This window comes from Bacillus cereus, assembly GCF_025917685.1.
Taxonomy (GTDB): Bacteria; Bacillota; Bacilli; order Bacillales; family Bacillaceae_G; genus Bacillus_A; species Bacillus_A cereus_AT.
Map to the genome: position 1 here is coordinate 5,012,173 of NZ_CP089518.1, position 57,671 is coordinate 5,069,843.

Genomic DNA, 57,671 nt, shown 5'->3' on the forward strand with positions numbered 1-57,671 from the left:
ACACTACTTCCCTCTCTAATTTTCTTCCCGAACACAATAAGTAACACAAACGAAACAAGCGGGAAAAGCGGTATGAGCCATGCATAATCGATCATTGTTTCCTTCCCCCTTTTCGGTCACAATGCTATCCTTTGAGCGTATCCATCTCATCTACATGAACTGTCGGGCGATTACGGTACAAAGCAATCAAAATTGCAAGCCCTACCGCTGCCTCCGCTGCCGCTACAGACATCGTAAACAGCGAGAAAATTTGCCCTGTTAAATTCGGGAATAAACCTAATTTACTAAAGGCCACTAAGTTTAAATTGGCAGCGTTTAGCATTAATTCGATACAAACTAATACAATCACTGTATTCCGCTTTGTTAAAGCTCCAAATAAGCCGATGCAAAACAAAATAATCGCAAGTGTTAAATACGCAGAAGCCGGAACGCTACTCATGGGAATCCTCCTCCCCCTCATCCTTCTTCGCAAGGATAATCGCTCCTACAAGTGCTACAAGTAAAATAACTGAAGTTAACTCGAATGGAATAATATATTTTGAATAGAGAAGTGTACCGATTTGAAGTGTGTTGTTTTCATGAAGAGGTAAACTTCCTTGTGTGCTTTGATTTGAAAAATCGATACTATTAACAGCGAAATACATAACTGCTCCAAATGCTACAACCGCAAAGAAGATAATCCATTTTCGAAGAGTAAGACGCGATTCATTTTCCGCGTTATGTTTCGTTAACATAATGCCAAAAATCATAATAATAGTGATCGCACCAGAGTAAAGTAAAATTTGTGCAACACCGATAAACTCGGCTGATAAAAGAAAGTACAAACCTGCAATGCTGAGGAATGTAAGAACGAGAGCTAGCATCATATGCATGACTTTCGTTAAGTTCAACATAAGAACACCGCCGATAATCGCAGACAAGGATAGGATAAAGAATGCTACAAACTCGCCATTCATGCTTTATTCTCCTTCCTGACGTTCTCGTCGTTTTCGTCAAGCCACTGCAAATTTTTAAATAAATCATCACGTGAATACTCTGCGAGTTCGAAGTTATTTGTCATTACAATTGCCTCTGTTGGGCAAACTTCTGTACATAAATCACAAAGAATACAAATTTCAAAATTAATATCGTACGTGTCGATAATTTTTCCTTTTTTCGTAGGATCAGGATGTTTTTTTCCCGTTAATTGAATGCAATCTGTCGGACAAATATTGGAACACTGATTACAAACAATACATTTCTCTGGATAAAACTTTTGAATACCCCGAAAGCGATCTGGTAATGGCAACGGCTGATTCGGATAATCATACGTCACCTTTTTCTTACTCAAATTACTAAGCGTATATTTTAAACCTTTAAATAGTCCTTTCATCTCTTACTGGCACCCCCTTTATAGATTAGAAGAATAACTCCTTAATCAATGCCGTTAAGAAAATATTTGCAAGTGCAATTGGCAATAATACTTTCCAGCCAAACTCCATTAACTGGTCACCTCTTATACGTGGGAACGTAACGCGGAACCAAATTAATAGAAAGACCACACTGCTGAATTTCAGAGCAAACCATACTGCTCCTGGAATAAATCCAAGGAACATAACTGGATTCCATCCGCCTAAAAAAAGCACTGTAATTAAAGATGCCATCCCGAAGAAATACACATACTCTGAAAGCATGAAAAACGCCCAGCGAAACCCTGAGTATTCCGTATGGTATCCCGAAACAAGTTCTGACTCCGCTTCGGGTAAATCAAATGGCGTCCTATTTAACTCTGCAACTGCAGCAATTAAGAAAACGACGAAACCGATCGGCTGCGCGAAAATGTACCATACCTTCTCTTGCGCCGCTACAATCTCATTTAAATTAAGGCTACCAGCTAACAAAACGACGCCAATTACACTCATCACAAGTGGAATCTCATAAGAAATCATTTGCGCTGCTGCGCGCATCCCTCCTAGAAGGGAGTATTTATTATTCGATGCCCATCCCCCGGTTACAACGCCGATCGTCGTAATCCCAGAAACAGCAATGTAATACAGTAATCCTACACCAATATCCGCGAACTGAAATTTATCAGTAAACGGGATAACCGCAAGTACCATAAATGCTGGTGCGAAAGCAATAACAGGCGCTAATATAAACAACGGTTTATCTGCAGCCTTCGGAATGCTATCTTCTTTTAATAATAATTTCAAAACATCAGCTACCGTTTGTAATAAACCGAACCGGCCCCCAACTTGGTTTGGTCCAATCCGCCCTTGCATAAATCCCATCACTTTCCGTTCTGCCAAAATACCGTATGTAACGAAGCCAAGGACTGCAAATAATAAAAGCACGGCTAATCCGAAAAAAATGAAGAAATTCTTCCAGCTTGAAGGTGATTGTAAGAGCGTCTCAATCATTAGCCGTCAACCTCCCCAAGTACAATATCAACCCCACCTAAAATCGTAATTAAATTGGCGATGTTTTCACCTTTCAATAACTTCGGTAAGATTTGCAAATTATAAAAAGATGGTCTGCGGAATTTCAGACGGTATGGCTCTTTCTTTCCATCACTAGCAATATAACAACCAATCTCTCCCCGCGGTGACTCTATACGGACAAATGCTTCTCCCTTAGGTGCTTTAATAATTTTCGGCACTTTTGCCAGCACGGCTCCATCTTTTGGGAACTGCTCAGCTGCTTGCTCAATAATTTTTAATGACTCCTCAATTTCTTTCATCCGGCAAACGTAGCGATCCCAGGCATCCCCCACACTCCCAACAGGAATGTCAAAGTCAAAACGATCATAAATAGAATACGGCTCATCTTTGCGAAGATCAAAATGAACTCCCGTGCACCGCAAATTCGCTCCGCTCAGAGAGTACGAGATCGCCTCTTCCGCGCTATATATGCCAACGCCTTTCACACGATTTAAGAAAATTTCATTTCCGCTAACGAGGTCGTGATACCCTTCCAATTGCTCTCTCATATACGGAACAAACTCTTTCACCTTCTCAATCCAGCCGTCCGGCGCATCCCACTTCACGCCGCCGACTCTCATATAGTTGAAAGTAAGCCTTGCACCGCACAATTCATTTAATAAATTTATAATCATCTCTCGTTCACGAAATGCGTATAAAAACGGACTAACCGCCCCTATATCAAGCAGGTTCGTTCCCCACCAGACGAGATGACTTGCAACCCTTCCCAGCTCCATCGCAAGCACACGTAAGTATTCAGCACGCTCCGGAATCTCAAGTCCCATCATCGTCTCTACAGCATGGCAAATGACGTAGTTATTCGTCATCGCTGATAAATAGTCCATTCGATCTGTATACGGGATAATTTGTGTATACTGCAAGCTCTCAGCAATCTTTTCTGTTCCGCGATGCAAATACCCGATAACTGGTGTAGCCTCTTTAATAATTTCCCCGTCAATCTTAATTACAAGCCGAAACACACCATGTGTACTCGGGTGCTGCGGTCCAACATTTAAGAGCATCTCCTCCGTACGGATCACAAGCTACACCTCCACATCATACGGTTCATAATCTTTCCTAAGTGGATACCCTACCCAATCATCCGGCATTAAAATGCGAGATAAATTAGGATGACCTTTAAATACAATACCTAGCAAATCATACGCTTCACGCTCCGGCCAATCTGCCCCTTTCCAAAGCGGCGTCACCGATTCTACTTGCGGCGCTTCCCTATCCAGTTTTACCTTCACTGCTACTGACTGCTTCTTTCCATATGAAAATAAATGAACATATACTTCCATATGTGTCACAAAATCCGTCGCATGTAGCTCTGACATATAATCAAAAGCAAGTCCCTCATGCAATCGCATTAACTCCATCACTTCATAATATTTTGAAGGCTCCACCACAAGAGTTGGAACATCTTTTGAAAGCTTATTAATATAGGAATCTACTAATGCATATTCCCCTACCTTCTCCTTAACAACCTCCACATATTGATTTAAATACGGTTGGTTAACTGATGGTTCTTCCTGCTGCGGTTCATCTTCTATCTTATTTACAGCTCCCTTTGCTCTTGCCGCAGCAGCGGCTTTCGCTTTCGCGGCTGCAATAGCCTTTGCTTTTTCATCTCCAGAATCTCCATCACCTTGCGAGGATTTTGCTTTCGCCAGTGCCGCTGCTTTTGCCTTTGCAGCTGCTACAGCCTTTGCCTTCGCTTTTGCTTTTTCTTCGTCCGTTACTTCTTCTGTTCCTTCTCGCTTTTGCTTCGCTAGTGCCGCTGCTTTTGCCTTCGCTTTTGCTTTTTCTTCATCCGTTACTTCTTCTGTTCCTTCTCGCTTTTGCTTCGCTAATGCCGCTACTTTTGCTGCTGCGGCCTTTACCTTCGCTTTCGCTTTTTCTTCGTCCGTTACTTCTTCTGTTCCTTCTCGCTTTTGCTTCGCTAATGCCGCTGCTTTTGCTTTTGCGGCTGCTGCGGCCTTTGCCTTTGCTTTCGCTTTTTCTTCGTCCGTTACTTCTTCTGTTCCTTCTCGCTTTTGCTTCGCTAATGCCGCTGCTTTTGCTTTTGCAGCTGCTGCGGCCTTTACCTTCGCTTTCGCTTTTTCTTCGTCCGTTACTTCTTCTGTTCCTTCTCGCTTTTGCTTCGCTAATGCCGCTGCTTTTGCTTTTGCGGCTGCTGCGGCAAGACGTTTTGCTTCTTCTACATTAACTTCTTTATTTTTTGGTAGCGCTTTCTCTTTTTCTCGATGTTCTCCTTCAAGTTTAGACATTTCTGTCTCATGTTTCGCGGCAAGACGTTTTCGCGCTTCCTCTTTCGCATGACGGGCTGCTTCTCTCTTCATACTTTCTAAGTCTTTATTTGGATCACTCATTTATTCGTCACCTGCTTCCCTGTCTTCGCCTCGTAACGAATTTTTTCTTTTAATTTATTAATTCCATAAATTAAAGCAGCAGGGTTTGGTGGGCATCCAGGAATATATACATCAACTGGTACAATTTGATCTACACCTTTCACAACCGCATACGAATTCACATACGGACCACCGGCTGTTGCACAAGATCCCATCGCAATTACCCACTTTGGTTCAGGCATTTGATCATATAAGCGCCGAACAATAGGCGCCATTTTCTTCGTTACCGTTCCTGACACAATCATGACATCCGATTGTCTTGGTGACGTCCGAAAAAATGACCCAAATCGATCTAAATCGTAATGTGATGAACCTACCCCCATCATTTCAATCGCACAGCATGCCAGTCCAAATGTCATCGGCCATAAAGAGTTGCTCCGTGCCCATCCCTTGAGCTGTTCCAATGTAGAAAAAAAGATATTCCTTTCTAATTCCGCTCGCTCCTGTGGGTGTAATTCCTCAAAATTTATAACCATTGTAACACCTTCTTTTTCCAAGCATACGCTAATCCAACCAACAACATCACAACAAAAATGAGCATTTCAATCAGTGCAAATAAACCCAGCTTGTCATACGCAACAGCCCATGGATATAAAAATAAAGTTTCTACATCAAAGATGACGAACAATAAAGCAAAAATATAATAACGAGCATGAAATCGAATATTCGCATCATGAAAAGGCTCAATTCCACTCTCATACGTCGTCGCTTTCGCTGCACTCGGTTTATTTGGACGCAGCATTTTCCCTAATGTAAGAGCCACTACCGGCAGCAATATACCTAATAGCAAGAAAATCAAAACAATCATATAACTATTTTCATATACACTTGCCATTGTGAAACCCTCCCCCCTGAATTAAGAACAAGTTCACATAGTAAACAATATGTCTTACTTGCATCATTTATTATTTTTAAATTTTTCTAAATAATGCAACTATTTTAATCATTATAGCAAACTTCAAATTCCTATGTCGATATATTGGGAACAGAAACAACAATTAATACTTACTAAACAAAACTATTTTTACAACTCATTATAAATGTGTAAAATAAATATAGAAATTCTATATATTTTTCAAGCAATCCTAAAAAAACATAAACTACAAAAGGTGGCTCTTATGTATATACAGTGGGTGATATAAATGACAAAACAAGCACACGTAAGTATTCTTATAAGCATTTCATTGTTGTATATAGCTATTCATTACGTATCAATGTCCTTTTTATATGAGTACACACTCCCATTTCAAATATTAACTAGCATCAGTACCATATTAATTGATATTACAATTTGCAGTTATATCTTTTATTTTTCAAATGTAAAACAAGGGTTATCTCGTTTGTTTTGGATAACATTAACTATCGGATCCTTCTCTTATTTCATTGGTGATATAGTAGTTGCTTATCAACGCTTAATTCTGCATGACTACTATACATTCGTTGATCCATCAGACTTTTTTTACTTATTATGTTTAATTAGCTTTGCATTTGCCTTTCTATATGAAATTATTTATGACCGAAACTTATTGGAACAGCTTTCTACGATATGTGATATTTGTATTATTGTTACAGCTCAATTTACTCTAAGCTACTATTTGCTTATTGAAAGAACCATTCATATTTTCACAACATCATATATCGACATGTTTGTTCAACTCACGTATCCAATGGCTGATTTACTCTTTCTTTTAATAGGAATCAATCTTTTATTTAGACCATTATTCTTACTACCAAAACAAGTTGGTGCTCTTCTTGGCAGTGCTTTAATTTTGTATGCTACTACGGATGCTATTTATGCTTATATAAAATACTTCCAGCCTGAGTACTCTATGTTCACAGTTTCTCCATTCTATCAAGTAACTTTAGTATTGGTAGCAATCGCTTGTATACTTCACACAAAAGAGCCTGAAAAACAAGAACAAGTATTACTAACACCTCAATTGGGTGAATCAATCCGATTATCATTACCGTATATTTCTGTAGTGATGCTTATTGTTTTTATATTGGTCGAAAATGTTTTTGCACCTATCGTAGTAATTGGACTGATGGTAACTTTCGCCTTCGTTCTCATACGCCATATGTTAGTCCGAAGACAAAATAAAATATTATTACTAGCACAAATGCAATTCAACTTGGAACTCGAGAAACAAATTGAACTACGTACAGAAGATTTAGTAGAACAAAAAAATGAGTTATATCATAACCAACAAATGTTTAAATCTTTATACGAGCATCATCCAGATCCAATTTTCACATTAGATTTGTACGGTAATTTTCTAAATGTGAACAACGCTGGAACTACTTTACTCGGTTATCAAACGAATGAATTATTAAACCAACCATACTATTCACTTATGTATGAAGAAGATTTGGAAGAGATCATTAATGCCTTTCATCACGTAAAAAAAGGGAACTCTATTTCTTTAGAAATACGGGCATATCATAAAAATAGAGATATTTACTATTTGCATGTTACAGCTGTTCCCATCTTTTTAAAGGAACATATTTCTGGAGTTTATTTAATGATTAAAGATATTACAGAAAGCAAGCAGCAACAAGAACAAATTAATTTCCTAGCATATCACGATACTTTAACGGAACTTGCAAACCGCCGTTCATTTCATCAGCAATTAGAACAAGCAATTGCACGAGCAAAAATATCAAAAAGACCTTTTGCTGTTATGTTTCTAGACCTAGATCGCTTTAAAGTTATTAATGATACCCTTGGTCACCGGGTAGGAGATCTCCTATTAATTGCAGTAGCAAAAAGGCTCGAACGAATATCGACACAGAATATGAAACTTGCTCGACTAGCTGGGGATGAGTTCACAATCCTTATCGAAAATTATAACAAAAGAACAGATGTAAAAAGGATAGCTGATATGATTGTAGTAGCCATGAACGAACCATTCGAAATCGAAAATCAACATTTACACATCTCACCGAGTATCGGGATTGCCATATACCCTGAAGCAGGCGAAGACCCACTGTCTATTTTGCAACATGCCGATATGGCCATGTACGAAGCAAAAAATAAAGGAAAAAATCGTAGCTCTCTTTACACGAAAGAACTATATAAGAAAATGGAACGAAAAGCTCGAATCGAAAAAGACTTGCCACTCGCTTTAGTAAACAACGAATTTTATCTCGTCTATCAACCCCAAATTGATACGACAACAAATAAAATTATCGGTGCTGAAGCATTAATACGTTGGAAACATCCACTATTAGGTGACATCTCACCATGCGAGTTCATTCCAATTGTAGAAGAGACACCACAAGTCGTTCCGCTTGGACATTGGGTGTTAAGAGAATCTTGTCGTCAACTAAAAATATGGAAAAGTTTTGGATATACAAACTTAAAAATGAGTGTCAATTTATCAGCGAGAGAATTTCAACAAAATCAATTAATCGAAAATATTTCACGAATACTAAAGGACGTTGAGATTGACCCAAAAGATGTAACACTTGAACTAACAGAACGAATTGCGATGATTGATGAAAAAGAAACATTATCTAGACTAAAGCAATTAAAAGAATATGGTATTCAAACGTCCATCGATGACTTCGGTACCGGCTATTCTTCTCTTGCTTATTTATCAATTTTCCCTATCGATACATTAAAAGTACCAAAAGAATTTACACAACTAGCCGATCATCGACCTGAAGAAAGAGCCATCGTTTCCACTATCCTTTCTCTGGCAAATACTTTAAATCTCTCCGTCGTTGCTGAAGGAATTGAAACAGAAAAACAGCTTAAATTTTTGAAGAAAAATAACTGTAAATACATGCAAGGTTACTATTTCAGTAAACCTCTAACAAGTAAAGAATTTATAAGATTTCTACAAAAAACACCCAGTATGAACCAATAGTTCACACTGGGTGTTTTTATTCCGCTATTTGCGGGCGATGAAACTTTATAGTGTTGGAATTTTTTTCTCGTAATATTCTTCTGCAATCTCTTCGTAAAAAGCTGCTGACGTAGTATAAAAATATGGGATTAACCATAAAAATCCAATCCCTAATGTAATACAACTCAATATAAACCAACCAATAAAACTTAAACATAAAATGAAATACTCCATTTTATGTCCGTCCATCATACGACGGCTTTCTGTAATAGCTTGATTTATGGAATACTCCGGATGATCATTTATTATAAAGTACGTCATTGCATAAGAAAATGATTTAATAATACCTGGAATAATAAATAGTAAGCACCATAAGAAAATATAAATGTTTACTACTATATATAATAAAAATGACTTTATAAACTTACTTCCTTCTGTAAACCATCTGAATATATGCCCAATACGCGCTTCTTTTTCACGAATTAAATGTAGCGCTAAATAATAGCCACCTAGCGTTAATGGACCTACCAGAAATATTGTAATAACGTCTACTGTAAGTGAGTTATTTACTTCTTTCCAATCCCAAACCTGAGAGAAAATGAAATCAATACTAAAACTAAAAGCTGACATAAGAATCGAAATAAGTAATGTTGCCCCAACAGCTAATCCCCATTTTCCTTCTAGTGAGTCCAGCGCTTCTCCTTTTAAATCACTAATCATACTTAGCCTCCTATACGTAACAATTCTATTAGTATAGCATGTTCCTACTGCAATTCACCTTTTGCAATATAGCGATAAAAATGCGCTGTCGTTGTACCTACATATGGACTAAGCCAAAGAAATCCTATTCCAAGAGTAAAAATCGCTAAGATAGCCCATCCTATGAAGCTAAGCCATAAAAGAAATAAATCTAGTTTATGCCCCTTCATAAGGTTCTTACTTTCTTTCATCGCCTGCGAAACGCTATATTCTGGTTTTTCAACCATCACATAATACGTCATCGAATATGAAAAATACAGAACAGCGATTACAATGATCGAAATAGCTAGTAAAACAAAGAAAGCGATTATGAAAGATGGGTTGGCATTCTCATCCAAAAAGCCTAATATCCCAAATACAATCATTCCAAGCATCGGAACCCACGTACCTGTATATAACAAAAGTGCAAGCATAGCCCACATTGTTTTCATCATTCTTTTAAAACCACGAAATCCTTCAAATAAATAATCTACTCTAGCATCTTCTCGTTTACTTATTTGTAGAAACACATTCGTATAACCGTATGAAGTAATACCATAAGCTGCAGAACCTAAAATTATCATAAGGCAATAAAAAATCCCAAACGTAACACTAGCTCCAATTGACATCGCTCCTTCTTCAATTGAACCAGTTGAAATAGTCACTAAAAGAAATATTATAACTCCTGGAATTAATAGTATAAGCATTACAGCCATTGAAACGACGTAACTTATAATATGATATAAAATCGTCGATCCAACACCTAAGCCCCATTTCCCCTTCAAGGAATGTAATGTTTCTTGCTTCATTTCACCGATCATTTGTTCATCTCCTTTATAAAATATAAATTGCTCTATATTCTCCACTTATACAAGCAATGACATAATTATACCATTTTGTTAATTTATTCATAAACAACAAAAAAATCCGTGAAGGCGAAGCCCTCACGGATTTTTATTTCATATCGGAAACGTTTAAACGGTTCACAGCACGCTGCAAGGCCATTTCTGCACGTCTAAAGTCAACATGTGCTTGTTTATCTTGCATACGTTGCTCAGCGCGACGTTTCGATTCATTTGCACGATGGATATCGATATGGTTTGCTTCTTCAGCAGATGATGATAATATAGTTACTTTATCTGGACGAACTTCGATAAAGCCACCACTTACTGCTACATAATCAGTGTGCCCACCATTTTTCAGACGAACCGCACTAATTTTTAATGGTGCAACAGTTGGAATGTGACCTGGTAAGATCCCCATTTCCCCACTCTCTGCTTTTACGCTTACCATTTCTACTTCTTTTTCGTAAACCGGTCCATCAGGAGTTACAATACTGACTGGAAATGTCTTCATAATTCGTCCCTCCTAAGGCCTTACGCCATCATTTTCTTCGCGTTTTCAATAACTTCTTCAATGCTACCTACTAAGCGGAATGCATCTTCTGGAAGGTCATCATATTTTCCTTCTAGAATTTCTTTGAAGCCACTAACTGTATTTTTTACAGGTACATAAGAACCTTTTTGACCTGTAAACTGCTCAGCTACGTGGAAGTTTTGAGATAAGAAGAATTGAATACGACGAGCACGATGTACAACTAACTTATCTTCTTCAGATAACTCATCCATACCTAAGATAGCGATGATATCTTGAAGCTCTTTATAACGCTGTAAAGTTTGCTGTACTTGACGAGCTACTTCATAATGCTCTTCTCCTACGATTTCTGGAGAAAGTGCACGAGATGTAGATGCTAATGGATCTACGGCTGGGTAAATACCCATTTGTGTTAAACGACGCTCTAAGTTTGTTGTTGCATCTAAGTGAGCGAACGTTGTAGCTGGTGCTGGATCCGTATAGTCATCGGCTGGTACATATACCGCTTGGATAGACGTGATAGATCCTTTATTTGTAGATGTAATACGCTCTTGTAATTGACCCATTTCTGTTGCAAGTGTTGGTTGGTAACCTACCGCAGATGGCATACGACCAAGAAGGGCAGATACTTCAGAACCTGCTTGCGTGAAACGGAAGATGTTATCGATGAACAATAGTACGTCTTGTCCTTGCTCATCACGGAAATGCTCAGCCATTGTTAAACCTGTTAATGCAACACGTTGACGTGCTCCAGGTGGCTCATTCATTTGTCCGAATACCATCGCAGTTTTCTTGATTACGCCAGAATCGCTCATTTCATGGTATAAGTCATTACCCTCACGAGTACGCTCACCTACACCAGCGAATACAGAGATACCACCGTGTTCTTGTGCGATGTTATTGATTAATTCCTGAATTAATACCGTTTTACCTACACCGGCACCACCGAATAGACCGATCTTACCACCCTTAATGTAAGGAGCAAGTAAGTCTACTACTTTAATACCAGTTTCAAGAATTTCTACTTTAGTAGATAATTCTTCGAATGCAGGTGCTTGGCGGTGAATTGGATCACGGTGTACATCCGCAGGAAGTTCACCATCTAAGTCAATTGCATCACCTAATACGTTAAATACACGACCAAGTGTTGCATCACCAACTGGTACAGAGATTGCTTTACCAGTATCTTCTACTTCTGTGCCACGAACAAGTCCATCTGTGGAAGACATTGCAACTGTACGAACTGTGTCATCACCTAAATGAAGTGCAACTTCAAATGTTAAGTTAATGTTTGCTCCGTTTTCGTTGCTTTGTTTTACCGTAAGGGCGTTGTAGATTTCTGGTAGCTTTCCGCCATCAAACTTAACGTCTACAACCGGACCCATGATTTGCGTAACGCGCCCTTTATTCATCGGGTTCCCTCCTAGCTTTCTTTTAATTAGCCAACTTTCTAAGAGAAGTCGACTTTTAATTTTTTATTAGTTTATAGCTTATGCGACTCTTTTGACAGAGCCGCTTCCACTTTTTATTGAATCTAGCTCCGGTGGCTAGAAGGGTCGGTCATTTCACCCCTTCCTACGAGGCAAAGAACGCCTCTTTGTCAGGAGTTCCAATGCCCTCCCCTTCTGGGCAAGCCACCTACGCTTTTTAATACTATTCTAACGCTGCTGCTCCACCAACGATTTCCGTAATTTCTTGCGTAATCGCTGCTTGACGTGCACGGTTGAATGAAAGTGTAAGTGAATCGATAACTTCCATTGCGTTGTCTGTAGCACTCTTCATTGCTGTCATACGCGCCGCGTGTTCACTTGCTTTACCGTCTAGTAATGCACCGTACACTAAGCTTTCTGCGTATTGTGGCAATAATACTTTTAAAATTTCTTCTTCAGAAGGTTCGAATTCATAAGCTGTCGTCGGTTTGTCAGACGCCACATCAGTAAGCGGTAAAATTTTATTTTCCGTTACTTCTTGTGAAATTTTACTTACGTAATGGTTGTAGTAAATGTACAGCTCATCATAAGCACCATCTGCGAACATCGCAATTGCTCGAGAAGCAAGATCTTTAATATCAGTAAATGATGGGTGGTCAGATAATCCAACTACTTCATCAATGATGTTAAAGCCGCGACGTTTTAAATAATCACGTCCTAGTCGTCCAAGCACAATAATTGAATATTGGTTTGAATCCATATTATGACGTTCACGAACTACGTTACTTACCGTACGTAATACGTTACTGTTATAACCACCTGCTAGTCCGCGATCAGATGTAATAACGATGTACCCTGTACGCTTTACAGGACGCGCATTTAGCATTGGGTGATTAATCCCTTTACTTCCTTGCGCAATGCTCGCTACTACTTCTTGAATCTTTTCCATATACGGAACGAAAGATTTAGCATTTTGCTCTGCACGGTTTAACTTAGATGCAGATACCATCTCCATCGCTTTCGTAATTTGGCTCGTTTTCTTTGTCGAGGTAATCTTCGCTTTTATATCGCGTAAAGATGCCACAGGTTTTCACCACCTTTTTTCCAGAAGTTGGCACGATTAGTAAGAATCCTCTTCCTAATCTACGTTGCAAGATATTCTTGCTCATGATTGAAGGAAAAGAATAGGTGCACCTACTCTTTTCCTTTACATAACCGTCAGCAATCTCAAATCTTGAGATGCCTTATATATATACTATCTAGCTCCAGCGGCTTGAATGCTCGGTGGCTTCACTTCTTCCCCCTCACATTCAGAACGAGCCGCTTCCACTTTTATTATTCAGAAGCTACGAATACTTTTTTAAATCCGTTAATTGCTGCTGCAAATTTGTCGTCATCCGCAAGTTTCTTAGTTGTGCGGATTTCTTCTAATAAGTCAGTCGCATTTGAATCTAACCAAGCATGGAATTCTTCTTCGAAACGAGTGATATCTACTACTGGGATATCATCTAGGAATCCACGTGTTAAAGCGTAAAGAATGATAACTTGTTTCTCTACACGTAACGGTTTGTGTAATCCTTGTTTTAATACCTCAACTGTACGAGCACCACGGTTTAGTTTCGCTTGTGTTGCTTTATCAAGGTCAGAACCGAACTGAGCGAACGCTTCTAACTCACGGTAAGATGCAAGGTCAAGACGAAGTGTACCTGATACTTTACTCATTGCTTTAATCTGAGCAGATCCACCTACACGAGATACAGAAGTACCCGCATCGATCGCTGGACGTACGCCAGAGAAGAATAGGTCAGATTGTAAGAAGATTTGTCCATCCGTAATCGAGATTACGTTTGTTGGGATGTAAGCTGATACGTCCCCTGCTTGTGTTTCGATGAAAGGTAGTGCAGTTAAAGAACCGCCGCCTCTTGCATCACTTAATTTTGCTGCACGCTCTAATAAGCGAGAATGTAGGTAGAATACATCCCCTGGATATGCTTCACGACCTGGAGGACGACGTAATAGTAATGAAAGCTCACGGTAAGCCGCTGCTTGTTTTGATAAGTCATCATATACTACTAATACGTGTTTACCATTGTACATAAACTCTTCACCCATTGTTACACCAGCATAAGCAGCTAAGTATAATAATGGAGCTGGTTGAGAAGCTGATGCAGTTACAACGATTGTGTAATCTAATGCACCGTGCTTACGTAGTGTTTCTACTACGTTACGTACAGTTGATTCTTTTTGTCCGATAGCTACATAGATACAAATCATATCTTCATCTTTTTGGTTAATGATTGTATCAAGTGCAACTGCTGTTTTACCTGTTTGGCGGTCACCAATGATTAACTCACGTTGACCACGGCCAATTGGTACAAGAGCATCGATCGCTTTAATACCTGTTTGAAGTGGCTCATGAACAGATTTACGATCCATTACACCTGGTGCTGGACTTTCGATTGGACGAGTATTTGTTGTATTGATTGGGCCTAAACCATCAACTGGTTGACCTAATGGGTTTACAACACGACCGATTAGTTCTTTTCCTACTGGTACTTGCATGATGCGACCAGTACGACGAACTTCGTCACCTTCACGGATTTCTGTGTAAGGTCCTAAAATAATGATACCTACGTTGTTTTCTTCTAAGTTTTGTGCTAGCCCCATAACGCCGTTAGAGAACTCTACAAGTTCACCAGCCATAACGTTATCAAGACCATGAGCACGCGCGATACCGTCACCAACTTGGATAACTGTACCAACATCACTAACTTCGATTTCAGACTGATAGTTCTCGATTTGTTGCTTTATCAGTGCGCTAATTTCTTCAGCTCTGATGCTCATGTGCTTCACCCCTATCTATTCTTCATTAATTCACGTTGAATACGTGCTAATTTTCCTTGTAAACTTCCATCATAAATGCGATTTCCAATACGTACTTTAATGCCGCCTAGTAAATCTTCATCTACAACATTTTTCACGCGAATTGCATCTTTTCCCGTTCTCTTTGCAAATGCTTCTGCAACGTTAAGCTTCTCTTCTTCAGATAGAAGACGAGTAGAATACACAGTTGCATCCGCTACGTTACGTTCTTCATTAGCAAGAACAACATATTCATCCGCAATTTCAGGTAAGATTTCAATACGCTTGTTATCAATTAAAATATATAACGTATTTAAAATAGATTCAGAAACAGATCCGAATACGTTTGCAAGAAACGTTTTCTTCTGCTCTTTTGAAATGTTCGGTTGCGTTAAAAAGCTATGTAGTTCTCCGTTCTTTACATAAACGTTTTGTACAAGGCGTAATTCCTCTTCAAACATTTCTAATACGTGTTTTTCTTTTGCAATTTTAAAAAGAGCGACAGCATAACGTTTTGCTACAATCCCATTGCTCATCGCGCTTCTCCTACTTCTTTAATATAATCGCGAATTAACTTCACTTGATCTTCTTCTTTTAACTCTTTTTCAATTACTTTAGAAGCAATTTGAACAGATAAAGAAGCGACTTGTTCTTGTAAAGCAGCAATCGCTTGCTCTTTTTCGCGTTGAATTTCTTGTACAGCAGATGCTTTAATTGATTCTGCTTCTTCTTTCGCAGCAGCAACAATCACATCTTTTTGATCTACAGCTTGTTTTTTCGCTCTTTCGATTAACTCTTGTGCTTCAACACGCGATTGTTTTAACATTTCACGTTGTTCTTCTACTAATTTCTTCGCTTCAGCGTTACTTCTTTCTGCAGCGTCGATTTCACTAGTAACATGCTCTTCACGTTCTTTCATAATTCCCATTAAAGGACCCCACGCAAATTTGCGTAGCATTACTAATAGAAGTAAGAAAATGAACAATGTATAAGCAATCGTTCCAAATGGAATGGCAGCCCCTAATAATAAAGTTGGCACAAGGATTCACTCCCTTCAAAATATCTAAATTGATCATATGAAAAAAAAAGACATACGTTTCGTTCATAAAGCAATGGCGAAGAAAGTTCAAAAAACACTCTTCGCCATCTATGTAAGGGGAGTCTCCCTTATTTGTTCATTACGATGAAAGCAATAACTACACCGATGATTGGAAGTGCCTCAACTAAAGCAACCCCGATGAACATAATTGTTTGAAGTGCGCCTTTTAATTCTGGTTGACGAGCAACACCTTCGATTGTACGTGATACGATAAGACCGTTACCAATACCTGCACCTAATGCTGATAAACCAATTGCAATTGCAGCTGCGATTACACCTAAACTCATTTAATTTGTCCTCCTTTGTATTATAAAAAAATAAATTTTTTCTTACTTAAATTATATTAATGGTCATGGCTTACTTTATGAGCCATATAAACCATCGTTAACATAACGAAAATAAATGACTGGATTGATCCAACGAATACGCTGAATCCCATCCATGCTAACATTGGTACAAGCGCACCTAATGCTCCAAGGAATGATGCCCCGCCTAACTTAGCAAGTAATCCTAATAAGATCTCACCTGCATAAATGTTACCGAATAAACGAAGACCTAACGTTAATGTGTTAGCAAACTCCTCAATAACCTTTAATGGGAATAAGAATTTCATTGGTTGGAAATAACCTTTAACATATTCTTTCGTACCCTTCATCTTAATTCCATAATAATGGGTGAGGGTAACTACCATCACGGCTAATGTTAATGTAACTGCTGGATCAGACGTTGGTGATCTCCACCATGCAATATGTTCGCCAGCCTCAACTGTTGAATACATGAATGGTAAACCAAGGAAGTTCGATACGATGATAAACATGATAAGCGTAACGCCAAGCGTTAAGAAACGTCCACCTGTTTTCCAGTCCATCGTACTATTGATAATCCCTTTCACGAAGTCAAACACCCATTCCATGAAATTTTGCATCCCGGTTGGGCGAAGGGCTAAACTGCGAGTTCCGATAACAGCGATTAAGAAAACAATAACTGCTGCTACAGTAACCATCATAACTGATGACAAATCGAACGTTAAACCTAGAAATTCAACTAATTTACCGTGTTCCACTAGTAATTCACCTCTCTTCCCTGCTCTTATACTCTAAATAAAGAAAATCTATGATCATGACAAGGTATCCTGTCAGCAATCCTACACCTAGGCCCCACATCGCAATTAGCTCTTGATATTTGGCTGCAAATAAAATTAATAACCCAATCGTGGCAAATCTTGAATATGTACTTACCGCTGTCGCCTTAAACTTCACGTTTTCTCCATTTGTTACGCGATCTAATAGCTTGTCTGTTCTACGTGCAATGATGCGCAAACTAAGAAAACTGAAAATCGTTCCGATAATCAGTCCAAGAAATACATCCTTGTAAGAGGTAAATCCCCATCCTAGCACTAGAAGCGCAAGCAAGTAGTACATATATTTCTTTTGTCTTTGGACAAGTCCATGTACGTCTATCATCATTGCTCTCCCGAATAGTAATGTCGAATGAGTCGAATCATTGCGTATATCCCTGTTCCTAAACCGAGTAATAACCCTATAATAAGAAACAATGGAAACGTTCCAACCTTATTATCAATCCATTGCCCACCAAAGATTCCAATAAGAATAGAACCGACTAACTGAGCAAGAATTCCTGACATTAAAGCATATGCTTTTATATGGCTGCGATCGTTTTTTTGCAAGGATTCATCCCTCCAATATGTAACCCTCATTCACGATGTGTTAATAATAACTCATTTTTCTGCATAAATTCTATACAAAATAAAAAGTTTACATTTTCGTCACGGAATAGATGCATTTTTGTCACTGAAAGCCCTACCATCTATCCCCGTTGTTAGCATACAATAGGGTATTAACAGTGTCAACGAGAAATCGTAAAAAATCAAAAAATTTGAGTATTAGTCATTTCCTCCCAAAAATGAAAACGTTCCCCTTCTAAATACTGGTTAGAGATATGCAATTTCTAACAGTTTTCTCTTTATAATAGAAGAAAATGTTCACAAGTTTGTCACTATTATATTTTTAAGATATAGCGCTTTCCTTCCATAATATAGTGTTCCCAAGACGTAAGACTTCTATATTATATGTGATGTGTATGCAACTTATGTTGTATACACCCTGTATATTTATCTCCCCCTCCCCCGCACGCTCAGGGCGAAAAAAAAGACGAGCGGGGACTCCCCTCTCGTCTGTTGTCTTACTTCGTTCCGAATAAACGGTCACCAGCATCACCAAGACCTGGAACTACATAACCATGGTCATTTAGCTTCTCATCTAATGCTGCTACATAAATATCAACATCAGGATGCTCTTCTTGTACTACTTTTACTCCTTCTGGAGCAGCTACGATACACATTAATTTAATTTGCTTTGCACCGCGCTTTTTCAGAGAATTAATTGCTTCAGCTGCAGAACCACCTGTTGCTAGCATTGGATCTAGTACGATAAAGTCACGCTCTTCTACATCCGTTGGAAGTTTCACATAGTATTCTACCGGTTGCAATGTTTTAGGGTCACGGTATAAACCAACGTGTCCTACTTTTGCTGCTGGAATTAATTTCAGAATTCCATCAACCATTCCTAAACCTGCACGTAAAATCGGAATTAAACCAAGTTTTTTACCAGCGATCACTTTTGTTGTCGCTTTGCTTACAGGCGTTTCAATTTCAATGTCTTTAAGTGGAAGGTCGCGAGTAATTTCAAAAGCCATTAAGCTTGCTACTTCGTCCACTAATTCACGAAAATCTTTCGTACCTGTATTCTTATCGCGAATATATGTAATCTTATGTTGAATTAACGGGTGATCAAATACATACAGTTTTCCCATGTGAATCTCTCCTTTAGATGATATTCATGCGTTTACACGCTTTTTTACACTATTTACGATTGTAAAGAAAACGCTACTAATATTCAAGGGCAAATTTGGCAAAATCATGATTTTGTGATGCATCTATCTAGTATCTTTACCAATTATGGGAGGTGTATCCTTCATTATATCGCCAAAATTTATTCATCATTTGTATACATACTTTAAAAACAATATATGTCCAAAAAAAAGACTACTAAAACAATTACGTTTCAGCAGTCTTTTTCAATATATTATAGATTTGTATACATTGGGAATTTGCTCGTTAACGCTTCTACACGTTTACGCGCTTCTTCTAATGCAACTTCATTCTCATGATTTTTTAATGTATAAGCAATAAGTGCTGCAATTTCATCCATTTCTTCTAAGCCGAAACCACGAGATGTTACAGCTGCCGTACCGATACGCACGCCGCTTGTTACAAATGGGCTTGCTGTTTCAAATGGAATTGTATTTTTGTTCACTGTAATACCAACTTCATCTAATACGTGCTCTGCTACTTTACCTGTGATTTCTAAGTTACGAACATCAATCAAGATTAAGTGATTGTCTGTTCCACCAGAAACAAGTGTAAGTCCTTCTTTTTGAAGGCCTTCAGCTAAGCGGTTCGCATTATTAATGATATTTTGTGCATATGTTTTAAACTCATCTTGTAGTGTCTCACCAAACGCAACAGCTTTTGCAGCAATTACGTGCATAAGTGGACCACCTTGGATACCAGGGAAGATTGATTTATCAATTTGTTTTGCAAATTGCTCTTCACATAAAATCATACCACCACGTGGACCACGTAATGTTTTATGTGTTGTCGTTGTAACGAAATGTGCATGTGGTACTGGGTTTGGATGTAAACCAGCAGCTACTAAACCAGCGATATGTGCCATATCAACCATAAAGTATGCACCCACTTCATCTGCAATCTCACGGAATCGTTTGAAATCGATAACACGAGGATATGCACTTGCACCTGCAACGATTAATTTTGGTTTATGTTCTTTCGCTTTTGCTAATACATCATCGTAATTAATACGGTGAGATTCAGCATCCACGCCATATTCTACGAAATTATATTGTACTCCACTGAAGTTAACAGGGCTTCCGTGTGTTAAGTGACCACCATGAGATAAATTCATACCAAGTACTGTATCGCCTTGCTCTAAAATTGTGAAGTATACTGCCATGTTCGCTTGTGCACCAGAATGTGGTTGAACATTTACATGCTCTGCACCAAAAATTTCTTTCGCGCGATCACGTGCGATATCTTCCACTACGTCTACGTGCTCACAGCCACCATAGTAACGTTTTCCAGGATATCCTTCAGCATACTTATTCGTTAAAACAGAACCTTGCGCCTCCATTACTGCTTCACTTACGAAGTTTTCCGAAGCAATTAACTCAATCTTTGAACGCTGTCTTCCTAGTTCTGCCTCAATTGCAGCAAATACCTTTTCATCTTGACGTTTTAAATGATCCACCAAAATCCCCCTTTTCTGAACGAATTACATCGATTCCCAATAGTTTTTTCTCATTTATTCAGAAAAAACGAAAATTCAGGTTGTAATTCTTTCGAACCTTCATGTTTTCAACTACATTCTAACATGACTTTCTATATCATAAAAGAAAAAAAAAGACCGAAATCGGTCTTTTCTTTCTTCTATTATAAAGTCAGACTACATACCTTTTATTTTTCGATATAAAGCTATTATGCGACTTTATAATTTTTCACGTTTAACGGCAAGGAATAGCTTCTTCATTTGCCGCATAAACAGCACGTGCTCCACCTATTAGTTTTCCACGTGTTTTCGCCATCGTTACATGCGCACTTCCTATTTCCTTCACACTTGTACGAACCGGAACAGCTACATGTTTTAAATGCATACCGATAAATGTATCGCCGATATCCATTCCTGCATCTGCTTTAATAAACTCAATTACTACCGGATCTTTAAAATTGTGATACGCATACGTCGCTAATGCACCACCTGCTGATCTAACAGGCGTAACTGTTACAATTTCAAACTGATATTTCATCGCTACATCTCTCTCAACTACTAAAGCACGATTTAAATGCTCACAACATTGAAACGCCAATTCAATACCTGTTCCCTCTTGAAATTGCTTTAATTCAGAAAAAATCGCCTCTGCCACTTCCATCGTTCCTGATGTTCCAATTCTTTCACCTAGCACTTCACTCGTGCTACACCCCACTACAAAAATTTGACCACTTTGCAGCGTGGCTTGTTCTTGGAAATCAGAAAGCGACATTTGTAGCTGTTCTCTTACCTTTACGATTTCTGTCATTACGCCTCTTCCTTTCACAGGTTGGTTCACCAAATTATATTTCATACTACTCATAGTTAGAATCTATTACTTTGTTTCGTACGTTTTAATTTTTCCTACGCGGTTTTCGTGACGGCCACCTTCATAGTCAGTTGTTAACCAAATTTTTGCGATATCACGCGCTAGACCAGCCCCAATTACACGCTCGCCCATTGCTAGCATGTTAGTGTCATTATGCTCTCTCGTCGCTTTCGCACTAAAAGTATCATGAACTAACGCACAACGAATACCGTTTACTTTGTTTGCCGCGATTGACATGCCGATGCCTGTCCCGCAAACTAAAATACCACGATCTACTTCACCATTTGCGACCATTTCTGCTGCCGGAAACGCAAAATCAGGGTAATCAACAGAACCAGCTTCACATTCACAACCTAAATCAATATATTCAATATTTAATTCTTCTAATAAACTTACAAGTTCTTTACGGATATTCATACCGCCGTGATCAGATGCTACTACTACTTTCATTTTTACCCCTCCAAAGTTTCAATCAATTATCTCCATTTCACACTCGCTCCCTTAATGGAACGAAGTGATCTCCAATATCGTATTATACACGAAACATCAACCTTCTGAATGTTTTTTCAGGAAAGTTTGTACAAGTTTTTCCATCTCTTCTAGCGTTTCTTTATAAATAGAAAGCGATCCGCCAAATGGATCTGAAATATCCTTACTTATACCCTCAGTTAATCCATATAATGTATCCAATTTCTTTTCAACACTCGGATAATGCCCAAGTACAATTTGCTTATGGTTTTCCGTCATTGTTACTACAATATCCGCCCAATCAACCAAAGTTTCATTTACCTGCTGCGCGGCATGATCGATTGCAATGCCTTTTTCAGCTAAAGCTTCCTTTGCATGTACCGACGCATCGCTTCCAGGATAGGCGAAAACGCCAGCAGATTGCACTTCAAATTTACCTTCTCCGTAATGACGAAGCAATGCCTCAGCCATCGGACTACGGCATGTATTTCCAGTGCAAACAAATAACACTCGTTTCATCTAAACCCACCCCTTTTTTCTGTTTTCTACCATTTATCATAGCGTACATTAGAATAGAACAAAAGAAATGTGAATATACGAAAGGCGCATTTCTCTTATATTTTTTCTAAGAAAAATGCGCCTTATCCACATATATGTGAAACCCTATTTCCAAGTGCCCAAGGTATTTTACCATACATGATGAACACACTACAAAATAAAATAAGGAATCCATTTCATACGAAACAGATTCCTCTTATAGAATAATTATTTCATTGTAACTTTCATTACTTCTGTTGAACCTTTTGTAGCTGTTACACCTACAGTTGTCTTAATAGACTCAGCTGCATCTGTGTTTGTAATAACGATTGGAGTAATTGTGCTTTTCGCTTTTTCACGAATTAATTCTAAGTCGAATGAGATTAATTTATCTCCAGCTTTTACAGCTTGTCCTTCAGAAACGTGAGCTTCGAAACCTTCACCTTCCATTTTTACAGTTTCTAATCCAACGTGGATTAAAATTTCTGTACCGTTTTTCGCTTTAATTCCAATAGCATGTTTCGTGTGGAATAATTGTACGATTTCACCATCAACTGGAGATACAACTACACCTTCAGTAGGATCGATTGCAACACCGTCACCCATCATACGACCAGCGAATACTGGATCTGGTACTTCTTCAATATTTTTCACTGCTCCAGTTAATGGAGCTACGATTGTTTCTTCATTTGTTTTTGAACCAAAACCGAATAATTTTTTAAACATAGGATAGTCCTCCTTATAATTTACCTAAAAGTTTATAGGGCAATCTCTATTCAAGATCGAAATACACGTAAGACTTCATACTTCGAATGTTATACTGTAAAAACGCTTTCGAAATAAATTGTGTCATTACTAATAGACTCTTATTGTAGCGCCTCACAAAATTCCAGTCAATTCTGATTGTCTGAATAACAATAAGAAGTTAACTTCTACTTATATTTTCTCTTTTTTCACCCAACTTGTCTAGAGGTCTTTACTACATTTTGCTTTTTGTTGTTAATTTGTAAAATTTATTTCAAACTTTTTTCTAAATCCACTTGACTAAAGTAAGTAACTATTTTATTATTACTTACATAAGGTAAGTTAATAACTTTTAGGAGGTTTTTAAAAATGATGGATTTCGGTCTTCTTATTATTCGTCTTATTATAGGTATTACATTCATGGGTCATGGTGCTCAAAAATTATTTGGTTGGTTCGGTGGTTACGGTTTAAAAGGAACAGGTGGCTGGATGGAATCAATCGGGTTACGCCCTGGTGTATTCATGGCATTTATGGCTGGCGCAACTGAATTATTAGGTGGCTTCTTATTCGCATCAGGTATTTTCACTGCAGTTGGTTCATTATTTATCGTCGGAACGATGTTAATGGCAATCTTCACTGTTCACGGAGAAAATGGTTACTGGGTAACACAAAACGGATATGAGTATAATTTAATGTTAATCGCTGTTGCTGTTGGTGTAGCTTTAATCGGACCTGGCGCATACGTTTTACTTTAATATTTATCTCGATTTCAAGATGTTTACCAAAAAAGAGATTACTTCAGTACAATTGAGGTAATCTCTTTTTTTACATCATCAAAAAAATATTATTTTCAGCAGGAGATTCCCATTGATATCTTGTAAACAAACAGTAAGTATTCATATTTAGAAAGGGGATTACAAGCATGTTATCCATTAATCCAAACGAGCAAACTGAAAAAGATAATTACAAATTACTTACAGGAAGTATCATTCCACGCCCTGTCGCTTTCGTTACTTCTGTAACAAAAGACGGCGTATTAAACGGGGCACCATATAGTTATTTCAATATTGTCGCTGCTAATCCACCACTTATCTCAGTTTCTGTACAACGAAAAGCAGGAACACCGAAAGATACTTCTCGAAACGCAATCGAAAAGGGCGAATTTGTCGTACATATTTCTGATGAATCTTACGTAGAAGCAATTAACGAAACAGCAGCTAACCTCCCGCCAAATGAGAGTGAAATTGAACTAGCGAAACTAACGCCAATTGAAAGTGATGTCATCTCCGTTCCAGGTGTGAAAGAAGCAAATATTCGAATGGAATGCGTACTAGAACGCGCAATTCCTCTTGGTGGAACAGAAGACTCACCAGCTTGCGATCTACTAATTGGCCGCGTCGTTCGCTTCCACGTCGCAGAACACTTATACGAAAACGGGCGCATTCACGCCGAAGAACTAAAACCAATAAGCCGCCTAGCAGGACACAACTACGCAAAACTAGGAGAACAATTTGAATTGGTGAGGCCTGTTTAAAAGTGGAAGCGGCTCGTTCAGAATGGGAGGAGGATGGAGCTTCTGACGTAAAGGCGCTTTTTGCCTCGTAGGAAGACGCGAAGCCACCGACCATTCTAGCCGCTGGAGCTGGATACATCTAAAAGTGGAAGCGGCCCGCTTAGCTCTGACCAGCTAAGGTTCTCTCGCACAAAAGGTGCTTTTTACCTTTAGTGCGGGAGGTTCTTAGATGCGAAGAGCTGGCCACTGGAACTGGATACTATCTAAAAGTGGAAGCGGCTCGCTCAGAATCGCAGGACACTTCAAGCTCTCGACCTTGAAGCGCTTTTTGCTTCGATCGAGAGAGCTCCATCACCCAAATATAAAATCCCCCGCTAAAAAGCGGGGGATTTTTTCACTGTAATTCTTCGTTCTTCTCCTCTAATGCAGGTAATTTCTCTTTTTTCGGTTTCCCAAGCTTAATTACTAAGAAGTATAGGGAAAGCAGTGTAATAAGAAAAACAATTAGAAACGGGTATGGAGAATAAAAAGCACGCGCTGCCTCCGTCTTTCCTGCAACAAACTTCAATGACTCAATATCTAAAAACTCAGCAAACATTTGTACACCGAGCATACTAAACCAAAAAACGAAAAAACTAATAATAATACCAAAAACTTGCTTCAATCTCGTCATTCATCTCATCCTTTCTATATTTGCAATTTTTTAGTGAGATCAATATAGTACAAACAAAACTATGCACAGAAAGGAATCATCTTACCATTCACGAATTAATTTAATCCAACCTAACATCGAAATTTGCAAAATAATACCCCAAATTATAAGTCTTCTTAGCCATCGAGGAAAGAAGGTTAAAAACTTAACATACCATCCCAATAACTTGTTCATAATTCCCTCCTACATAAAATTATATAGGAAAAAGGATATATAATCCAAATCCAACCAGAATGATACCACCTACTATTTCACCATATGTACCAAGCATACCTTTCGCATGTCTACCAATTAATAAGCCAACCCATGCTAATAACATGCTTACAAATCCAAACAGTAATATCGTAATAATCGTCTGCGCCCCATAAATTCCAAGACTAAGACCTACTGAAAAACTATCTATACTGACACCAAATGCAAATACAAATAAACTAATTCCAATTGGAGCAGTTCTAGTCTCTTCACCTTCTAAAATAGACGAATATACAATATAGAACCCTAGCCCAATTAATAAAATAGCTCCTGCAAAATTCGCGACATCCCCATACTTCTCTGATAGAAAACGTCCTAGTACCATTCCGATAAACGGCATAATAATATGAAATATCCCAATCGTCATACCGATATAAAGGATTTGTCTTAACTTTAATGTTACCATCCCCATACCGAGGCTCACTGAAAATGCATCCATCCCTAGGGCGAATGCCATAATTATTAAAGGTATTAGCTGTTCAAGTGTCATTCATATCCCCCCTCGGACGTGCTACTTCACAATATGCTTATCCGAGGAGAAATATTCTGTTTGCTAAAGGTACATTATCATTCAGTGATAATATGATGTCCCGCCGCTTTTGTTAAACGATTCATAATTGCATTTCCTATTCCTTCATTCGGGAATGATTCACTAAAGATAACATCTACTTCACTTGCATCAAACGTTCTAAGCACATCATATAATTTAGTCGCAACGCTAGCTAAATCACTTCGCATACCACAAGATAATACAACATCAGCACTATATACATGTTGATACTCTTCGGTCGTTAATACACCTACTTTAAACCCTTCTTTCTTTTTCTCATCCACAATACACTGAATAAACTCACGGGATCCTTCAACAATACTAAGTGGCGCTTTCGGTGCATAATGTGTATATTTCATTCCAGGCGATTTCGGTTTTTCTTTCTCATCCTTTAAAGCTGGATCTAAAGAAACATTTCCTATTACTGCTTCCAATTGTTCCTTCGTAATCCCACCAGGACGTAGAATCGTCGGAACTTCGCTCGTACAATCAATTACAGTTGATTCAACGCCTACTCCTGTCGCCCCACCATCAACGATACCCGCAATTTTCCCGTTTAAATCTTCATACACATGAGAAGCTAATGTTGGACTTGGGCGTCCAGAACGATTCGCACTCGGTGCTGCAACAGGCACGTTTGCTTCTTCAATAAGAGCGAGCGCTACTGGATGATCTGGCATCCTTACTCCGACCGTATTAAGTCCCGCCGTAACCCGCTCTGAAATCCCTTCTTTTCTCGGTAAAATGATTGTTAATGGTCCTGGCCAAAAATGCTCCATTAACTTTTCTGCAACCGGTGGAATTTCTCTTACAATACCATCTAACTGAGATTTTGTTCCTATGTGGACAATCAGTGGATTATCACTCGGTCTCCCTTTCGCCGCAAAAATTTTCGCTATCGCTTCATCGTCCATTGCGTTTGCTCCTAACCCATATACCGTTTCTGTCGGGAATGCCACCGCTTCATTTTCTCTTAATAATCTTGCTGCTTCTTTTAATTGTGGATAATATTTTTTTCTTTCCACAACATTATCCACAACCCACATATTTGTATGCATTTTTTCCCACGTCCTTTTCTACCATGAAATACTTGTCTATTTTTAGTTTACTATGAGATTTATCCAAAAGACAAACAAGGTTTATCCACAAAATGTGGATAAACCTTGTTAATCCGTGGATAACTTTGTGAATAGCTGACAATTTAGTATTATTGCATTTGGCTCTTTTATATTTTTACAAAAGTGTTCTAACTGTCGAATTCCCTCTGGAACTTTCTCTTTCTCTATAATGACAAAGTTGAAAAACTGAAAGATTGTCACAGATTGTGGATGGTTTGTGAGTAAGTACAATTGTCGAATATTTTTTTCTTTCATATACTGCAAAAACATTTCAAAAAAATATAAGAAAGTCTGCTTATCCACATTAGGTGTGAATAAACAAGAACGAATAAGTGCATCTTCTTCACTTTGTTCATATCCAATTACAGCTCGTATTTCTCCCGCCTCTTCCAAAATCATAAATTGTGCGTACAACTCATTTATTTTATCATCTTTTTTATTAGCTTGTCCGAAAAAAGAATGCAATCTTTCTACATCTGCTTTCGTAGCAAAATACACGTTCTTCATAGTAAATCCCTCCTCATTTTTATATATGAGGAGGGATTTACTAATAGTACTACTTAGAGAATAAAGATGTAAAAGCTTCGACGATAAATAATTTAACCTCTGGTTTTTCTTCTTCCTCTTCTACTTTTACATACTCATTTTGCTTTTCTTGTTTTTTCTCCACAGGTTTCTCCACTTTTTCCACAGTTTTTGTTTCTACTTTTTTTACAGGCTGTTCTTCTACTTGCGTTTCATTTTTCACTACTTTCTTCTCAGGTGCTGTTACTTTTTCAGCTTTTTCCGGCTTTACTACTTTCGTTTCTTTCACCTTATCCTCTTTCTTCTCCGGTACATCCACTACTTCCTCATCTGATTGTTTCACCTGCTCTTCTTCAGGAGATTCAGCTTTCACAACATGTTCTTCTTTCCTTACAGCTGTACCACTCGAAAAATCTAAGAAACACATCGGTGGAAATAATACACACCACCAGTTTGCACCTTCACCTTTTCCAATTGTAATAAGTACCGCTTCATATTCTCCCGCTGGGTAAATAAAATTCCCATATACCTTTGTAGGAAACTTCACATTCTTACCAAATTTCACTTGGAAATTCTCTTTACTCCCTTCCCCTTTCAGCGTATTCGCTACTGTCTTTTCAATTTCAGGAATATGATTTTGAATTACTTTTCGAGCTTCTTCAAATGACGTTAAATCCGCTACCCATCCATCAATTTGCGCTTTCACTTCATCACGCACTTTACGTTTTAATGCCTGATCTTTATCAGAATCACTATTAGCTAAAATACGTAATCGAACGGCCTCTTTCGGAATAACAGCAGGCCCTTTTGCATCAGCTTTCATATATCCAAACTGCACAAGTAACTGTGCACCAATTAATAATAAAAGAAAATAAGCAATAACTTGTTTTTTCATTTCCTCCACCGTCCCCTCTAGAAACAGTGTGGACAGAGTTACTTCTTTCTAAACTATTAAATTCAAAATCTATATAAATTTTTGTAACTACTCAGCCACTCTATGAAAAACCGACAGAAAAGGCAGTAATAAAGAAGTGCCAGTCCTAATGTGGACTGGCACTTTGTAAGATACAAAATTCATTATTTGATTTCGCCTGAGGAATTTAATTTATCTATCTTGTATTTACTAATAAATGTGTTAATGCTTGTTTTAATGGTGTAGCCTGACGTTTTAATAAGAAATCTAAATCGGTATGTGTTGATTCTAATCCGCCTTCACGAACCCCTTTTTGAGTCATTGCTAACATTGATAAGTAGGCTTCAGGTACTCCAGCACCTTTTAACATTTCTTCATAAGAAGAATCATCTACTTCTAATAAAGGAACTTCTTTTCCTAATACTTCACTTAATGTATCAACAAATTGCTTTTGTGTTAAATTTTCACCAGAAAGCTCATAAATTTTATTTTTGTGACCATCAGCTACCAAAATATTCGCTGCTGCTTCAGCTAAATCTGGGCGATATACCCAACCGATTTTCCCTTTACCTGCAGAAGTTATCCAAGGTGCACCAGCCATACAGCTTTGAATTGTCCCAAGTTCATTTTCTACATACCAGTTGTTACGCAGAATCACATAAGGAATACCTGACTCAATAATTGCTACTTCACGTGCTCTATGCATGCCTGCTAAGAAGAAGTCATTTCCTTCTGCTCTTGTAACACTTGGATAAATAATTTGCTTTACACCTGTTGCTTTGGCAGCTTCTACTGCATTTGTATGCTGACGTATAGCTGTATTAAAGTCACCAAATGTTGACATGATGAATAAACGATCAACATCTTTGAATGCTGAAAACAAGGTTTCTTGATTTTCAAAATCCGTTACACGTACTTCTAAGCCTTGCTCCTTATACCTAAGTGCCTTTTCAGACTTGTCATCACGGACACCAACAATTATTTCTTCAATTGATAATCTAGTAAGTAAATACTCAACAATTTTAGAACCTAAATTTCCGTTTGCACCTGTTACTAAAACTTTCATACAATCTCCTCCGTTATATACAGCGTTATTTTTGATTTTTATATACAATACATATACTATTTCTTGAGAAGGATTTATGTAAGTAGGCACAATTTAATAACATAGTCATAAAAATAGTACCTAGAGAAAAAGGAGATTTTATTGTGGCACGTTTTAGTTATCAAGATAAATCGATTTCTGAAGAAGTACAGCAAGAAATTTGTCCATTAACAGTTACCCAAAATGCAATTGCAGGCAGATGGAAAATCGTGATTTTGTGGCATTTAAGTAAAAATAAAATCATTAGGTTTAATGAATTATTGAGGATGTTACCGGGTATCTCAAAAGGAATCTTAACTAGACAATTAAGAGAACTTGAAGAGGATGAGCTAGTACACAGAGAAGTTTATAAAGTTGTACCACCAAAAGTAGAATATTCATTAACAGAGCAAGGAAAAAAGTTTATACCTGTATTAGAAGCAATGCAAGTTTGGGGTAAAGATTTACTAAATAAAAAAATAGAGATGTATGAAAAACATGAGGACTAATAAATCATTACTAACTTTTCATTACCAATAGATGAAATGAATTCAAATAACTTTATTACCATTACACACCAAACCTCTAAATGAAACGTGCGACCGAGTAGTTATAAATTTTTCAGACAGAAATAGAGTAAGGCTTATGCCTTACTCTATTTCTGCAAATACCATGCGATCTTTTCCATTAATATCAAAGACAACTTCAACATGAGCGTGCGGGAAAGTTTGCTGTAATAATGCTTTTACATCTTCACCTTGCCCTACACCAATTTCAAACGCCACAATCGCCTTTTTCTTTAATACGTTTGGTAATTCCTCCATAAAACGGCGATAGAAATCTAATCCATCTTCACCGCCAACAAGCGCCCTTTTCGGCTCATGCTCTTTCACAACAGGAGAAAGACCACGCCAATCTTCCTCCGGTATATATGGAGGATTTGAAACAACAACATCTAGCTTCTGACCAGTTTCATAAAACGGCGACAGTAAATCACCGTGATAGAAAGTTACTTCCGCTCCTAAAGCCTTTGCATTTTCTTTTGCAACTTCAATCGATTCCTGTGCAATATCTACCGTATACACATGAAGATTTTTATTTTCTACAGCGAGCGTAATAGAAATCGCTCCACTACCTGTGCCAATATCCGCTACATGAAGCTCCTCATTACCGAAATGGCGCTCAATTCTCTCTAGGACTCCAACTATAAGTTCCTCTGTTTCTGGCCTTGGTATTAATACCTCTTCATTTACAAAGAATGCTCGGCCATAAAACATTTCATACCCAAGCATATATTGGATTGGAGTACCATCTACATGCTTGTGGATAAATTCTGCAAAACTTTTCTCTTGTTCCACAGTTATTTCTTCACGCATATTCATGAGCATTCCTGTTCTGTTCGTCTTTAATACATGACAAAGGACAATTTCTCCCGCATTCTCATCTCGTCCATTTTCTTGTAAAAAAGAAGAAGCCCATTTCAGGGCTTCATAGACACGCATTACTCAGCTGCCTCCATCTTTTGCGCCTGATCTTCCATCACTAAGGCATTGATGAAATCATCTAACTTACCTTGTAGGATTTGATCTAGCTTTTGAATCGTTAAGCCGATTCGATGGTCAGTAACACGGTTTTGCGGGAAGTTATACGTACGGATACGCTCTGAACGGTCTCCCGTACCAACAGCTTGTTTACGGTTTTGATCGTACTCAGCTTGCGCTTCTTGTCTGAATTTATCATAAACACGTGCACGTAATACTTTCATTGCTTTTTCTTTATTCTTGATCTGTGATTTCTCATCCTGACAAGATACAACTACACCAGTCGGTAAATGCGTTAAACGTACCGCTGACATCGTTGTATTAACACTCTGTCCACCAGGACCACTAGAAGCAAATGTATCAACACGAACATCTTTTTCATGAATATTAATTTCTACTTCTTCTGCCTCTGGTAATACAGCTACAGTTGCTGTAGATGTATGAATACGTCCACCAGATTCCGTTTCAGGAACACGTTGTACACGGTGAGCACCATTCTCGAATTTCAGCTTCGCGAAAGCACCTTTACCGTTAATCATAAAGATAATCTCTTTATATCCACCTAACTCTGTATAGCTCGCTTCGATAATTTCAGTTTTCCAACCTTGCACCTCAGCATAACGGCTATACATACGATATAAATCACCAGCAAATAAAGCTGCCTCGTCACCACCAGCAGCACCACGAACCTCAACGATAACGTTTTTATCATCATTAGGGTCTTTTGGAACAAGTAAAATTTTCAGACGCTCTGATAAAGTCTTCTCTTGACCCTCTAATTCAGAAACTTCCTCTTTTACCATGTCACGCATATCAGCATCTAACTTGTCTTCTAACATTGCTTTCGCATCTTTTAACTGCTCACGAGCATCTTTATACTCACGGTACACCTCTACCGTTTCTTGTATATCAGATTGTTCCTTTGAATACTCACGAAGCTTATTTGTATCGCTAATAACCTCTGGGTCACTTAACAATTCATTTAACTTCTCATAACGATCTTCTACAGCTTGCAAACGATCTAACACACCATTCACCTCTACATCCTAGTATCTAATACAAATAGTATATGGTACTTAATCAAAAAAACGCAAATTATATTTAAAAGCGCAGGTGGCTTGTTCAGAATCGCAGGACATTGGAGCTCTCGACCTTGAAGCGCTCTTTGCTTCGAGTGAGAGAGCGAAATGACCGGAGATTCTAGCCGCTGAAGCTAGATAATATATTTAAAAGCGCAGGCGGATCGTTCAGCTCTGACTGGCTAAGGTTCTCTCGCACAAAAGGTGCTTTTTACCTTAAGTAGCGGAGGTTCTTATACACGAAGAGCTGGCCACCAATCTTCATCTATTTTCGAAAAAAACCCGCTCTACATAGCGAGTTTCATTTATCTTTGTTTTGTAGGTACTGCATGACAATGACGACAACGTGGTTCATACGATTCTGAAGCCCCAACTAAAATAATTGGATCATCAAATGCCGCTGGTTCTCCATCGATTAAACGTTGCGTACGACTTGCAGGAGATCCACATGCAGAACAAACTGCCTGCAATTTAGTTACATGTTCAGCAATCGCCATCAGCTGAGGAACTTGTCCAAATGGTAGACCACGGAAATCTTGGTCTAATCCAGCTACAATGACACGATAGCCACGATTTGCCAATACTTGCACCACTTCCACAATGTCCCCATCAAAAAATTGTACCTCATCGATTGCAATAACATCCATTTCTTCTGTTACATGGTTAAATATATCCTTTGAAGCTGAAACAGGAACTGCTTTAACCTTTAATCCATTATGTGATACAACATCTTCTTCACTATAACGATTATCAATACATGGTTTAAATACAATCGCATTTTGTTTCGCAAATTGCGTACGGCGTATACGGCGGATGAGCTCTTCTGATTTTCCAGAAAACATACTCCCGCAAATCACTTCAATCCAACCATTTTGGTTCATTAAGTACATTGAGCTCTCCTTTCATCTACTTTCCTAATCCAAAGTAGGGTAAAGGTTTAATATTTTTGCAAAAAAAACAGACAAGCGAATACATACACTTGCCTGTTTTATGTTCTTTATTACTTGATGCCGTATTTCTTATTGAAGCGGTCAACACGTCCGTCTGCAGTAGCAAACTTCTGACGTCCAGTGTAGAATGGGTGAGAATCAGAACTGATCTCAATTTTTAGTAATGGATAAGTGTTACCATCTTCCCACTCAACAGTTTCGCTAGAGCCTTTAGTAGACCCGCTTAAGAATTTGAAGCCTGTGTTCGTGTCCATAAATACAACTTTATTGTAATTTGGATGGATTCCTGCTTTCATTCTTTTCATCTCCTTCCGCCCTGAATCATTTTCGAAACAGAGTTTTTCATCTTCAGCTGCTTACACAACTATATTGATGAAACACATATGATGAAATTATAACAAGGCTAACTCCATTTTGCAACTACCTGTTTTTGTCTTTTGAAATTTAAAGTGGAGGTGGCTCGTTCAGCTATGACCAGCTAAGGTTCTTTCGCCCTAAAGCTGCTTTTTACCTTTCGGGCGGAAGGTTCTTAGATGCGAAGAGCTAGCCACCGGAACTGGATAACATTTAAAAGCGCAAGCGGCTCGTTTAGAATGGGAGGTGGATGGAGCTTCTGACGTAGAGGCGCTTTTTGCCTCGTAGGAAGACGCGAAGCCACCGACCATTCTAGCCGCTGGAGCTGGATAACATTTAAAAGCGCAAGCGGCTCGCTCAGAATCGCAGGACACTTCAAGCTCTCGACCTTGAAGCGCTTTTTGCTTCGAGCGAGAGAGCGAAATGACCGGAGATTCTTGCCGCTGGAGCTGGATATTACTTTTAAAGTGGAGGTGACTCGCCCAGCTCTAACACAAAATATGATTTCCATCTCAAAAAACATAATTATTTCCATATATTACTCTCTCTAATATTCCCTTAAAAAACATAAAAAACTCGCTTACTACGAAATAAGCGAGTCCCAACCTTTTCCCTTTACTTAGTTGTTACATACCTTTTTGAGTCTGCAACAATGTTTTGTAAAAATTCTTCATTTGTCTTTGTTTGACGAAGTTTACGTAAGAAACTTTCAACAAAGTCTGGCGTATCACGCATCGTTTTACGAATACCCCATAGTTTGTCTAAATGTTCTTTTGGAATTAATAGGTCTTCTTTACGCGTACCAGAGCGACGAATATCAATCGCTGGGAAGATACGACGCTCAGCTAATGAGCGATCTAAGTGAAGTTCCATATTTCCAGTTCCTTTAAACTCCTCGTAAATTACATCGTCCATACGAGACCCTGTATCAACAAGGGCTGTTGCTAAAATTGTTAAGCTACCGCCTTCTTCAATATTACGCGCAGCTCCGAAGAAGCGCTTCGGTCTATGGAAGGCAGCCGGATCGATACCACCCGATAATGTTCTACCACTTGGCGGAATAACAAGGTTGTAGGCACGCGCTAAACGGGTAATACTATCCATTAAAATGACAACGTCTTTTTTATGTTCCACAAGACGCATTGCACGCTCTAATACAAGCTCGGCTACTTTAATATGATTTTCTGGTACTTCATCAAAAGTAGAGCTTACAACGTCACCTTTAACAGAACGTTCAATATCTGTTACTTCCTCTGGACGCTCATCAATTAAAAGTACAATTAATTCCGCTTCCGGATGATTTGTTGTGACACTGTGTGCAATTTCTTTTAACAGACTTGTTTTACCAGCCTTTGGAGGCGCAACAATTAAACCACGTTGTCCAAATCCAACTGGTGCGATTAAATCCATGATGCGTGTCGGTAACTTTTTCGTTTCCGTTTCCAACTTCATTTGGCGATCTGGGTATAATGGTGTTAATGCAGGGAAATGCACACGCTCTTTTGCTGAATCTGGATCATCTCCGTTTACAGCTTCAACTTGTAATAATCCAAAATAGCGTTCATTTTCTTTCGGAGGTCGTACTTTACCAGAAACTTTGTCTCCATTACGTAAATCGAAACGACGAATTTGCGAAGCTGAGATATAAATATCTTCTGAGCTTGGAGAATAGTTGATAGGACGTAGGAATCCAAATCCTTCTGATTGAATAATTTCTAATACACCTTCCATGAAAAAGAAACCTTCTTTTTCTGCTCGAGCTTTCAAAATAGAAAAGATTAACTCTTTTTTCGTTAACTTGCTGTAATACGAAATCTTAAATTCTTTCGCAAGCTCATATAACTCTTTTAATTTCATGTTTTCTAATGCTGCAATTGACAAATTCATTCAGACACCACACTTTAACATTATTCTCTTTTCAAATGGGTAAAGGGAAAAAATACGGAAGGCAAATAATTAATAATGAAAGGCAATAAGTTCAAGTAGGGTAATATTCACTATTGTAACCCTTTTATCTAGTTTTAATCAATACGTTGGAACACAAATACAAGAAGCGAAGACAAGAAAATTTGTCTTCGCTTTTTATATTTCTTACTTTTTTCTACTCACCTTATTTTAAGGAAGAATAGATAAGGTATTTCTGCTTTTATTTAATCTAGTTTCGGCGGCTATAATGGTCGGTAGATCCGCTTCTGAACGAGCTGCTTACGCTTTTTATTTAATAACCAAGTTCGGTTTTTTATTTAAGCTATGACGTCCGTCTACGAAGCGTACTGTACCTGACTTCGCACGCATAACAAGGGATTCTGTTGTTCCTACGCTACCTTTAAATTGAACGCCGCGTAATAGTTCTCCGTCTGTTACACCTGTTGCAGCAAAGATTGCATCGTCACCTTTTACTAAGTCTTCCATACGAAGGATGCGATTTATATCTTCAATGCCCATTTTTTTACAACGTGCTAATTCAGCTTCGTCTTGTGGTAAGAGCTTTCCTTGAATTTCTCCACCTAAGCATTTTAGCGCAACCGCAGCTAATACACCTTCAGGAGCCCCACCAGAACCGAATAAAATATCTACACCTGTACGGTCAAACGCTGTATTGATTGCTCCAGCTACATCTCCATCATTAATTAACTTAATACGTGCACCAGCCTTACGAATTTCTTCGATAATTGCTTGATGACGTGGACGATTTAAAACTGTCGCTACAACATCTTCAATATCTTTATTCTTCGCTTTCGCAACGGCACGTAGGTTATCGATAATAGGTGCGTTAATATCAACTGCCCCAACTGCTTCTGGGCCAACCGCAATTTTATCCATGTACATGTCAGGAGCATGTAACAAATTACCATGATCTGCAATTGCAATAACAGCAAGTGCATTCCATCCGCCAGCTGCTACGATGTTCGTCCCCTCTAAAGGATCAACTGCAACGTCTACGCGTGGGCCATATCCTGTACCTAATTTCTCTCCGATATACAGCATTGGCGCTTCATCCATCTCACCTTCACCAATTACAACTGTACCTTTCATCGGAATTGTATCAAATACATCACGCATAGCTGATGTTGCTGCACCGTCTGCCTCATCTTTTTTCCCGAGTCCCATCCAACGCGCTGATGATAATGCTGCAGCCTCTGTTACACGTACTAACTCCATAGATAAACTTCTTTCCACGATAATCCCTCTCCTTTAAGTCTTTATATTTCTGCCGTATTTTGTGAACCGTGTTTTTTCTATAAAGTGTACTTCCGCAAGTAGTGATGCTTCGCTTCCCCCTTGCGAAAGTATCACTTATGCGTTCTTCATCTCTTCAATTTCTTGCTTTGTCATTTGTTCTCGCCAAATGTTTGCGCCAAGCCCTTTAAGCTTGTCTACTATATTTTCATAGCCTCGATCAATATGCTCAAGTCCGGTTACTTCTGTAATTCCATCCGCCATTAATCCTGCAATAACAAGGGAAGCCCCAGCTCGTAAGTCACTCGCCTTCACTTTTGCACCTTGCAATAAAACAGGACCAGTTACAATTGCCGAACGACCTTCTACTTTAATTTGCGCATTCATACGACGCAATTCATCAATATGTTTGAAACGTGCGCCGTAAATTGTATCCGTTACAACTCCTGTCCCGTGTGCCTTTGTTAAAAGCGTCGTAAACGGCTGTTGTAAATCTGTTGGGAAACCTGGATATACAAGCGTTTTTATATCAACTACTTTTAACCTTCTATTACCGTTCACTGTAATTTGGTCATCGTTCGTTTCAACTTGGACACCAGCTTCTCTTAGCTTCGCAGTCACTGACTCTAAATGCTGAGGAATAACATTATCAACTGTTACTTCTCCTCCTGATGCAGCTCCTAAAATCATATACGTACCAGCTTCAATACGATCTGGAATGATAGTATGGTGACAACCATGCAGGGAGTCCACACCATCAATTCGGATTACATCTGTACCAGCACCTTTAATGCGTGCTCCCATACTTGTTAATAATGTGGCTACATCAATAATCTCTGGTTCTTTCGCTGCATTTTCAATAACAGTTCTACCTTTCGCTCGTACAGCCGCTAGCATAATATTAATCGTAGCTCCTACACTAACAACATCTAAATAAATGCGTGCCCCGCGCAATTCATCTGCTCTTAAATAAATGGCACCTTGTTCATTTGTAACATGTGCACCTAGTGCTTCAAACCCTTTAATATGCTGATCAATCGGTCGTGGCCCTAAATGACATCCACCTGGAAGCCCAATAACAGCTTTTTTAAAACGGCCAAGCATTGCACCCATTAAATAATAAGAGGCGCGCAATTTTTTCACTTTTCCATTTGGTAACGGCATCGCAACCATGTTAGAAGGATCGACTACCATCTCTTCTTCCTGCCCATAAGTTACTTTCCCTCCAATTTCCTCTAGTAAGTCTCCTAACATTTTCACATCCGAAATATTAGGAACGCCACCGATAGTTACCGGAGTATCTGCTAAAATTGTCGCTGGAATTAATGCAACAGCACTGTTCTTTGCACCACTCACACGAATTGTTCCATTTAAAGCTCTTCCGCCTTCAATTAGCAACTTTTCCATATTGAGCTCCCTTCTCGTGAATGTATTTATCTTCTACTGCTTTATAAAAAGAAGTAGAAAGTTCCCCTTAAGAATCTCAATCACTCTTTCCACCCTAAAACTCAATAAGTAGAAAACCATCACCTGTAGCTCCCCTGCTGTACAAATAGATGAAGATTAACTATTCATCGAATCAAATTCCCCAATTCAGATACTCATCACATTTATTAATAGGACTATGCACATTATTTTCTATATTTGCAGGCTAAAAATTCATTTTATAAAATCTTTAGACTTGTTCACGCTTTCATTATACAACGAAAGGAAACCGTCTAAAAGACTAGACGGTTTCCAAAACGGAATTTTATTCTTACGCTTTACCGTTAGAACCGAACTCACGCATTTTACCAGCAACAGTTGCTTTAATAGCGTCGCGGCCAGGTCCAATAAATTTACGAGGATCGTAAACTTCTTGGTCTTTGTTTAATACTTCACGAACAGCTTTTGTAAACTCGATTTGGTTCTCAGTGTTTACGTTGATTTTTGAAGTACCTAAAGAGATAGCTTTTACGATATCAGCAGTTGGGATACCAGTACCACCGTGTAATACTAAAGGTACGCCAGTGAAGTCACGAACTTGTTCCATTTCAGCGAATCCTAAGTTAGGCTCACCTTTGTAAGGACCGTGTACAGAACCTAAAGCTGGAGCTAGGCAATCGATACCTGTTGCTTCAACAAGGTGCTTACACTCTGCAGGATCAGCGTAAATTACGCCTTCAGCGATGATGTCGTCTTCTTGTCCGCCAACTGTTCCAAGCTCAGCTTCAACAGATACGTTACGAGCGTGTGCGTATTCTACTACTTTTTTAGTAGTTTCAACGTTTTCTTCGAATGGGTGGTGAGAAGCGTCGATCATTACAGATGTGAAACCTGCATCGATTGCCTCTTTACATTTTTCGAAGCTTGAACCATGGTCAAGGTGAATCGCTACAGGAACAGTGATGTTCATTTCTTCGATTAAAGCTTTAACCATAGCTACAACTGTTTTGAAACCAGTCATATGACGAGCTGCACCCTCAGATACACCTAGGATTACAGGAGATTTTTCTTCTTCCGCAGCAGCTAAGATAGCTTGAGTCCACTCTAAGTTGTTCATGTTGAATTGACCAACTGCGTATTTTCCTTCTAGTGCTGTGTTTAGCATTTCTTTCATAGAAACTAAAGGCATGGTGAATCCTCCTAAAAAACGTTTTTTGTATCCGATAAGTTCTTATCGCTGGTAGTATGACCAGAATAAGGTAAAATATGTATATCTGTATACCGGACTTTTTTCTACACTCATTAGGATAACAACTTGTACTAAAAAACTCAACCGTATTCACCTGCTCAATAGTCCATGTAAACGCTTTTTTCCATATTTTTTATAAAAAATTCATTTTTTACGCCTCTACAGCAAGCTGATTTCTCACCGCTTGACGAATCTCATCAATATCAAACGGTTTAGCAAAGTGCATTAAAGCTCCTAAATCTTTCGCTTCTTGAATCATATCCAATTCTCCATAAGCAGTCATTAAAATCACTTTAATACTCTCATCAATTTCTTTTACATGTTTTAAAATCTCTATACCATCCATACCTGGGATTTTCATATCTAACACTACTAAATCTGGATTATCTTTTTTCACGATATCTAAAGCTTGAAATCCATTCGCTGCTTGGAACGTCTGATAACCTTCTTTTTGGAACACTTCATGTAATAACACACGAATGCCATATTGATCATCAACGATTAAAATTTTCCCTTCCATAACTCCCAACCTTTCTGTGTAAATACAAGATTTACAGCTTCTTATATCTTATCGATTTATTTTCGCTATTCTTTGGCAAATTCCTTCCTATTCTTTCTTATTTTACCGTTTCCTATTTTGTTATGCTACCTACGATTTCACCTTTCTAAAAAAATAAATTATAATAAAAGCCGGCAAACACGTACGAAGGGAGTAACATTATGTTAAAAATTTTTTCAACTCAATTAAGTGGTTATTTCTCCAGAGTTTCTCAAAAAGAGGAAATAAATATAGAAGATAGCGCTCGTCTACTTGCTCAAGCACTAGTTGGCGATGGTTTCATTTATTTACATGGTACAAATGAAATGGAGGGCGTTGTTGCTGAAGCACTATTCGGTGCTGAACCAATGAAGCAAGCAAAACGCTTATTTGAAAACGGTAAAGAAGCAGAAGTAACTTCTGCAGATCGTGTACTTCTTATTAGCCGTTTTTCAACAGATGAAGAAGTTGTAGCAATTGCAAAAAAACTACAAGAAGAGGGGCACTCTATCGTTGGTATTTCAGCTATTCAAGAACATGTTGAATCACTGGAACAATACACAGATGTACATATCGATACAAAACTGTTAAAAGGCCTTATTCCAGATGATGAAGGTAACCGCTACGGTTTCCCAAGTTTAATTGTAGCTTTATTTGCTTATCACGGAATTAAATTTACAATTGATGAAATGTTAAACGAATATTAAAAAAAGCGCCCTATTTCAGGCGCTTTTTTTATTACTTGCTCTCTTTATTCGTAATAGAAGCACTTACGAAGTCATGGAACAATGGTTGTGGACGGTTTGGACGAGACACAAGTTCTGGATGGAACTGTGCTGCCACGAACCAAGGGTGGTCTTTTAATTCAATGATTTCAACTAGACGACCGTCTGGGCTTGTACCAGAGAATACAAATCCTGCTTTTTCCATATCCGGACGGAATTGATTGTTGAACTCATAACGATGACGATGACGCTCATATACAACCGGCTCGTTGTAAGCATTGTAAGCATTTGTTTCTTCAGCAAGCTTACATGGGTATAGACCAAGACGAAGTGTACCACCTAAGTCTTCTACATCTTTTTGTTCTGGTAATAAGTCGATGATTGCATAAGGTGTGTCAGGATTAATTTCAGAAGAGTTAGCTCCTTCTAATCCTAATACGTTACGTGCAAATTCGATTGATGCAAGTTGCATACCTAGGCAAATTCCTAAGAATGGAACTTTGTTTTCACGAGCATATTGAATTGCAACGATTTTACCTTCTACACCACGATCGCCAAAGCCACCTGGTACAAGGATACCATCTGTGTCGCCAACTAATTCTTTCACGTTCTCTGCTGTTACGTGCTCAGCATTTACCCATTTCACTTCTACATCTGTGTCGAATGAGTAACCTGCATGACGAAGTGCTTCTACAACAGAAATGTATGCATCTTGAAGCTCTACGTATTTACCAACAAGAGCGATTTTTGTTTTCTTAGAAAGGTTACGCACTTTATTAACTAGCGCAGTCCACTCTGTCATATCTGCAGCTGGATTGTCTAATTTTAAGTGATCACAAACGATTTGGTCCATGTTTTGCTCTTGAAGAGATAACGGAACCGCATATAAAGTATCTGCATCGCGTGCTTCGATAACTGCTTTTGTATCGATGTCACAGAATAATGCAAGCTTGTCTTTCATGTCCTGAGAAACAGGTAGTTCTGTACGAACAACGATAATATTTGGTTGAATACCTAAGCTACGAAGCTCTTTAACGCTATGTTGCGTTGGTTTTGTTTTCATTTCACCCGCTGCTTTTAAGTACGGGATTAACGTACAGTGAATGTACATTACATTGTCACGACCGATGTCGCTCTTAATTTGACGAATTGCTTCTAAGAATGGTAGAGACTCGATATCACCAACAGTTCCACCGATTTCTGTAATAACAACGTCCGCGTTTGTTTCACGACCAGAACGATATACACGTTCTTTAATTTCGTTAGTAATGTGAGGAATAACCTGAACTGTTCCTCCTAAGTATTCACCACGACGCTCTTTTTGAAGAACTGAAGAGTAAATTTTACCTGTTGTTACGTTGCTGTATTTATTTAAGTTGATGTCGATAAAACGCTCATAGTGACCAAGGTCTAAGTCCGTTTCTGCACCATCATCTGTTACGAATACCTCACCGTGTTGGTATGGGCTCATAGTCCCCGGGTCTACGTTAATGTATGGATCAAACTTTTGAATAGTTACGTTTAAACCACGATTTTTTAAAAGTCTTCCAAGAGATGCTGCTGTAATACCTTTACCTAAAGACGATACTACACCGCCTGTTACAAAAATATACTTAGTCATGAAAATACTCCCTTCTACCTTGTTGTTATATAATCACCGTTGCAAAGCGCAACGTATGTAGATAACACTGTACCTATCTTATTGTTAGACTCTTTTTATTTTCTAAACAAAAAACAAAAAAGAAAATTGCTCCCCTCATCACATAAAGTAATAAGTAGGGAGCAATTTTCTTTTATATTTACACTTTAAAAGTATTATCGTCCTGTTTTAAAGAGCCCAAAAATGATTCTACATGGACGATAATGAAAAGTCAAGAACTACAGCTCTTCCTCTTCTTCTTCATTTTCATCGTACTCAAGTTCTTCTTCTGCGAATTCTTCATCTTCTTCTTCTAAATCATCAAGATCATCATCTTCGTCATCTGCATCTTCTTCTTCAAGAACCTTGTCCAAATCTTCTACATCTTCTTCTTCGTCTGCATTTCCGTCTGCATCGTCGAATTCATCTTCATCTTCTTCGATGTAGTCGTCAAAACCGTCCTCTTCAACTTTACGTTTCTTCTTCGGTTTTGGCTGAGGTAAGATTTCTTCATCAATTTGCTCATATGGGTACCAGCTACGTAGTCCCCAACGATTTTCTCCTAAATTAATGAAACGTCCATCGATGTTTAAATCTGTATAAAATTGTGCGAGTTTCGCATTAACTTGCTCTTGAGATAGTCCCAGCACTTGAGCGATTTCTTGAACCAACTCGTTGAATGTCGTTGCTTGTCTTTTATCCCCTAAAACGCTATGTACAACTTCAATCATTGAACATTCTTTTAGCTCTTCTGGTGAATATTGCTTAAAATTCACTTATGCGGCACTTCCTTTCTTCAAATATAACCTTATATATAACGGTCTGCTTAAAAAAATCCATACTATTCATTATAAACAAAAGTCGCACAAATATGCTACAAAAAAAACGGGAAACTTTAATATGGTAATAAAATTATAATTTGTCCATTCCTTATTTCGGAAGCATATGCGCCCCTTGCAATACATACCTAATTTGCATTTCTGTATATTCTTCAAGCGTATACAGTTTTTGCAGGGCCCAACGTCTAAATCCCCACATTTGTCCTTGTATGAAAATATTATGTGCAAGAAGCTGTATTTCTTTTTTATTTAATGTAAATGTTCCATTTTCCGTACACTGTTCTAAAATATTCTCGAACATTCCTACCATTTGAAACTCTTTTTCTAATACATATGGGAGTGATTCTTTCGGTAAAAAACGTACCTCTTGATACATAATTAATACTTCTTCTTGCAATTCATCCATCACTTTAAAATAATTCGTTATTGCTATCTTTAAACTTTCTATACTTCCCTTCTCTGTACACACTACTTCCTCTAACCGCTCTTTTACATGTTCATATATACTATCACAAACTAAATATAAAACATCATCTTTTGTACGAATGTACTCATAAAGTGTTCCAATACTAAACCCAGCCGCCTTCGCAATTTCTCTCGTTGTTGTACGTGGGAACCCTTTTTGCTTAAACAGTTGCACCGCACCTTTAATCATTTGTTCACGCCTTAACGCAACTAATTTTTCATCTTTCACTGATGCATGTACATTATGTTTAACCATCCCCTTCACCTCTCTCTATTATTTTTGGAAGGAAAAAGCGTAGGAAAATACCTACGCTTTCGTTCCTATTTCGTTAACATACGAGAAATTACAAGCCTTTGAATCTCTTGCGTTCCCTCATATATCTGTGTAATCTTTGCATCGCGCATATAACGCTCTACTGGATAATCTTTCGTATAACCATAACCACCAAATACTTGTACTGCTTCAGTCGTTACCTTCATCGCTGTATCACCTGCAAATACTTTTGACATCGCTGACTCTTTCCCGTACGGAAGCCCTTCAGATTCAAGCCAAGCCGCTTGATATGTTAAAAGACGCGCCGCCTCTACATCCGTTGCCATATCTGCAAGTTTAAAGCCAATTCCTTGCTGCGCCGCAATTGGCTTCCCGAACTGATGACGCTCTCTTGCATATTCTACGGAAGCATCTAAAGCGGATTGTGCAATACCAACCGCTTGCGCCGCAATACCATTACGACCGCCATCTAATGTTTGCATCGCTACCTTAAATCCTTGCCCTTCTTCTCCGAGTAGATTCTCTACAGGAATGCGGCAGTCTTCAAACATAATTTCAGTAGTCGGCGAAGAGCGAATCCCTAGCTTGCTCTCTTTTTTCCCAACTGAAAATCCCGGCGTATCGCTCTCCACAATAAATGCGCTCGTGCCACGCTGCTTCGATTCAGGGTCTGTTAATGCAAAAACAACGTAAATATCAGCAATGCCACCATTTGTAATAAAGATTTTCGATCCATTTAAAATGTAATGGTCTCCATCTCGTTTCGCAGTTGTCCTCATTCCGCCAGCATCTGAACCAGAACTTGGTTCCGTTAAACCGTATGCCCCAATTTTCTTTCCTTCTGCCATCGGTCGTAAAAACTTTTGCTTTTGCTCTTCCGTTCCAAATTTAAAAATTGGCCAACCAGCAAGTGAAGTATGTGCAGACAATGTTACACCTGTAGAAGCACATACACGGGATAATTCTTCAATGGCAATTACATACGCCAAGTAATCGCTTCCAATTCCACCATACTCTTCAGGCCACGGAATGCCAGTTAAACCAAGCTCTGCCATTTGATCAAATAAAGCGCGATCAAATCGCTCTTCCTCATCACGCTCTGCCGCCGTCGGTGCTACTTCATTTCTTGCAAAATCCCGAACCATTTTTCTTATCATTTCATGTTCTTCTGATAATTTAAAATGCATTCCCGTCTCCCCCTCGTCTTTTTATAAAGCTCGACTAATTACAAGCTTTTGTATTTCGCTCGTTCCTTCATATATTTGCGTGATCTTCGCATCACGGAAAAATCTTTCTACTGGATAATCTTTCGTATAACCGTAACCGCCAAATACTTGCACCGCTTCAATCGCAACTTCAACAGCCGTCTTAGAAGCAAATAGTTTCGCAATAGAAGCTTCTTTACCGCATGGTAATCCTTGAGCTCTTAGCGATGCCGCTCTGTATACAAGTAATCGCGCTGCTTCTACGCTAGTCGCCATATCTGCAAGTTTGAATCCGATTCCCTGCTGCGCCGCAATTGACTTGCCGAATTGCTCGCGCTCTTTCGCATAATCAATCGCACATGCAAGCGCCGCTTCCGCGATTCCTAATGCCTGCGCTCCGATCCCAATTCGTCCAACATCTAAATTCGCCATCGCCACCTTAAATCCTTGTCCTTCTTCACCAAGTAAATTCTCGGCCGGCACTTTCATATCTTCAAACGTAAGTTGTACTGTACGAGAACCAAGAAGCCCCATCTTATGCTCATCTTTTCCGATGATTAAGCCTGGTGTATCTTTCTCTACAATAAATGCAGAAATGCCACTTTTCCCCGCCTCTGGATTTGTAGAAGCGAATACAATGTATGTACTTGCTTCGCCGCCATTCGTAATAAATACTTTCGATCCATTGATAATGTAGTGATCGTCTTTTTTTACAGCTCTTGATTTCAAACTACCTGCATCTGATCCTGCACTTGGTTCTGTTAGAGCAAATGCGCCTAAATACTCACCAGTCGCCAATTTAGAAACATATTTCTGCTTCTGCTCTTCTGTTCCGAAGTATAAAATCGGATTCATTCCAACTGACGTATGTACAGCTAAAATTACACCAACCGTTGCACTTACCTTTGAAATTTCCTCAATTGCTAGAATGTAAGAAATAAAATCCATTTCTGCCCCGCCATATTTTGCAGGCGCTGGAATACCCATTAGTCCAAGCTCACCCATCTTTTGCAAAATCTCTTTCGGGAACACCCCTTGTTCCATACTAGGAACAAAGGGAGCTATTTCCTTCTGCGCAAAATCCCGAACCATTTTCCTCATCATTTGTTGCTCTTCAGTAAAGTGAAAATTCATGTACTTCGCCTCCGTTTGCTATATATCTTTTTAACAATTTGGTAAGACCACTATTTTAATAAAGGGAGGACTTTATTCGTAAACGTAGAAACCACGACCCGTTTTACGTCCTAACCATCCTGCATTCACATACTTGCGTAATAATGGACATGGGCGATATTTACTATCTCCTAATCCTTCATGCAACACTTCCATAATGTATAAACACGTATCTAAACCGATAAAATCAGCGAGTGTCAAAGGCCCCATCGGATGATTCATACCGAGCTTCATTACTTCATCAATCGCTTCTTTCGTTGCTACACCTTCATATAACGTATAGATTGCTTCGTTAATCATCGGTAATAAAATACGGTTCGATACAAACCCTGGGAAATCATTTACTTCAACTGGTACTTTCCCGATTTTTTTCGTAATATCCTCAATCGTTTCATAAACTGCATCATCTGTAGCTAAACCACGAATAATTTCAACGAGTTTCATAACTGGAACTGGATTCATAAAGTGCATGCCGATTACTTTCTCAGGACGTTTCGTTACCGCTGCAATTTCCGTAATTGGTAACGATGACGTATTCGTTGCTAAAATTGCGTGTTCTGGAGCGATTTCATCTAGATTCGCAAAAATTTTCTTTTTAATATCCATTTTCTCAACAGCAGCTTCGATAACAAGATCCGCTTCTTTTACACTATTTAAATCGAGTGTCCATGTAAGACGATTTAAAGTCGCTTCTTTCTCTTCTTCCTTCATACGACCTTTTTCTACTTGACGAGCTAAATTTTTTGTAATAACAGCTAGCCCTCTATCTAATTGCTCTTGCTTTAAATCTTGCACTTTCACATCATAGCCTGCCATTGCACACACTTGTGCGATACCTGAACCCATTTGTCCTGCACCAATTACAACTATTTTTTGTACACCCATTCTTTCTTCCCCCTTAATATAAGTTGTTAATAAACCAAAATCCTCTACACGTAAATTAACGAACTTCAATCATAATTGCGTCACCTTGACCGCCACCGCTACAAATAGAAGCAATTCCAATTCCGCCGCCACGCTGCTTCAGTGCATGGATAAGTGTAACGATAATACGTGCTCCGCTCGCTCCAATTGGATGCCCCATTGCTACAGCACCGCCATTTACATTCAATTTTTCCGGATCAATCCCTGCAATTTCAGTACTTGCAATTGCTACCGCCGCAAATGCCTCATTGATTTCAAATAGATCGATTTCTTCAATTGTCTTACCTGTCTTTTTCAACAATTCATTAATTGCATAACCTGGCGTTCTTGGGAAATCCTTCGATTCTACCGCAATTGCTGTATGCGCCAAGATTGTCGCTAATGGCTTTCTTCCCTCTTGCTTCGCTCTATCCTCGCTCATTAATACAAGCGCCGCACCGCCATCATTTAGTCCAGGAGCATTACCAGCTGTCACCGCTGACGTCTTATCAAATACAGGCTTTAATTTCGCTAATTTTTCAATCGTTGTATCCGCGCGTGGCGCCTCATCCTTAGCCACGACGATAGGATCGCCTTTTCTTTGCTGAATTGTTACTGGTACAATCTCCTCTTCAAAACGACCTTCCTTATGTGCTGAAACCGCACGTTGATGGCTACGATATGCCCATTCATCTTGTGCTTCGCGAGAGATCCCGTCTTCTTTTGCAACTTCTCCGCCATAAACACCCATGTGTATACCTGAAAATGCGCATGTTAAACCGTCTGCAACGTTTAAATCGATAACTTCGTTGTTGCCCATTCTGTATCCCCATCTTGCTCCTCGTAAAATGTAAGGACTGTTACTCATCGATTCCATTCCACCAGCTACAATCAGTGATTGGTCACCAGTACGAATAATTTGATCCGCTAAAGTAACTGCGCGAAGCCCTGATGCACAAACCTTATTTACTGTTTCTGTCTGCACTTCCCAAGGAATCCCAGCCGCTCTTGCTGCTTGGCGTGATGGAATTTGTCCTTGTCCTCCTTGGATAACCGTTCCAAATATAACTTCTTCAACATCACTTGCGGAAACATTCGCCCTTTCAAGCGCTGCCTTAATTGCGATTCCTCCAAGTTCTGTTGCTTTCACGTCTTTTAAAGTCCCTCCAAATTTTCCAACCGGTGTTCTTGCAGCACTTAAAATAACTGTTTTACTCATGTTTCTTTCCCCCATTTCTTTTTTTAACGCCGAGCGCTCGCTCGGTATTCCTACGTTGAGAAGAGGTGCAATAATTGCACCTCTTTCTAAAGTTGTATGCATTCCCACAAACTAGATTGCTTCTTTCTTCTGTCCGATAACTGAGCGTTCTAAAATCTCTGTTACGTCCAGCGTTTGAACTGTTTCTTCAACTTCTTTCGCTTTCGTACCGTCACTAATCATCGTTAAGCAATATGGGCATCCTGTACCGATAATTGACGGTTGTACAGCCAGTGCTTGTTCTGTACGAGCAACGTTAATACGAGAACCAGCCGTTTCTTCCATCCACATTAAGCCGCCACCTGCACCACAGCACATTCCCGTTTCACGGTTACGCGCCATTTCTACAAGGTTTACACCTGGAATTGCTTTTAGAATATCGCGCGGTGCCTCATATACTTCGTTGTATCTTCCTAAGTAACAGGAATCATGGTACGTAACTGTTTCTTCAATAGAATGGACAGGTTTTAAACGTCCTTCCTTCACCCACTGGGCTAGTAATTCTGTATGATGATAGACTTCTGCTTGTAAGCCAAAGTCCGGGTACTCATTTTTAAAAGTGTTATAAGCATGAGGGTCAATCGTAACAATTTTCTTCACTCCTGCTTTTTCAAATTCCTCAATGTTTTTCGTTGCCATCTCTTGGAATACGAATTCGTTTCCGAGGCGGCGCGGTGTATCACCAGAGTTCTTTTCCTTATTACCAAGAATTGCGAATGAAATGCCTGCTTCGTTCATTAGCTTCGCAAATGATATCGCAATCTTCTGACTGCGGTTGTCATACGAACCCATTGATCCAACCCAGAATAAGTATTCAAACTCTTCGCCAGCTTTTGATTTCTCTTTTACAGTTGGAACTGTTACTTCATCATCACCTTGACGCCATGTTTCACGCTCTTTACGGTTCAGTCCCCACGGATTACCTTGACGCTCGATATTTGTCATTGCACGCTGCGCCTCTGCATCCATTTTCCCTTCTGTTAAAACGAGATAGCGGCGTAAATCAATAATTTTATCAACATGTTCATTCATAACTGGACACTGATCTTCACAGTTACGGCACGTTGTACATGCCCAAATCTCTTCTTCTGTAATAACATCTCCGATTAAGCTCGGATCGTAAGCGAGCGCTGTAGCTGCTGATTCTTGTTGTCCTTTTCCAGCTGCCATCATCGCTAACTGATTTCCTTGTGTATTATTAAAAGCAACAACTGGAACCCACGGTGCTTTTGATGTTACCGCTGCCCCTTTATCCGTTAAATGGTCGCGAAGTTTTAAAATTAAATCCATCGGTGATAACATTTTGCCTGTTCCTGTTGCCGGACACATATTTGTACAACGGCCACATTCTACGCAAGCATATAAATCAACGAGCTGATTTTGTCTAAAGTCTTCAATTTTACCAACACCGAACGTTTCTTGTGTTTCATCTTCAAAATCGATTTTTTCAAGTTTTCCCGGATTTGAAAGACGACCAAAAAACACGTTAACTGGTCCAGCAATTAAATGCGCGTGTTTTGATTGTGGAACATAAACTAAAAACGTTAGCAAGATTAATAGATGCACCCACCAAGAGAAATAGAACACTGAAATGGCTACGGTTTCATTTATCCCTGAGAAAACGTAAGCGATTGCAGAAGCAATTGGTTCACTCCATGAAAGCTCCTCACCGTGCCATATAATTCCCATACCATTACCAAGTAGCACAGAAATCATTAAGCCACCAATAAAGATAAGAACAAGACCTGATTTGAAATTACGTTTTAAACGAACAAGCTTTTCAACATAGCGTCTATGAAAAGCCCAAAAGACTGCGATTAAAATAACAAGTGTGACAATTTCCTGGAAGAATGTAAATGCAGGGTATAGTGGTCCAAGTGGAAGATGTGATCCTGGTGCGAGCCCTTTCCAAACGAAGTCAATTGCTCCAAATTGGACAAGAATAAATCCGTAAAAAAACATAACGTGAATAATGCCACTCTTTTTATCTTTCAGCAGCTTTTTCTGACCGAAAACATTGACCTTAAGAAGATCCCAACGCTCTTTAAAACGACGGTCAAATTCAATCTTTTTTCCTAATTGTATGTAGGCCATCCTCGTTCGTATAAGATATACAAACAAATATCCCGCATAAGCAATAACAGCAATGGCAGCCAGCCAATTAATGATTAGTAAGCTATTCATTTTTATGCTACCCCTCTCTTTGTAAGCCCTCTTTCTTTTTTAGAATCTTCGAAAATATATAATTTTCTGAATTGTATCCCCTATTCCCATTATATAATGAGTGAGCATTCAGTCAACAGTTTTTTGTTATACAACAACACATTTTTTAATAAAGCTGTTTATTTGGGTGAAACTATAAAGTGAAACTTTAACCAGGGGGCTGTTCATCCCCCTCTGATTATTAGCCCACACCAATCGGGATAAAGTGACATTTTGATTTGTAAAAAACTGATGGTGAAAAGACCGTGAAGGAGGGAATCTACTTATGTTCTTCTTATCTCTCTTGTTAATAGGTAGCGCTCTCTGGATTACAATCGACCTTTCATATGGGAGAATTATTCATTTAAAGCGTGTACGTTCTCGTTCTTTCCCTTTACGTCAAAGTGATTTTCACCTTTATACATACGGAAAAGATTTGTATGACGCCCTATTTACTGATATAAAACAAGCTAAACACCATGTGCACGTTTTATTTTTCATTGTAAAAAATGATGAGATAAGTCGTACGTTTTTAAAGCTACTTATCGATAAAGCACAAGAAGGAATTGAAGTAAGACTTTTGCTCGACCGGTTTGGAAGTCATTATTTATCAAAAGAAGCGATTCATTCGCTACAAAAGCATGGTGTCTCTTTTTCATTTTGTCACAAAGTGAAATTTCCTTTTCCTTTCTTTTCTGCAAATCAAAGAAACCATAGAAAGATTACAGTTATTGACGGGAAAATTGGCTATATTGGTGGATTTAATATTGGCGAGGAATATTTGGGGCATAATCAAAAGTTAGGATTATGGCGAGATTATCATTTACGTCTTACAGGAGAAGGGATACAAGATTTACAAAAACAATTTTTACATGATTGGTTCGACGATACAGGTCAAAATTTATTAGATTCATCTCTTTATTTTCCTAAACAACAACCAGGGATCATTCTACATCGTTTTGTCCCTACTGATGGTGCCTATTTACAAAATACATTTTTACAATTAATCGAAAGCGCAAAAAAAGAAATCTTTATCGGTACACCATATTTCATTCCTGGAAAAAAAATTATGAACGCATTATTAAACGCACGAAAACGTGGAGTTCAAATAACTATTCTCGTTCCACAAAAGGCTGATCACGCCCTCGTTCGAGAAGCAAAATTCCCATATTGCCGAAAGTTAATACAAGCTGGTTGTAATATTTACGCTTTTCAACAAGGATTTTTTCACGCAAAAATCATTATAGTGGACGATCATATTTGTGATATTGGGACTGCTAATTTTGATATGAGAAGCTTATATATTAACCATGAAATCAACTGTCTTTTATACGATAAACATTTCATACAAGAAGTGAAAAATAAATTCCATGAAGATCTAAAAAATGCGTCATTACTTTCCTTTGATGATGTCAGCCCACTTTCCCTTATTGATAGGGGCAAAGAATGGATAGGAACGATACTTGCGTTCTTCTTATAGGAAAGGCGATAAATAAAAGAGGTGTATCCTTTATGATTATGCGGTTTGGATATGTCTCACATGCAATGGCATTGTGGGACTGTTCTCCTGCTAAAACGATGACATTTACAAGCTTTAAAAAACTCAATAAACAAGAGCGAGAAGATAAATTGTACCATGTTACAAGGCAGAACCTAGAACACACAATACGCATCCTTCATTACAATATTGCACACGAAATTCCATTATATCGTTTATCATCTTCTATCGTTCCACTTGCAACACATCCTGAAGTTGAATTTGATTACATTCAACTATTTGCTCCACTATGGCGTAAAATAGGAGCATTAATTCAAGAACACAATTTACGCGTAAGTTTTCACCCAAGCCAATTCACACTATTTACAAGCGACAAACCACATATTACAACTAATGCAATTACAGATATGACCTATCATTATAACGTGTTAAATGCTATGGGAATTGCAGATTCTTCCTACATTAATATCCATGTAGGTGGCGCGTATGGAAATAAGGAGAAGGCAATCGAACGTTTTCATGAAAACATACAGAAACTTCCTGACCATATAAAAAGACAAATGACTCTTGAAAATGATGATAAAACATATACAACTTCTGAAACTTTGGCTATTTGCCAAAAAGAAAAAATCCCTTTCGTGTTCGATTATCATCATCACATAGCGAACCTTTGTAATGAATCACTAGAAGAATTACTTCCTATGATATTTAAAACTTGGTCACATACAAATGTCCCTCCTAAAGTTCATATTTCTTCTCCTAAATCAGAAAAAGAATTTAGGTCCCACGCAGATTATATTGATTTAGACTTTATTAAACCTTTTTTACACATTACAAAAAAAATTGATCATAATTTCGATATTATGATTGAAAGTAAACAAAAGGATTTAGCACTTCTTCAGTTAATAGATGAAATCTCTTCTATAAGAGGGATAAAAAGAAAAAACGGCGCAGTGTTACAATGGTAATTTGTAATACTGCGCCATTTTTTTCATAAGAAAGTAATTCCTATAGTAAAAAACATTCCAATTTATATGCTATTATTTAAATTAGCATTTTCCCCCTGAGATTCAACTTTATTGAAATGGAGTCATAATATGATTAATCAAAAGAAATATGTACAATTTGTCATAATATATATAATTATATTTTCTCTTTGGATATTCCTTATCCCTAGGAATTTAAATATAAAAGAAATTGGAATTCTCTTCTTATTTTGTTTTGCGGCAATCTTTTCTTGCTATTGCTTATATAAAGCAATTAAGAAGATGAAAAGCAGTGACAAACTATTTTGGGTTTTACTACTATGTACTTGCATATGTGGATTAATTATGGAAATAACTTTATTTCTTCAGTCACTTTCTATTTATGATCAAGTCATATTCTCATATAAAGCACTACCTTTTTTCATCATACAATATATTTTGCTTTTTTCTGGCTTTGCTATAAAGTTTATAAAGCATTACTCCATTAGAGGTCTTGCTCAATTTTCATTCGATAGCATCTTCATTGTTATTATGAATATTTATTTTATCCTAACCTTTATTTTAGATATTTCTAGCTTTCGTATGTTGACGACGGACACGTGGCTTTTGATTGGGTATTTTATCGCACAATCATTAGTAATTTACGCCGTTATTAGCCTATATAGGAGAGAACAATATTCTTCTAGTAGAATCTCATTAATTATCGGCTTTACTATCATACTTGTGTACGGATATATACATCTGTTCCAATTAAACAAAGGAATGGAAACTTCTTCTGAAGTCTCTTATTTAATACATACTGCTTCGATTTTACTAATCGGTTTATCGTCCATACTGTACATTTTGGATAAACCAATGCAACATGAAACGAAAATGAAGTATTATCGATTCGATTATGTACGCTTTATATTACCTTATTTTAGTATAATCATTACTTTTTCCTTTATTGTCATTCAGCCTTGGGACAATAAGTTCATGCTAATCGGTCTAGTATTATCACTAATCTTATTATTCCTACGACAACTTTACATGTGGAAAGATAATCAAGTATTAATCGATACGTACGAACAGTTGACTACACAACTAGAAGGAAAAGTCGAAGAAGGTGCATCTGCCCTATCAAAAAGTGAACAGCGTTATAAGTCTTTATTCGAAGATCATCCTGATGCTGTTTTTTCTTTAAATATGAACGGGATTTTTCAACAATCTAATAAGGCTTGTGAAAGTTTATTTACAGCCTATTACTGTGAAGTAACAAGTTATTCTCTTCTACACTTCATTGATCCACAAGATCATGAATTATTGAAGAAATCTTTACAAAGTACAAAAGAAGGTAGACCACAAACTCTAGAAATTCGAACAAAAGAAAAAGAAGGCTATTATTATTATCTTCACATTACATTCATCCCTATTTTTATAAATAAAGAAGTTGTTGGGATGTTTGGTATAGCACGTGATATTACAACTTTATATGAAAAACAAAAACAAGTAGAGCATTTGGCTTTCCATGATGCACTTACAGGACTACCGAATCGACGAAAATTCGAAAAAGATTTAAAAACGATTTTAAATACAGCGCAAAACAACACTAATGACGTTGCCGTCATGTTCCTCGACTTAGATCGATTTAAAAAAATTAACGATCGACTCGGTCATGATGTCGGAGATCTATTATTAATTGAAGTAGCAAAAAGATTACGTGGATGTTTGCGTTCAAAAGATATCGTTGCCCGCCAAGGCGGAGATGAATTTACGATCCTATTACCAGATATGTACTCTGAAAAAAGTGCTGCTTTTATAGCCGAACAAATTTTAACCATCTTAAATAAGCCTTACTTCATTAAAGATGAAGAACTTTCTGTTACACCGAGTATCGGAATTGCAATGTTTCCGGAATACGGAACCGATGTAACCGAATTAATGAAAAATGCAGATATGGCTATGTACCGAGCAAAAGCTAATGGAAAAAATAGATTCATTTTCTTCTCAAAAGAAATGAGTGTTGCGCAAAATGAACTACACTTCCTAGAAGGTGAACTTTCAAAGGCTCTGCAACAAAATGAATTTTTCCTTGAGTATCAACCGCAAGTAAATACAAAAACAAAACAAATTATCGGTTTTGAGGCATTAATTCGCTGGAAACATTCAAAACTCGGAATTGTATCACCTGCCCAATTTATTCCTCTAGCAGAGGAAACAGGATTTATTATTGAACTGGGTAATTGGATTTTACGTACCGCCTGCTTAGAAGCAAAAAAGTGGCATAACCAAGGATTCTCTCACTTAAAGGTTGGTGTAAATTTATCTGTTGTTCAATTTAATCACGTAGATTTAATATCAACTATTTCAAAAGTCTTGGAAGAAACAGAACTAAAGCCAGAAGCGCTAGATATTGAGATTACAGAAAGCATCGCGATTAATCAAAATCACTCTGTAATTGCTAAACTAGAAGAACTTCAAAATCTCGGTATCCAAATTTCAATCGATGACTTTGGAACTGGTTATAGTTCTTTAGCTTATTTAACGAAATATCCAATCAATACATTAAAAATTGCTCGAGAGTTTATTTGTGGAATTACAAATAGCCCTTTAGAAGAAGCGATTATCGCCTCCATCATTAAGCTATCGAAAGAATTAAATTTAGAGGTTATTGCGGAAGGTGTAGAAACAGAAGAACAATGGAAGTTTTTACACGAACAAAACTGTGACCACATTCAAGGATTCCTCTTTAGCAAGCCTGTTTCTAGTAAAGATGTTTGGATGTTACTCCACGAAAAAACAACCGTCTAAGTAAGACGGTTGTTTTTTAGTACTCAAAAGGTACATCTGAAGCTACTTGTATCTCTTGATCATTATAAGAAATTACTTGATTTTTCTCTAAAACTGTATCTCCTAATGAAATACCCCATGCCATCGCTAACGTTAATAGACTACCAATAAGTAGTTTTTTCATATTCCATCACCCGCATTTTTTCTTTAAATATATCATGAAAATTTATCCACATCTTATGCAATTATGCATATTTGTTTTTTGTTTTTTTATTTCTTCATTTTTTTTATAATTGACTCTTTTAACGTATGGTTTCCTAATATATCGAAAAAGAAGCACGCTTTTTCGTAAGCATCTTCAATTTCTGCTCTATCACACTCGAGCTTTTCTAGGCATTCACCTTTTCGATAGTATAACTGTCCAATCAATGTCATACTATTAATTCGACACGATAGTTCAATGGCTTTATTTGCGTGACAAAGCGCTTCTTCGTATTGATTGTCTAAGTATAATGCTTTTGCATGATTATGTCTCACCTTCACATCAAACTCTTTATTATCATGTAATGCCTCTAATTGTTTTAATATATTTTCAAATAACTCAATACTCTTCTTAAAATAGCCATTTTCAGCGTAAATGTTTGCAATTGCGTTTTCAATATAAAGGTTCTGATATACATCTATTCCTGCCAATTGTTGATTGAGCAATTTCTTTAATTCTAAAATACAATATTCGTAATCGATTTTTTTCAATATGTAAGCAGCTACATAATATTGCCATTGAAGAAATTGCTGAAGCTCGGGATGATATTCTTCCTTTTTCAACTCATTCCATACCTTAGTATAAATTTCTTTATATTTCTTTTGCTTACAAAGCATAATAATTCGATCTTTTAATTGCTTATTCCTCTCAATATCAGAATAAATGAGTACCTCATAAAAATGAATAATGGGAACTTGTAACTTCGCTGCAATACCTTGCAATATATCCATACTTGGGTATACCGCGCCCGATTCAATTCGACTCACTTCCGATTGATGACATATGTTCTCGGATAACTGCTTTTGTGTTAATCCTCTCATCACCCTAATTTTCTTAATTTCACTTCCTAGTTTTTCTGCGTGCATACTTACTCACCATCCCATTATAACAATCTAATTTTTTGAGTTGTCATACCACTACAATAATGTGAATTCGACAATTTTTGATATGAAATAATGCATAATATATATAAGATTCGGCAAATTTTTCATACAATCCATCTCACATAATATAATAGACTAGTAATTTTATAGATTAATTATAGAAAATTTGCCCGTGCTTTCGTTACATTCGGTCTTCTTTATCCTTTATCAGCAGAAGCTATTCACACCCAAGAACTAGATAGAAATGAAGTAAACGTTGAAATTGCTCAGCCTAGTTTAACGATTTAAAAATTAACACAACCTCAAAATGATACAAAAATATATGGCGAAAAAGTATTTAAAGGGTGAGATAAATGAGGCTAAAGCTCAACAAGGGTGAGTGACAACTGAAATGAATGTA

The 57,671-nt window shown here is 38.0% G+C and carries 63 protein-coding genes (2 of these 63 only partly in view); 9 read left to right on the forward strand and 54 right to left on the reverse strand.

What is annotated here, in order from left to right; translation table 11 throughout:
- The 9 genes in view from nuoL to nuoA are tightly spaced (at most 29 nt apart) and all read right to left on the reverse strand, a layout consistent with a single transcriptional unit that may run on beyond the window.
- On the reverse strand, positions 1–95 hold the start of the coding sequence (gene nuoL, locus LUS72_RS26180) for an NADH-quinone oxidoreductase subunit L (RefSeq protein WP_264448465.1). Its footprint begins 1,768 nt before the window's first position; only the first 95 of its 1,863 coding nucleotides appear in the window; its start codon is at positions 93–95; the stop codon falls past the left edge of the window.
- 29 nt (positions 96–124) lie between these two features.
- Positions 125–439 (reverse strand): NADH-quinone oxidoreductase subunit NuoK, encoded by a 315-nt coding sequence (nuoK, locus tag LUS72_RS26185; protein ID WP_000100081.1) that lies wholly within the window; start codon positions 437–439, stop codon positions 125–127.
- On the reverse strand, positions 432–956 hold the full coding sequence (locus LUS72_RS26190) for an NADH-quinone oxidoreductase subunit J (protein WP_001012819.1): 525 nt from the start codon (positions 954–956) through the stop codon (positions 432–434). The genes nuoK and LUS72_RS26190 overlap by 8 nt, the downstream gene beginning before the upstream one ends.
- Positions 953–1,372 (reverse strand): NADH-quinone oxidoreductase subunit NuoI, encoded by a 420-nt coding sequence (gene nuoI, locus LUS72_RS26195; RefSeq protein ID WP_000677191.1) that lies wholly within the window; start codon positions 1,370–1,372, stop codon positions 953–955. Before nuoI ends, LUS72_RS26190 begins: the two co-directional genes overlap by 4 nt.
- 25 nt (positions 1,373–1,397) lie before the next feature.
- Positions 1,398–2,399 carry an NADH-quinone oxidoreductase subunit NuoH gene (gene nuoH, locus LUS72_RS26200; protein WP_264448466.1) on the reverse strand — a complete coding sequence of 334 codons (1,002 nt, stop codon included), beginning with the start codon at positions 2,397–2,399 and terminating at the stop codon, positions 1,398–1,400.
- Positions 2,399–3,499: an NADH-quinone oxidoreductase subunit NuoD gene (nuoD, locus tag LUS72_RS26205; protein WP_128856213.1), complete on the reverse strand. Its 1,101-nt coding sequence runs from the start codon at positions 3,497–3,499 to the stop codon at positions 2,399–2,401. The genes nuoH and nuoD overlap by 1 nt, the downstream gene beginning before the upstream one ends.
- A gap of 3 nt (positions 3,500–3,502) precedes the next feature.
- Positions 3,503–4,831, reverse strand: a complete 1,329-nt coding sequence (locus LUS72_RS26210) for an NADH-quinone oxidoreductase subunit C (RefSeq protein ID WP_272502242.1) — start codon at positions 4,829–4,831, stop codon at positions 3,503–3,505.
- Positions 4,828–5,346 carry an NADH-quinone oxidoreductase subunit NuoB gene (gene nuoB / locus LUS72_RS26215; protein WP_000236333.1) on the reverse strand — a complete coding sequence of 173 codons (519 nt, stop codon included), beginning with the start codon at positions 5,344–5,346 and terminating at the stop codon, positions 4,828–4,830. The genes LUS72_RS26210 and nuoB overlap by 4 nt, the downstream gene beginning before the upstream one ends.
- A complete protein-coding gene (gene nuoA / locus LUS72_RS26220) occupies positions 5,337–5,705 on the reverse strand; it encodes an NADH-quinone oxidoreductase subunit NuoA (RefSeq protein WP_000179270.1) in 369 nt (122 codons plus the stop codon). The genes nuoB and nuoA overlap by 10 nt, the downstream gene beginning before the upstream one ends.
- 307 nt (positions 5,706–6,012) lie before the next feature.
- Here nuoA and LUS72_RS26225 point away from each other — a divergent pair, with 307 nt between their 5' ends.
- Positions 6,013–8,742, forward strand: coding sequence for a putative bifunctional diguanylate cyclase/phosphodiesterase (locus LUS72_RS26225; RefSeq protein WP_264448467.1), 2,730 nt, complete (start codon positions 6,013–6,015; stop codon positions 8,740–8,742).
- 45 nt (positions 8,743–8,787) lie between these two features.
- Here the strand turns inward: LUS72_RS26225 and LUS72_RS26230 are convergent, their stop codons facing one another.
- The 19 genes from LUS72_RS26230 to LUS72_RS26320 form a co-directional block, all read right to left on the reverse strand.
- Positions 8,788–9,441: a DUF975 family protein gene (locus LUS72_RS26230; protein WP_097831479.1), complete on the reverse strand. Its 654-nt coding sequence runs from the start codon at positions 9,439–9,441 to the stop codon at positions 8,788–8,790.
- Positions 9,442–9,485: 44 nt separating this feature from the next.
- The gene (locus tag LUS72_RS26235) at positions 9,486–10,280 is read right to left on the reverse strand and encodes a DUF975 family protein (RefSeq protein ID WP_264448468.1); all 795 of its coding nucleotides are present in this window, start codon (positions 10,278–10,280) and stop codon (positions 9,486–9,488) included.
- Positions 10,281–10,413: 133 nt separating this feature from the next.
- Entirely contained in the window at positions 10,414–10,815 is a 402-nt protein-coding gene (gene atpC, locus LUS72_RS26240; protein ID WP_002123795.1) for a F0F1 ATP synthase subunit epsilon, read from the reverse strand.
- Positions 10,816–10,835: 20 nt separating this feature from the next.
- Positions 10,836–12,245, reverse strand: coding sequence for a F0F1 ATP synthase subunit beta (gene atpD, locus LUS72_RS26245; RefSeq protein WP_097831477.1), 1,410 nt, complete (start codon positions 12,243–12,245; stop codon positions 10,836–10,838).
- A 241-nt stretch (positions 12,246–12,486) separates the two neighbouring features.
- A complete protein-coding gene (gene atpG, locus LUS72_RS26250) occupies positions 12,487–13,347 on the reverse strand; it encodes a F0F1 ATP synthase subunit gamma (protein ID WP_063222513.1) in 861 nt (286 codons plus the stop codon).
- 251 nt (positions 13,348–13,598) lie between these two features.
- Positions 13,599–15,107 (reverse strand): F0F1 ATP synthase subunit alpha, encoded by a 1,509-nt coding sequence (gene atpA, locus LUS72_RS26255; RefSeq protein WP_000027511.1) that lies wholly within the window; start codon positions 15,105–15,107, stop codon positions 13,599–13,601.
- An 11-nt stretch (positions 15,108–15,118) separates the two neighbouring features.
- Entirely contained in the window at positions 15,119–15,661 is a 543-nt protein-coding gene (atpH, locus tag LUS72_RS26260) for a F0F1 ATP synthase subunit delta (protein WP_000064687.1), read from the reverse strand.
- Positions 15,658–16,164 carry a F0F1 ATP synthase subunit B gene (gene atpF / locus LUS72_RS26265; protein ID WP_001142619.1) on the reverse strand — a complete coding sequence of 169 codons (507 nt, stop codon included), beginning with the start codon at positions 16,162–16,164 and terminating at the stop codon, positions 15,658–15,660. Before atpF ends, atpH begins: the two co-directional genes overlap by 4 nt.
- A gap of 128 nt (positions 16,165–16,292) precedes the next feature.
- On the reverse strand, positions 16,293–16,511 hold the full coding sequence (atpE, locus tag LUS72_RS26270; protein ID WP_000052064.1) for a F0F1 ATP synthase subunit C: 219 nt from the start codon (positions 16,509–16,511) through the stop codon (positions 16,293–16,295).
- Positions 16,512–16,567: 56 nt separating this feature from the next.
- Positions 16,568–17,287, reverse strand: a complete 720-nt coding sequence (gene atpB, locus LUS72_RS26275; RefSeq protein ID WP_061680019.1) for a F0F1 ATP synthase subunit A — start codon at positions 17,285–17,287, stop codon at positions 16,568–16,570.
- Positions 17,288–17,294: 7 nt separating this feature from the next.
- Positions 17,295–17,687, reverse strand: coding sequence for an ATP synthase subunit I (locus LUS72_RS26280; RefSeq protein ID WP_000567600.1), 393 nt, complete (start codon positions 17,685–17,687; stop codon positions 17,295–17,297).
- Positions 17,687–17,911: an AtpZ/AtpI family protein gene (locus tag LUS72_RS26285; protein WP_001171218.1), complete on the reverse strand. Its 225-nt coding sequence runs from the start codon at positions 17,909–17,911 to the stop codon at positions 17,687–17,689. Before LUS72_RS26285 ends, LUS72_RS26280 begins: the two co-directional genes overlap by 1 nt.
- 26 nt (positions 17,912–17,937) lie before the next feature.
- On the reverse strand, positions 17,938–18,051 hold the full coding sequence (locus LUS72_RS26290) for a DUF4024 domain-containing protein (RefSeq protein WP_000232963.1): 114 nt from the start codon (positions 18,049–18,051) through the stop codon (positions 17,938–17,940).
- Between the two features lie 375 nt (positions 18,052–18,426).
- Entirely contained in the window at positions 18,427–19,056 is a 630-nt protein-coding gene (gene upp / locus LUS72_RS26295) for a uracil phosphoribosyltransferase (protein WP_000517539.1), read from the reverse strand.
- A gap of 272 nt (positions 19,057–19,328) precedes the next feature.
- Positions 19,329–20,570: a serine hydroxymethyltransferase gene (glyA, locus tag LUS72_RS26300; protein ID WP_141533317.1), complete on the reverse strand. Its 1,242-nt coding sequence runs from the start codon at positions 20,568–20,570 to the stop codon at positions 19,329–19,331.
- Between the two features lie 253 nt (positions 20,571–20,823).
- The gene (locus LUS72_RS26305; protein ID WP_097831474.1) at positions 20,824–21,396 is read right to left on the reverse strand and encodes a TIGR01440 family protein; all 573 of its coding nucleotides are present in this window, start codon (positions 21,394–21,396) and stop codon (positions 20,824–20,826) included.
- 66 nt (positions 21,397–21,462) lie between these two features.
- Positions 21,463–21,906, reverse strand: coding sequence for a ribose 5-phosphate isomerase B (gene rpiB / locus LUS72_RS26310; RefSeq protein WP_000869917.1), 444 nt, complete (start codon positions 21,904–21,906; stop codon positions 21,463–21,465).
- A 96-nt stretch (positions 21,907–22,002) separates the two neighbouring features.
- Complete coding sequence (locus LUS72_RS26315) at positions 22,003–22,443, reverse strand: low molecular weight protein arginine phosphatase (RefSeq protein ID WP_097831473.1); 441 nt, start codon at positions 22,441–22,443, stop codon at positions 22,003–22,005.
- A gap of 246 nt (positions 22,444–22,689) precedes the next feature.
- A complete protein-coding gene (locus tag LUS72_RS26320; protein ID WP_002016294.1) occupies positions 22,690–23,187 on the reverse strand; it encodes a PTS sugar transporter subunit IIA in 498 nt (165 codons plus the stop codon).
- Between the two features lie 387 nt (positions 23,188–23,574).
- On the opposite strand from LUS72_RS26320, the gene LUS72_RS26325 reads away from it, so the two are divergent.
- Both LUS72_RS26325 and LUS72_RS26330 read left to right on the forward strand, forming a co-directional pair.
- The gene (locus LUS72_RS26325) at positions 23,575–23,961 is read left to right on the forward strand and encodes a DoxX family protein (RefSeq protein WP_264448469.1); all 387 of its coding nucleotides are present in this window, start codon (positions 23,575–23,577) and stop codon (positions 23,959–23,961) included.
- Between the two features lie 167 nt (positions 23,962–24,128).
- Positions 24,129–24,740: a flavin reductase family protein gene (locus LUS72_RS26330; protein WP_097831472.1), complete on the forward strand. Its 612-nt coding sequence runs from the start codon at positions 24,129–24,131 to the stop codon at positions 24,738–24,740.
- 373 nt (positions 24,741–25,113) lie between these two features.
- On the opposite strand, the gene LUS72_RS26335 is transcribed toward LUS72_RS26330, so the two are convergent.
- The 7 genes from LUS72_RS26335 to LUS72_RS26365 all read right to left on the reverse strand — a co-directional run bounded on the left by LUS72_RS26335 (position 25,114) and on the right by LUS72_RS26365 (position 29,855).
- Positions 25,114–25,392: a DUF3935 domain-containing protein gene (locus LUS72_RS26335; protein WP_097831471.1), complete on the reverse strand. Its 279-nt coding sequence runs from the start codon at positions 25,390–25,392 to the stop codon at positions 25,114–25,116.
- Between the two features lie 81 nt (positions 25,393–25,473).
- Positions 25,474–25,605 carry a hypothetical protein gene (locus tag LUS72_RS26340; RefSeq protein ID WP_002144729.1) on the reverse strand — a complete coding sequence of 44 codons (132 nt, stop codon included), beginning with the start codon at positions 25,603–25,605 and terminating at the stop codon, positions 25,474–25,476.
- Positions 25,606–25,624: 19 nt separating this feature from the next.
- Positions 25,625–26,173 (reverse strand): manganese efflux pump MntP, encoded by a 549-nt coding sequence (locus LUS72_RS26345; RefSeq protein ID WP_097831470.1) that lies wholly within the window; start codon positions 26,171–26,173, stop codon positions 25,625–25,627.
- Between the two features lie 77 nt (positions 26,174–26,250).
- Positions 26,251–27,291, reverse strand: coding sequence for an L-threonylcarbamoyladenylate synthase (locus tag LUS72_RS26350; protein ID WP_097831469.1), 1,041 nt, complete (start codon positions 27,289–27,291; stop codon positions 26,251–26,253).
- 108 nt (positions 27,292–27,399) lie between these two features.
- Positions 27,400–27,858, reverse strand: coding sequence for a GNAT family N-acetyltransferase (locus LUS72_RS26355; protein ID WP_071769891.1), 459 nt, complete (start codon positions 27,856–27,858; stop codon positions 27,400–27,402).
- Between the two features lie 49 nt (positions 27,859–27,907).
- A complete protein-coding gene (gene spoIIR, locus LUS72_RS26360; protein ID WP_097831468.1) occupies positions 27,908–28,771 on the reverse strand; it encodes a stage II sporulation protein R in 864 nt (287 codons plus the stop codon).
- A 214-nt stretch (positions 28,772–28,985) separates the two neighbouring features.
- Positions 28,986–29,855 (reverse strand): SDR family oxidoreductase, encoded by an 870-nt coding sequence (locus LUS72_RS26365; RefSeq protein WP_097831467.1) that lies wholly within the window; start codon positions 29,853–29,855, stop codon positions 28,986–28,988.
- 143 nt (positions 29,856–29,998) lie between these two features.
- On the opposite strand from LUS72_RS26365, the gene LUS72_RS26370 reads away from it, so the two are divergent.
- Positions 29,999–30,382: a winged helix-turn-helix transcriptional regulator gene (locus LUS72_RS26370; protein WP_097831466.1), complete on the forward strand. Its 384-nt coding sequence runs from the start codon at positions 29,999–30,001 to the stop codon at positions 30,380–30,382.
- Between the two features lie 141 nt (positions 30,383–30,523).
- Here the strand turns inward: LUS72_RS26370 and prmC are convergent, their stop codons facing one another.
- The 9 genes from prmC to spo0F all read right to left on the reverse strand — a co-directional run bounded on the left by prmC (position 30,524) and on the right by spo0F (position 40,171).
- Entirely contained in the window at positions 30,524–31,375 is an 852-nt protein-coding gene (gene prmC, locus LUS72_RS26375; protein WP_097831465.1) for a peptide chain release factor N(5)-glutamine methyltransferase, read from the reverse strand.
- The gene (prfA, locus tag LUS72_RS26380; protein ID WP_141533318.1) at positions 31,375–32,442 is read right to left on the reverse strand and encodes a peptide chain release factor 1; all 1,068 of its coding nucleotides are present in this window, start codon (positions 32,440–32,442) and stop codon (positions 31,375–31,377) included. Before prfA ends, prmC begins: the two co-directional genes overlap by 1 nt.
- 356 nt (positions 32,443–32,798) lie before the next feature.
- On the reverse strand, positions 32,799–33,383 hold the full coding sequence (locus LUS72_RS26385) for a thymidine kinase (protein WP_000281088.1): 585 nt from the start codon (positions 33,381–33,383) through the stop codon (positions 32,799–32,801).
- A 110-nt stretch (positions 33,384–33,493) separates the two neighbouring features.
- On the reverse strand, positions 33,494–33,739 hold the full coding sequence (locus LUS72_RS26390) for a type B 50S ribosomal protein L31 (RefSeq protein WP_000643447.1): 246 nt from the start codon (positions 33,737–33,739) through the stop codon (positions 33,494–33,496).
- 673 nt (positions 33,740–34,412) lie between these two features.
- Complete coding sequence (rho, locus tag LUS72_RS26395) at positions 34,413–35,684, reverse strand: transcription termination factor Rho (RefSeq protein WP_097831462.1); 1,272 nt, start codon at positions 35,682–35,684, stop codon at positions 34,413–34,415.
- Positions 35,685–36,011: 327 nt separating this feature from the next.
- Complete coding sequence (gene glpX / locus LUS72_RS26400; protein ID WP_097831461.1) at positions 36,012–36,977, reverse strand: class II fructose-bisphosphatase; 966 nt, start codon at positions 36,975–36,977, stop codon at positions 36,012–36,014.
- Between the two features lie 117 nt (positions 36,978–37,094).
- Positions 37,095–38,384, reverse strand: a complete 1,290-nt coding sequence (gene murA / locus LUS72_RS26405; RefSeq protein WP_097831459.1) for a UDP-N-acetylglucosamine 1-carboxyvinyltransferase — start codon at positions 38,382–38,384, stop codon at positions 37,095–37,097.
- A gap of 349 nt (positions 38,385–38,733) precedes the next feature.
- Entirely contained in the window at positions 38,734–39,591 is an 858-nt protein-coding gene (locus LUS72_RS26410; protein WP_001131859.1) for a class II fructose-bisphosphate aldolase, read from the reverse strand.
- A 211-nt stretch (positions 39,592–39,802) separates the two neighbouring features.
- Entirely contained in the window at positions 39,803–40,171 is a 369-nt protein-coding gene (spo0F, locus tag LUS72_RS26415; protein ID WP_000398595.1) for a sporulation initiation phosphotransferase Spo0F, read from the reverse strand.
- A gap of 200 nt (positions 40,172–40,371) precedes the next feature.
- Here spo0F and LUS72_RS26420 point away from each other — a divergent pair, with 200 nt between their 5' ends.
- Positions 40,372–40,896, forward strand: a complete 525-nt coding sequence (locus LUS72_RS26420; RefSeq protein WP_097831458.1) for a DUF2529 domain-containing protein — start codon at positions 40,372–40,374, stop codon at positions 40,894–40,896.
- 31 nt (positions 40,897–40,927) lie between these two features.
- On the opposite strand, the gene pyrG is transcribed toward LUS72_RS26420, so the two are convergent.
- The 8 genes from pyrG to LUS72_RS26460 all read right to left on the reverse strand — a co-directional run bounded on the left by pyrG (position 40,928) and on the right by LUS72_RS26460 (position 50,854).
- Entirely contained in the window at positions 40,928–42,535 is a 1,608-nt protein-coding gene (pyrG, locus tag LUS72_RS26425) for a CTP synthase (protein ID WP_000170445.1), read from the reverse strand.
- A 257-nt stretch (positions 42,536–42,792) separates the two neighbouring features.
- A complete protein-coding gene (rpoE, locus tag LUS72_RS26430; RefSeq protein WP_098361669.1) occupies positions 42,793–43,329 on the reverse strand; it encodes a DNA-directed RNA polymerase subunit delta in 537 nt (178 codons plus the stop codon).
- 154 nt (positions 43,330–43,483) lie between these two features.
- Positions 43,484–44,113: a TetR/AcrR family transcriptional regulator gene (locus tag LUS72_RS26435; protein ID WP_000238599.1), complete on the reverse strand. Its 630-nt coding sequence runs from the start codon at positions 44,111–44,113 to the stop codon at positions 43,484–43,486.
- A gap of 65 nt (positions 44,114–44,178) precedes the next feature.
- Positions 44,179–45,318, reverse strand: coding sequence for an acyl-CoA dehydrogenase AcdA (gene acdA / locus LUS72_RS26440; protein WP_071744053.1), 1,140 nt, complete (start codon positions 45,316–45,318; stop codon positions 44,179–44,181).
- Positions 45,319–45,339: 21 nt separating this feature from the next.
- Entirely contained in the window at positions 45,340–46,470 is a 1,131-nt protein-coding gene (locus LUS72_RS26445) for an acyl-CoA dehydrogenase (protein ID WP_264448470.1), read from the reverse strand.
- 72 nt (positions 46,471–46,542) lie between these two features.
- Positions 46,543–47,394 carry a 3-hydroxybutyryl-CoA dehydrogenase gene (locus tag LUS72_RS26450; protein WP_002094337.1) on the reverse strand — a complete coding sequence of 284 codons (852 nt, stop codon included), beginning with the start codon at positions 47,392–47,394 and terminating at the stop codon, positions 46,543–46,545.
- 55 nt (positions 47,395–47,449) lie between these two features.
- On the reverse strand, positions 47,450–48,733 hold the full coding sequence (locus tag LUS72_RS26455; protein WP_128856191.1) for an acetyl-CoA C-acetyltransferase: 1,284 nt from the start codon (positions 48,731–48,733) through the stop codon (positions 47,450–47,452).
- A gap of 9 nt (positions 48,734–48,742) precedes the next feature.
- Positions 48,743–50,854: a (Fe-S)-binding protein gene (locus LUS72_RS26460; RefSeq protein ID WP_097831455.1), complete on the reverse strand. Its 2,112-nt coding sequence runs from the start codon at positions 50,852–50,854 to the stop codon at positions 48,743–48,745.
- Between the two features lie 304 nt (positions 50,855–51,158).
- Here LUS72_RS26460 and cls point away from each other — a divergent pair, with 304 nt between their 5' ends.
- From cls to LUS72_RS26475, 3 genes are all read left to right on the forward strand, one after another.
- The gene (cls, locus tag LUS72_RS26465; RefSeq protein WP_097831454.1) at positions 51,159–52,352 is read left to right on the forward strand and encodes a cardiolipin synthase; all 1,194 of its coding nucleotides are present in this window, start codon (positions 51,159–51,161) and stop codon (positions 52,350–52,352) included.
- 32 nt (positions 52,353–52,384) lie between these two features.
- A complete protein-coding gene (gene uvsE / locus LUS72_RS26470) occupies positions 52,385–53,338 on the forward strand; it encodes a UV DNA damage repair endonuclease UvsE (protein ID WP_097831453.1) in 954 nt (317 codons plus the stop codon).
- Between the two features lie 129 nt (positions 53,339–53,467).
- Complete coding sequence (locus LUS72_RS26475; RefSeq protein ID WP_264448471.1) at positions 53,468–56,146, forward strand: DUF4084 domain-containing protein; 2,679 nt, start codon at positions 53,468–53,470, stop codon at positions 56,144–56,146.
- Positions 56,147–56,162: 16 nt separating this feature from the next.
- On the opposite strand, the gene LUS72_RS26480 is transcribed toward LUS72_RS26475, so the two are convergent.
- Together LUS72_RS26480 and plcR are read right to left on the reverse strand one after the other, a co-directional pair.
- A complete protein-coding gene (locus tag LUS72_RS26480) occupies positions 56,163–56,309 on the reverse strand; it encodes a quorum-sensing peptide PapR (RefSeq protein ID WP_000734736.1) in 147 nt (48 codons plus the stop codon).
- An 86-nt stretch (positions 56,310–56,395) separates the two neighbouring features.
- Positions 56,396–57,253, reverse strand: a complete 858-nt coding sequence (gene plcR, locus LUS72_RS26485) for a transcriptional regulator PlcR (RefSeq protein ID WP_097831451.1) — start codon at positions 57,251–57,253, stop codon at positions 56,396–56,398.
- Positions 57,254–57,662: 409 nt separating this feature from the next.
- On the opposite strand from plcR, the gene LUS72_RS26490 reads away from it, so the two are divergent.
- Positions 57,663–57,671, forward strand: partial view of a bacillolysin gene (locus LUS72_RS26490; RefSeq protein WP_071744047.1) — the 5' end (the start) only. It continues 315 nt past the right edge of the window; 9 of the gene's 324 nt are visible here — the first part of the coding sequence; the start codon lies at positions 57,663–57,665; its stop codon lies beyond the right edge, outside the window.

What these genes read in the sequence shown, in the direction of transcription:
- nuoK (WP_000100081.1), bottom strand. Translation starts at nt 439, where the DNA reads ATGAGTAGCGTTCCGGCTTCTGCGTATTTAACACTTGCGATTATTTTG.
- LUS72_RS26190 (WP_001012819.1), bottom strand. Translation starts at nt 956, where the DNA reads ATGAATGGCGAGTTTGTAGCATTCTTTATCCTATCCTTGTCTGCGATT.
- nuoI (WP_000677191.1), bottom strand. Translation starts at nt 1,372, where the DNA reads ATGAAAGGACTATTTAAAGGTTTAAAATATACGCTTAGTAATTTGAGT.
- nuoH (WP_264448466.1), bottom strand. Translation starts at nt 2,399, where the DNA reads ATGATTGAGACGCTCTTACAATCACCTTCAAGCTGGAAGAATTTCTTC.
- LUS72_RS26210 (WP_272502242.1), bottom strand. Translation starts at nt 4,831, where the DNA reads ATGAGTGATCCAAATAAAGACTTAGAAAGTATGAAGAGAGAAGCAGCC.
- nuoB (WP_000236333.1), bottom strand. Translation starts at nt 5,346, where the DNA reads ATGGTTATAAATTTTGAGGAATTACACCCACAGGAGCGAGCGGAATTA.
- nuoA (WP_000179270.1), bottom strand. Translation starts at nt 5,705, where the DNA reads ATGGCAAGTGTATATGAAAATAGTTATATGATTGTTTTGATTTTCTTG.
- LUS72_RS26225 (WP_264448467.1), top strand. Translation starts at nt 6,013, where the DNA reads ATGACAAAACAAGCACACGTAAGTATTCTTATAAGCATTTCATTGTTG.
- LUS72_RS26230 (WP_097831479.1), bottom strand. Translation starts at nt 9,441, where the DNA reads ATGATTAGTGATTTAAAAGGAGAAGCGCTGGACTCACTAGAAGGAAAA.
- LUS72_RS26235 (WP_264448468.1), bottom strand. Translation starts at nt 10,280, where the DNA reads ATGATCGGTGAAATGAAGCAAGAAACATTACATTCCTTGAAGGGGAAA.
- atpC (WP_002123795.1), bottom strand. Translation starts at nt 10,815, where the DNA reads ATGAAGACATTTCCAGTCAGTATTGTAACTCCTGATGGACCGGTTTAC.
- atpD (WP_097831477.1), bottom strand. Translation starts at nt 12,245, where the DNA reads ATGAATAAAGGGCGCGTTACGCAAATCATGGGTCCGGTTGTAGACGTT.
- atpA (WP_000027511.1), bottom strand. Translation starts at nt 15,107, where the DNA reads ATGAGCATCAGAGCTGAAGAAATTAGCGCACTGATAAAGCAACAAATC.
- atpH (WP_000064687.1), bottom strand. Translation starts at nt 15,661, where the DNA reads ATGAGCAATGGGATTGTAGCAAAACGTTATGCTGTCGCTCTTTTTAAA.
- atpE (WP_000052064.1), bottom strand. Translation starts at nt 16,511, where the DNA reads ATGAGTTTAGGTGTAATCGCAGCTGCAATTGCAATTGGTTTATCAGCA.
- LUS72_RS26280 (WP_000567600.1), bottom strand. Translation starts at nt 17,687, where the DNA reads ATGATAGACGTACATGGACTTGTCCAAAGACAAAAGAAATATATGTAC.
- LUS72_RS26290 (WP_000232963.1), bottom strand. Translation starts at nt 18,051, where the DNA reads ATGGTAGGGCTTTCAGTGACAAAAATGCATCTATTCCGTGACGAAAAT.
- upp (WP_000517539.1), bottom strand. Translation starts at nt 19,056, where the DNA reads ATGGGAAAACTGTATGTATTTGATCACCCGTTAATTCAACATAAGATT.
- LUS72_RS26305 (WP_097831474.1), bottom strand. Translation starts at nt 21,396, where the DNA reads ATGACAGAAATCGTAAAGGTAAGAGAACAGCTACAAATGTCGCTTTCT.
- rpiB (WP_000869917.1), bottom strand. Translation starts at nt 21,906, where the DNA reads ATGAAAGTAGTAGTAGCATCTGATCACGGCGGTATGAATATCCGTAAA.
- LUS72_RS26315 (WP_097831473.1), bottom strand. Translation starts at nt 22,443, where the DNA reads ATGAAACGAGTGTTATTTGTTTGCACTGGAAATACATGCCGTAGTCCG.
- LUS72_RS26320 (WP_002016294.1), bottom strand. Translation starts at nt 23,187, where the DNA reads ATGTTTAAAAAATTATTCGGTTTTGGTTCAAAAACAAATGAAGAAACA.
- LUS72_RS26325 (WP_264448469.1), top strand. Translation starts at nt 23,575, where the DNA reads ATGATGGATTTCGGTCTTCTTATTATTCGTCTTATTATAGGTATTACA.
- LUS72_RS26330 (WP_097831472.1), top strand. Translation starts at nt 24,129, where the DNA reads ATGTTATCCATTAATCCAAACGAGCAAACTGAAAAAGATAATTACAAA.
- LUS72_RS26335 (WP_097831471.1), bottom strand. Translation starts at nt 25,392, where the DNA reads ATGACGAGATTGAAGCAAGTTTTTGGTATTATTATTAGTTTTTTCGTT.
- LUS72_RS26340 (WP_002144729.1), bottom strand. Translation starts at nt 25,605, where the DNA reads ATGAACAAGTTATTGGGATGGTATGTTAAGTTTTTAACCTTCTTTCCT.
- LUS72_RS26345 (WP_097831470.1), bottom strand. Translation starts at nt 26,173, where the DNA reads ATGACACTTGAACAGCTAATACCTTTAATAATTATGGCATTCGCCCTA.
- LUS72_RS26350 (WP_097831469.1), bottom strand. Translation starts at nt 27,291, where the DNA reads ATGCATACAAATATGTGGGTTGTGGATAATGTTGTGGAAAGAAAAAAA.
- LUS72_RS26355 (WP_071769891.1), bottom strand. Translation starts at nt 27,858, where the DNA reads ATGAAGAACGTGTATTTTGCTACGAAAGCAGATGTAGAAAGATTGCAT.
- spoIIR (WP_097831468.1), bottom strand. Translation starts at nt 28,771, where the DNA reads ATGAAAAAACAAGTTATTGCTTATTTTCTTTTATTATTAATTGGTGCA.
- LUS72_RS26365 (WP_097831467.1), bottom strand. Translation starts at nt 29,855, where the DNA reads ATGAAAGTTTTAGTAACAGGTGCAAACGGAAATTTAGGTTCTAAAATT.
- prmC (WP_097831465.1), bottom strand. Translation starts at nt 31,375, where the DNA reads ATGCGTGTCTATGAAGCCCTGAAATGGGCTTCTTCTTTTTTACAAGAA.
- LUS72_RS26385 (WP_000281088.1), bottom strand. Translation starts at nt 33,383, where the DNA reads ATGTACTTAATGAACCAAAATGGTTGGATTGAAGTGATTTGCGGGAGT.
- LUS72_RS26390 (WP_000643447.1), bottom strand. Translation starts at nt 33,739, where the DNA reads ATGAAAGCAGGAATCCATCCAAATTACAATAAAGTTGTATTTATGGAC.
- rho (WP_097831462.1), bottom strand. Translation starts at nt 35,684, where the DNA reads ATGAATTTGTCAATTGCAGCATTAGAAAACATGAAATTAAAAGAGTTA.
- murA (WP_097831459.1), bottom strand. Translation starts at nt 38,384, where the DNA reads ATGGAAAAGTTGCTAATTGAAGGCGGAAGAGCTTTAAATGGAACAATT.
- LUS72_RS26410 (WP_001131859.1), bottom strand. Translation starts at nt 39,591, where the DNA reads ATGCCTTTAGTTTCTATGAAAGAAATGCTAAACACAGCACTAGAAGGA.
- spo0F (WP_000398595.1), bottom strand. Translation starts at nt 40,171, where the DNA reads ATGGAAGGGAAAATTTTAATCGTTGATGATCAATATGGCATTCGTGTG.
- LUS72_RS26420 (WP_097831458.1), top strand. Translation starts at nt 40,372, where the DNA reads ATGTTAAAAATTTTTTCAACTCAATTAAGTGGTTATTTCTCCAGAGTT.
- pyrG (WP_000170445.1), bottom strand. Translation starts at nt 42,535, where the DNA reads ATGACTAAGTATATTTTTGTAACAGGCGGTGTAGTATCGTCTTTAGGT.
- LUS72_RS26435 (WP_000238599.1), bottom strand. Translation starts at nt 44,113, where the DNA reads ATGGTTAAACATAATGTACATGCATCAGTGAAAGATGAAAAATTAGTT.
- acdA (WP_071744053.1), bottom strand. Translation starts at nt 45,318, where the DNA reads ATGCATTTTAAATTATCAGAAGAACATGAAATGATAAGAAAAATGGTT.
- LUS72_RS26445 (WP_264448470.1), bottom strand. Translation starts at nt 46,470, where the DNA reads ATGAATTTTCACTTTACTGAAGAGCAACAAATGATGAGGAAAATGGTT.
- LUS72_RS26450 (WP_002094337.1), bottom strand. Translation starts at nt 47,394, where the DNA reads ATGGGTGTACAAAAAATAGTTGTAATTGGTGCAGGACAAATGGGTTCA.
- LUS72_RS26455 (WP_128856191.1), bottom strand. Translation starts at nt 48,733, where the DNA reads ATGCATACAACTTTAGAAAGAGGTGCAATTATTGCACCTCTTCTCAAC.
- LUS72_RS26460 (WP_097831455.1), bottom strand. Translation starts at nt 50,854, where the DNA reads ATGAATAGCTTACTAATCATTAATTGGCTGGCTGCCATTGCTGTTATT.
- cls (WP_097831454.1), top strand. Translation starts at nt 51,159, where the DNA reads ATGTTCTTCTTATCTCTCTTGTTAATAGGTAGCGCTCTCTGGATTACA.
- uvsE (WP_097831453.1), top strand. Translation starts at nt 52,385, where the DNA reads ATGATTATGCGGTTTGGATATGTCTCACATGCAATGGCATTGTGGGAC.
- LUS72_RS26475 (WP_264448471.1), top strand. Translation starts at nt 53,468, where the DNA reads ATGATTAATCAAAAGAAATATGTACAATTTGTCATAATATATATAATT.
- LUS72_RS26480 (WP_000734736.1), bottom strand. Translation starts at nt 56,309, where the DNA reads ATGAAAAAACTACTTATTGGTAGTCTATTAACGTTAGCGATGGCATGG.
- plcR (WP_097831451.1), bottom strand. Translation starts at nt 57,253, where the DNA reads ATGCACGCAGAAAAACTAGGAAGTGAAATTAAGAAAATTAGGGTGATG.